Raw genomic sequence first — 45,760 nt, 5'->3', positions numbered from 1 at the left:
CGCCAGGCGCCGTCGATCCGTCGAACCATTCGAGCTTGAACGTGGCCTGGGGGGCGTCGTGGATCTTGCTCAGGTTATGGTCCATGCGGGTAACCTCGAGCCAGTCGCCCTGCGGGTCGACCATGCGCCACCACGCCAGGTTGTCAAGCGCCGTGCCCCACAGCACCGCCTTTTTGCCGCCTGCATTCATGGCAACGTTGCCGCCCACACAGGAAGCATCGGCTGAAGTGGGATCGACGGCAAAAACATAACCAGCCGCTTCGGCCGCATCGGCCACGCGTCGGGTAACCACTCCGGCGCCTGCCAACACCGTGGTAACGGGCTGTTCGACGCCGGGCAGCTGCACCGCCTCGACCGCAGCAAGCGTGTCGAGTTTTTCAGTGTTAATGACGACGGAACGCCAGGTGAGGGGAATGGCGCCGCCGGTATAGCCGGTACCGCCCCCACGCGGAATGATGGTGAGGTCGAGTGCAATACAGGCGCGCACCAGTTCGGCGATCTCGTCTTCGGTATCGGGGGTAAGTACGACAAAGGGGTACTCGACCCGCCAGTCGGTCGCATCAGTAACATGAGACACGCGCGACAGCCCGTCAAACTTGATGTTGTCTTTGGCGGTAACACGCGACAGGCGTCGCATGACCTTCTTGCGCAAGACCGAGGTAAGTTCAAATTCAGACTCAAACGCCTGCACCGCAGCCTGTGCCGCCTGCAGCAGTCGGCCCACACGGTCGTCGCGCTCAGAGTCATCGGCCTGACGACGCTTGTCGATTTCGCCCAGTCGATGGCGCAGCGCTTCGGTAAGGGCGGTAAGGCGCTTGGGACTATGAAGCAGGTCGTCTTGAAGATACGGATTGCGCCGCACGACCCAGATGTCGCCCAGCACCTCGAACAACATGCGCGCTGACCGGCCGGTACGGCGCTCGGCACGCAGGTCGGACAACCATTGCCAGGCCTGCTCGCCCAACAGGCGGCATACGATCTCGCGATCCGAGAACGAGGTGTAGTTATAAGGAATTTCGCGCAAGCGCGGAGTGTCGGCAGGCTCGGCCTTGGCGGCAAGCAATTGACTGGCGAGAGGGGCGTTCATGGCAATGACTGAATTAACCTGGCTAGGCAAGGCCTAAGTTTACTTCATTGCCCCTTGCAGACCGCAGCAGGGCTAGGGTTCAGCCCTGAACGGTTTCGGGGAAAAGCCACAACAGCACCAGGGTCATTACCACGTAACGCAAGAATTTACCCAGAGCCATGAAAAACACCGAGGGCCAGAACGGCAGCTTGAACCAGCCGGCCACCACACACAAGGGGTCGCCAATGATGGGCAGCCACGAGAAAAACAGCGCCGAGGGCCCGAAGCGGTCGACCCACTCGCCCATTTGTTTGTGCCAGCGGCCGGCCGACTTGCGCCTTTGCGCTTCGACATCAAGGTGGCCATGTTTTTCGCGCCAGCGCTCATACCCTTTTTCTGCACCCAGACCCATGGCGTAGCTGATGATGCCCCCCACGGTGTTGCCCAGGGTTGCCACCAAAACCGCCGGCCAGAACATGTGGGGCGAGAGCTTGATATAGCCGAAGACCGCCGGCTCAGACCCCAGCGGCAGTATGGTTGCCGACACCAGGCTGACAATAAAAATAGCGCTAAGCCCGACCTTGGGCAATGCCAGGGCGGACAGCAACCAATATATCGAGGACCGCAACCAGGCTTCCATGCGCGTAAGTTTAGCCGCCTTTCGTTACCAGATTTTCGCTGTGATATTCTTGCACCAGACAATTTCGCAGCTTCGCTCTTCCCATGTCCAACGACTATCTAAAGCGCATTCTCAATTCCAAGGTCTACGACGTTGCCGTCGAATCGGCCCTTGACCCCGCCCCCCTTATCTCGGCCCGCATCCAGAACAAAGTCTGGCTGAAACGTGAAGACACCCAAGCGGTGTTCAGTTTCAAGTTGCGTGGCGCCTACAACAAAATGGCCAACCTGAGCCCCGCTGAGCTTAAGCGCGGCGTCATTGCCGCGTCGGCGGGCAACCACGCCCAAGGCGTTGCCTTGTCGGCTCGGCGGCTGGGCTGTCGCGCGGTCATCGTCATGCCCACAACCACGCCACGCCTTAAGGTCGACGCCGTTCAGGCGCTGGGCGGCGAGGCCGTACTGGCGGGCGACAGCTATTCTGACGCATACGAGCACGCGATGCTGCTCGAAAAGAAAGAAAAGCTAACTTTTGTGCACCCGTTCGACGATCCCGATGTGATCGCCGGACAAGGCACGGTAGGCATGGAGATCTTGCGTCAGCACTCGGGGCCCATCGATGCAGTTTTTGTACCCATAGGCGGTGGGGGGCTGATCGCCGGCGTGGCCGCTTATATTAAACAGTTGCGCCCCGAAACCCGCATTATCGGCGTGCAAACCGAAGACTCCAACGCCATGATGCGCAGCGTCAAGGCGGGCCGACGCCTTGAGTTAAGTGACGTGGGCCTGTTCTCGGACGGCACGGCGGTCAAGCTGGTGGGCGCCGAAACCTTCAAGCTGGCTCGCCAGTATGTCGACGACTTCGTTGCCGTCGACACCGATGCCATTTGCGCCGCCATCAAAGACGTGTTCCAGGACACCCGCAGCGTGCTCGAACCGGCCGGCGCCTTGTCGCTGGCGGGGGCCAAGCTGTATGCCGCTCAGCACAAGTGGAAGAACAAGACACTGGTGGCCATTACCAGTGGCGCCAACATGAATTTTGACCGGCTGCGTTTCGTGGCCGACCGCGCCGACGTCGGCGAGGCCCGCGAAGCCCTGTTCGCCCTGACCATACCGGAAGAGCGCGGCAGTTTCCGCAAGCTATGCGAGGCGCTGGGCAAGCGTAGCGTCACCGAATTCAATTACCGCATCTCCGACGCCGAACGGGCCCACGTGTTTGTCGGCGTGCAAATCAGCTCGCCGGCCGAACCCGACAAGCTGGCAGCCATGTTCCGTAAAAAGGGGCTCGACACCCTTGACCTAACAGGCAATGAGCTGGCCAAGACCCATCTTCGCTACATGGTGGGGGGCCGTTCTGCATTGGCCAGGCACGAAATGCTCTTCCGTTTCGAGTTTCCCGAGCGGCCGGGGGCCCTGGCCCGCTTCCTGCAGGCCATGAACCCCAAATGGAACATCACCCTGTTTCATTATCGCAACCAGGGCGACGACTATGGCCGGGTGCTGGTGGGCATGCAGCTGTCACCTGACAGCGATAAAAAGTCGGTCAACGAGTTTCTGGAGTCGTTGGGCTACCCGTACTGGAACGAAACCAACAACCCGGCTTACCGGCTGTTTCTTTAGGTTCGTTCCCCTAAGCAAACCGCCCCCGAGGCCCAGATGGCTGCGGGGCGGTTGGTTAGAAACTGCACACGCTGTATATCGGCAGGCCCGTATCCTTCAGCGCTTTAGAACCGCCCAGATCGGGCAGATCGATAATAGACGCGGCCTCGACCACGTTTGCGCCCAGCCGTTGCAGCAACTTGGCCGCTGCCAGCATGGTGCCCCCGGTTGCGATCAGATCGTCGATAAGCAAAACACGCTGACCCGGCTTGACCGCGTCAGAGTGCATTTCGACCGTGGCGTTGCCATATTCGAGCGTGTACTCTTCGGCCAGCGTATGAAAAGGCAGCTTGCCCTTTTTGCGCACCGGCACAAAACCAAGATTAAGCTCGTAGGCCAGCACCGCCCCCAAAATAAAGCCTCGGGCGTCGATGCCGGCGACAAGATCCAGACGCTGGCGCATGTATCGGTAAACGAATAGATCGACCAGCACCCGGAAGGACTGTGGATCTTGCAGTACGGGGGTAATATCGCGAAAAGTGACGCCGGGCTTGGGCCAGTCGGGAACACTACGTATGGCGTTGCGTACGTAATTGACGGGATCTGTGTGCATGAAAATAGCCAATAAGACCTGAGACGGTGAGCAGCAGTAACTATAACTCCAATCATTACCTTTCAGTGTTCGTTTAAACTCGTGAAATGAAAAGCACGCCCATACCGCAAGCGTCGAACTCCATTGCTTCAGCACGCAGAACGCTGTCTATTGAAGCGGACGCACTCAAATCGTTGCACGACCGACTCGACAGCACCTTCAGCCGCGCCGTCGAAATGGTGCTGGCCTGCGAAGGACGCGTCGTGGTCAGCGGTATCGGCAAGTCGGGCCATGTCGCCCGCAAAATTGCCGCCACGCTGGCCTCGACGGGCACCCCTTCGTTCTTCATGCACGGCGTCGAGGCCTTGCACGGCGATCTGGGCATGCTGACCACACGCGACCTGGTTCTGGCCATTTCTTATTCGGGCACGGCAACCGAGCTGCTTACCGTGCTTACTGTGGCAAAGCGTATGGAGATTCCGCTTATTGCCGTTACCGGCAACCCGCAATCGCAACTGGCAGTCAATGCCGACCTGCACCTTGATGTGCACGTCGAACAAGAGGCCTGCCCGCTTAATCTGGCACCCACCGCCAGCACCACGGCAACCATGGCGCTTGGCGATGCCATTGCCGTTGCATGCCTGGAAGCGCGCGGCTTCAGCCCCGAGGACTTTGCCCGCTCGCATCCGGGCGGGGCTTTGGGCCGACGTCTGCTGACACTGGTGCGCGACGTCATGCGCTCGGGCGATGCCCTGCCCATTGTCCATGCCGACACCCCCATTGCCCAGGCACTTGAAGAAATGTCGCGCAAAAGCATGGGCATGACCATAGTGGTCGACCCACGGCAACGCCCGGTCGGCATTTTTACCGACGGCGATCTGCGCCGGTTAATAACGGCCCGGGGCGACATTCGCGCCCTCACGGTCGCGGCCGGCATGTCCGTCAACCCCAAAACCGTGTCACCCGGAACCCTCGCCGTCGAGGCAGCTACCCTGATGAATGACAATCGGCTTACCCAGGTTCTGGTGGTCGACCCAGACGGGCTACTATTAGGCGCCCTGCACATGCACGACCTGTTGGCAGCCAAGGTAATCTGACAATGACTCTTGACAACACCCCCCCTCACCCGGCCGAGGCGCTGATTCTTGCCAAGACAAGCCCCGCCGTCATCGAGCGTGCGCGCCAAGTGCGCCTCATGATCTTCGACGTCGACGGCGTCCTGACTGACGGCAGCCTCTGGTACGGCGAAAACGGCGAAACCATGAAACGCTTCAATGCGCTGGACGGCCACGGTCTGCGCCTGATGCGCGAGGGCGGCATTGCCGTGGCGCTGATTACCGGGCGCGAAGGCCCCATCGTGGCGCGCCGTGCCGCCGAACTAGGTATTTCGCTGGTCTTGCAAGGGGTGCGCGACAAGGCCCAGGCCCTGGCGGCCCTGGTGCAAGAGCAAGGCCACACCCTCGATCAGGTCGGCTTCATGGGCGATGACCTTCTTGATCTGGCCGCCATGCAGCGTGTGGGGTTTGCCGCCAGCGTACCCAGCGCGCCACCCTACATTGCCCAAGCGGCCCATTGGGTTTCCTCGCGCGAGGGCGGTTACGGGGCGGGACGCGAATGCTGTGACCTGATCCTGGCCGCGCAAGGCCGTCTCAAACATTTTTTCTCGCCAAATGCCGTGATTTTGGGTGGGGTTACGCAGTAAATCATGAAAGAACGCCTACCGGCACTTATCGCCATCGCCTTGCTGTTTGTCCTGGTTGCAGGCACCTGGTGGGCGGCCGACTATACCCAGCGAGCCGTGCATATCGAGCCGCCGCGACGCATTACGCACGAACCCGACGCCTGGTCAAGCAACTTCGTGATGGTGCGCACCGATGCCGAAGGCATGGCGGTCAACCGCATGGAAGGCGAGTACCTGCAACACTTCCCCGACGACGACTCATACGAAGTAACCCAGGCCAAAGCCACCGGCCAGCGCGCCGACTCGCCCGTTACCATTGGTACGTCAGACATCGCCGTCATGGATCAGGACGGCAGCCGAATCGTCATGAGCGGCAACGCCCACTTGCACCGCCGACCTTACGACGACCGCCCCGCCCTGGATGTCAATAGCGACAAGCTTATTATGCTGCCTGATGAAGACGTGGCCTACACCGACTTGCCGGCAGTGGTTGTGAACGGCAAATCCACGATGGTGGGCACCGGCATGCGGTACGATAACGCTAGCCGTACACTTCAGGTTTTTTCGGCCAGCGACGTCCGTATATCAGCCGAAGATTCTCAGGCCGCCTCCCGTCCACAAAACCAAGGCTCCCAAGACAATAACCATGAAAACACGAAACCTTGACCGACTATGCCACTGGTTGTCCGCCGCGCTACTGGCGGCAGCCTCAATGAGCGTGGCAGCTCAGCCCGCCCCGTCGGGCAAGCAGGCCCAAGACGAGCCCGACACGCTGATTTTGTCGGACACGCTCAACTACAACGACGCTACCAAAGAAAGCACGTTCACCGGCAACGTCGTCATGACGCGCGGCCTGCTCACACTGCATTCAGACACGCTGGTCATGCGTGAGGACCCCGAAGGCTTCCAGCACGGCGTGGCTACGGTCGACGGCACCTCCAAACGCGTAAAGGTCCGCCAAGAAAACCCCGAAAAATACGAACTTATCGAGGCCGAGGGGTTGCGCGGCATCTATAACGGCAAAACCGACGAAATCGAAATGATCGGCCAGGCGATCATCATCAAATATGTTTGTGGCAAACCCCTGGACACCATTCGCGGGGAACGCGTCAAGTACAACCAGACCACTAACGTATACCAGGCCTTTGGCGGACCGCAGTCGGCCGCACAGGGCGGCCGGGTACGCTCACTGGCCACACCCAGCGCCAAGGCCGACGCAGCAGCAGCCGCCTGCCGCGAAAAATCCAAAAACTGACCAGGACGCCACGGCGTCCCCTATCTTTTTAGCCAGTCATCTATGCTTCGTTCCGCCTCGCCGCGCTCCAGTGCGATCCGTCCCCCCAGCGACCAGCCGGGCAGCCTGAAAGCCACCGGCCTGCGTAAGACCTACGGCAAGCGCACTGTGGTGCAAGACGTATCGCTTTCAGTAGACAGCGGAGAAGTCGTCGGCCTTCTGGGCCCCAACGGTGCCGGCAAGACCACCAGTTTCTACATGATCGTGGGCATTGTGCCTACCGATGCCGGCCGCATCGAAATAGACGGCACCGAAATTACCGCCATGCCTATGCATAAGCGGGCGCGGTTGGGGTTGTCGTACCTGCCCCAAGACGCCTCGGTGTTTCGGCGCCTGACCGTCGAAGAAAACATTCGTGCCGTACTCGAGCTGCAGCTCGATGCCGCAGGGAATTCGCTTTCGTCGGCGCAGATCGGAGAAAGCCTGGAAACGTTGCTGGACGAACTGCAGATCGGCCATATTCGACGTAACACCGCCATATCGTTGTCGGGTGGCGAGCGACGGCGGGTTGAAATTGCCCGGGCCCTGGCTACCAACCCCCGCTTCATTTTGCTGGACGAGCCGTTTGCCGGCGTGGACCCCATTGCGGTCATCGAGATTCAACGCATCGTGCACTTTTTAAAGGGCCGGAACATCGGCGTGTTGATTACCGACCACAACGTACGCGAGACACTGGGCATTTGCGACCGGGCATACATTATTAGCGAAGGCAAGGTGCTGACCAACGGCCACCCCAGCGAAATCATTGATAACGAAGCCGTACGCAAGGTGTACCTGGGCAAGAACTTCAGGATGTAGCCCCAGACAGCAACGCCAACTTGCGTTGCCCAGCCAAGCTGCGCCTGCCCTGCAAGGCCCTATGTATTATGCCGCCTTGTGCCCCCTGCTTGCAGGGGGCACTTTCATATTATGCAGCGCTGTTGACCTTTCGCAAAGACGGGTTTGATCCCACTTGATTTAGTTTTTCGACGCTATAAACTAAAACTGTAGCCACTTAAAAAAAGGAGACCTCAGTTATTCCGACAACGCGCATCCTGCGCATCGTTTAATACAGGAGAGCAGTACATGAACCTGAACATCACTGGTCGTCATCTAGAAATTACTCCCGCCATCCGAGACTATGTCAAAAACAAAATGTCACGGGTAGCACGACACTTCGACAACGTCATCGACACCCAGGTCATGCTCTCGATAGAGCGTCTGAAACATACCGCCGAGGTCACCATGCACCTGCGCGGCAAAGACATCCACTGCGAGGCCAGCGACGAAAACCTCTACGCAGCCATCGACCTACTGTCCGACAAAATCGATCGCCAGGTCATCAAGTACAAGAATAAACTCCAGGATCATGCGCATGAACCTGCAAAAAAACTACAATTAAGCACCGAATAAGCGCCTGCCCGTCTCGGGTCGCCTGCACGGTACTCCCCTGCGGCAAGCGCCCAAAAATGGCCCCACTCGTCCGAGTGGGGCCTTCGACTTTCCGGCGCAGCGGCCTGCCCGTGGCTTTCTATACATGCTCATATACTCCTATAATGCCTGTATGAATCTCATGTCGCGTATCCTGCCGCTGGAGAACATCGCACTCGATGTCGAGGCTACCAGCAAAAAACGGGCGTTCGAACAAGCCGGCCTGCTCTTCGAGAACAACCACGGCATAGCCCGAACCGCTGTTTTTCAAAGTCTCATTGCCCGCGAGCGCCTGGGTTCCACCGCCCTGGGGCATCATATTGCCGTACCGCACGGGCGCATCAAGGGCCTTAAAGAACCCTACGCCGCCTTCATCCGGCTGGCCGATCCGGTTCGGTTCGATGCCAGCGACGGCCGGCTGGCCAATCTGCTGTTTTTCGTGCTGGTTCCCGAAACCGCCACGCAATTGCACCTCGACCTTCTGGCCGAGATCGCACGGCTGGTTTCCAACCCTTCTTTGCGGCAGATCCTTTCTACCGAATCCGATCCCGCCGTCATTCACCGCCTGCTTATCACTGACGTCGCGACGACGGAATAAGGCACGAAGCCCCATGCTGACCATTCAGGAACTCATCGACGAAAACACGGACAAGATTTCGTTTACCTGGATCACCGGCACCGAATCGGCACAAAAGGTCATCGCCCACGAAGGGCTGTCGGGCGCCGATCTGGTCGGACACCTGAACCTTATTCACCCGGCCCGCATACAGGTCTTTGGCAAAGAAGAGCTCGCCTATTACCATCGGCTTGACCCACGTCGCCGCCAACACCATCTTGAAGACCTGATCGCCGGCGGCGTACCGGCCATATTGCTTGCCGGCGACCTTGCCGTACCCACGGACTTGCAGCAGTTTTGCAGCCACCACTCGGTTCCTCTTCTTTCCACACCCACCGAAGCCGCCGAAGTGATCGAACTGCTTCGGTTCTATCTGGGCAAGCGCATGGCACCCAGCACCACCATGCATGGCGTTTTCATGGACGTGCTCGGGCTGGGCGTACTGATTACAGGCGATTCGGGCCTGGGCAAAAGCGAACTCGCCCTGGAGCTGATCTCGCGCGGACATGGCCTGGTGGCCGATGACGCCGTCGAGCTGTCGCGTATCGCGCCCAACCTTATCGAAGGGCACTGCCCGCCTTTATTGCAGAACCTGCTCGAGGTGCGCGGCCTGGGGCTGCTCGACATCCGCACAATCTTCGGCGAAACCTCTGTGCGCCGCAAGATGCGGCTCAAGCTTATCGTGCAGCTGGTGCGCCTGAACGCCGACGCCTTCGAGCGCCTTCCGGTGCAAGACCTTACCCAAGACATACTCAGCATACCCATCCGCCGCGTCATGCTTCAAGTGGCTCCGGGGCGCAACTTGGCCGTACTGGTCGAGGCCGCGGTACGCAACACCATCCTTACGCTACGGGGTATTGATACCATGGGAGAATTCATCGAACGCCAGGCTCTGGCCATTATGGAAAGCAGTCGACCCGAATAGGGTCGCTTCCAACCACACCAACATGCTGAAAATAGTACTGATCACAGGCATTTCGGGCTCGGGGAAATCCGTCGCCCTGCGGCTGCTCGAAGATTCGGGCTATCTATGCGTCGACAACCTGCCGGTTCGTTTCCTGCACGACTTCATTGCCAGCACGCGCGAAGACGGGCTTGAGCGGGTCGCCGTAGCGATTGACGTTCGCTCTCCCGGCGAGCTCGACGACCTGCCCGACGTCATTACCGCGCTGCGAGCAAGCGGCACCGAGTTTCGCGTTATTTTTCTGGACGCCAACGACCACACGCTGTTGCAGCGCTACTCTGAGTCACGCCGGCGCCACCCCCTTACCGACCGCCTGACCAGCGGCGGAAAATCGCCCTCACTGCAAGAGTGCATCGATACCGAGCGCGAGCTGCTCGCCCCCCTGCGCGAACAAGAGCACGTCATCGACACGTCCGACCTGACCCCGGGCCAGCTACGCGCCTGGATGCGCGATCTGGTGCAGGCCGATCGATCACCCGTGGTGCTTACGTTCGAGTCATTTGCCTACAAGCGCGGCGTCCCCGGCGACGCCGATCTGGTGTTCGACGTGCGCTGCCTGCCCAACCCCCACTACGATCGTCAGTTAAGGCCGCTTACGGGGCGCGACGAACCAGTCGCCAAATGGCTGGCGCAGTTTGGCAGTGTCGAAACCATGATCGAAGACATCGCCGGCTTCATACGCCGCTGGCTACCGCTCTACATGCAAGACACGCGCAATTACCTGACTGTGGCGGTAGGGTGCACCGGCGGGCAACACCGATCGGTATACGTGACCGAACAGCTGGCGCGGCGCTTTGCCGACCACGCCCCGCTTCTGGTGCGCCACCGCAACCAGGCCCCCGCGGAGGTTCCATGACAACTTCGCAAACGCTGATCGCATCCGCATCCCTTGCCTGCCTCCTGATACTGGCTGGTTGCGGTTCAACCGGAAAAAAGGGCGGGTACTACAAAGACGATGGCCCGGGCTCGGATATTCCCGCCGACATCCTGAACACACCCGACGCCGTTCCTCGCATCGAAACGCACGCTCCAGCCAATATGCGTCCGTATCGGGTGCTGGGCAGAACCTACGTACCCATTACCTCTGACCGACCGTTCAGCGAAACCGGGGTGGCCTCGTGGTATGGCCGAAAGTTTCATGGCCGCAAAACGGCCAATGGCGAAACCTACGACATGTATGCCATGACGGCGGCCCATCCCACCCTGCCATTGCCCAGTTACGCTCGGGTCACACGCCCCGAAACCGGCGCCACCGTCGTGGTGCGCATCAACGACCGGGGGCCGTTTCATAGTGGCCGCGTCATCGACCTGTCGTATGCCGCCGCAGCCCGGCTTGGCTTGGTCGGACGGGGTAGCGCCAAAGTACGGGTCGACGCCATTACCCATGCCGACATTGCTCGTGGGCAAACCACCCGCACCGTAATGGCCGAGCCTGCGCCCCGGCCTGCACTTGCCACACAGAATGAAGCGGCTGCGGTTCAATTTAACGAAGCCGCCGACCTGCCTGATGCGCTGGCCGCGCTCGGCGTCGACTCGACCTCAGTAGCCACGGCAACGCCGGTTCAAAGCCACGCGGTGCTACTGCCTTATGCCACGCTGGAAGACACCGCAACCGCCGGCGTGTTTCTGCAGTTCGGCGCCTTTAGCGGGCGGGCCAACGCCGAGTCTTTGGCCAAGCAGTTGAACAGTCAGATTTCCATGACCGAGACCCGACCCGCCCAGGTCCGGGCTTCAGAAAATCTGTACCGTGTGCAAATAGGGCCTTACGCCACGCGCACCGAAGCCATAAACGCCGCCTTGCGAATTCAACAGCAAACGGGCAGCCAGGCCACGGTTGCCACACGCGATTAAACGTTAATGTTCAGCCGGCGCGTTTCAGTGCTTCAGCGTACAGCACGTCGCGAGCCACCCCTGTGGCCTTTGCCGCCACGCGCGCGGCATCGCGAACGCTGGCAACCTCGAGCAAAGCATCAAGCAAGCCCAGTGTTGCCGCGTCCAGCTCGTTGCCGTCCGAGGCCTGAACGAGGGCTTCGTGCACGATCAGAACAAACTCGCCCTGGCCGCGATGCGTATCTTCGGCCAACCATTGGGCGGCCTGGCCAAGCGTCATGGTGGCCACTTCTTCGAATCGCTTGGTCAGTTCGCGTGCCACAGTCAGCTTTCGATCAGGGCCACACACCTCGAGCATATCTTTAAAGGCTGCCGCCAGGCGATGGGGCGACTCGAACACCACGACCGGCGCAGACAGTGCCGTCCAGTACTTGAGCCATTTTTGCCGCGCACCGGATTTGGCCGGCGCAAACCCGGCAAAAATGAAAGCCGGGTTCTCGTCTGAGGTGACGCCGCTGGCCATCAGGGCGGTAATGACCGCGCTGGCCCCCGGAATGGCCACAACCGGGTAGCCTGCCTGGCGCGCGCTGCGCACAATGCGCGCCCCCGGGTCGCTGACCGCCGGCGCACCCGCATCTGAAATAAGCCCCACCCGCTCACCCTGCTCCAGGCGCTTGAGCAGCGTTTGCGCCGCCCCCGCCTCGTTGTGCCGATGCGCAGCGAGCAGGGGCGTTGAGATGCCCCAGGCATCAAGCAAAGCGCGGCTCGAGCGCGTGTCTTCGGCGGCAATGACATCGCAGCGCGCCAGGGCCTGCCAGGCGCGCAGGCTCAGGTCGCCGAGGTTGCCGATGGGAGTTGCCACCACGTACAAGGTACCCGCCGGCCAATGCTGCTCGGCCACTTTTTGTGCGAGACGATTCCATGTCGCGGCGAAGTCGGAAGAAGGGTTCTGGTTCATACTGGGGGAAATCGGTCAGATTGGAAATGCTCTATGCGGGATGATACGTCAGACCCTAGCTCTCTGGCGGGCATTGCCCAACGCAAGGCAATACGCCGGCGTCGTCGCGCGGCTCGGCGCAAACCCGAAGCCGGCCCGGACGGCCCAAGCCACGACCCACCCTATTTGTCGCCCACGCAGCGCCAGGGCAGGCTGGCCGAACAACAAGCACGTGAGCACGTCGAGGCCGCCGGAGCTCGGGTGCTGCGTCAAAACCTGCTCTGCCGCAGCGGCGAAATCGACCTAGTATGCCTCGACGGTCCGATTCTGGTCTTTATCGAAGTGCGCCACCGTCACAGCCGGCATTTTGGCGGCGCTGCAGCCAGCGTCGTTCCCGCCAAACAGCAACGGCTTGCCCGGGCGGCCGCCTATTTTTTACCCCGTCTGGTGCGTCAGTATCTCGGCGGGCGCGTTCCCCCTTGCCGTTTTGATGTCATTGCCTTCGAGGGCGAACAGCTGCAGTGGCTCAAAGGTGTATTTGACGTGAGATAATAACGGTCATGGACATGACCTCTCGCATGACATCGCACTTTGATGACGCGATCGATACTTTCAAGGCCGGCTCGCAAGCCCTGGCTCAACCGCTCTCGAATGCGGTCGACCTTCTGTTCAGCGCGCTGGCCAACAATAATAAAATACTGGCTTGCGGCAACGGTGGCTCGGCCGCCGATGCCCAACATTTTATTGCCGAACTCGTCGGCCGCTTCGAACGCGACCGTCTGCCGCTGGCCGGCATCGCGCTTAACACCGACACCTCAATCATGACCGCAGTGGGCAACGATTACGGTTTCGATGCCGTGTTCGAACGCCAGGTCGCGGCACTGGGCCAGCCCGGCGATGTGCTGGTGGCCATATCCACCAGCGGGAACTCCCCCAACGTACTGCGGTCCATAGAAGCTGCGCACGAACGCGAAATGTCCGTCATTGCGCTTAGCGGCAAAGGCGGCGGCAAGCTCAACGAACTGCTTTACGAAACCGATATCCACCTTTGTGTGCCACACGACCGCACCATGCGCATACAAGAAGTCCACATCTTGCTGCTTCATGCGCTGTGCGACGGCATCGACGCCCTGCTTCTCGGAGACACGCTCTAATGGCCACCCCACGTCATCTTTCCAAACTGCTGCTTGTTGTCTGCCTGCCTGTCGCATCACTTAGCGCACTGTCGGGTTGTGCGCCTCTGGTTGTCGGCGGGGCTGCAGCCACCACGGCGGTCGTCGCCACCGACCGGCGCACCGCCGGCGAGCAGGTCGAAGACCAAGCCATCGAAATGAAAGTCGGCTCCGAAATGCGCAAGCTGGTTGGCGAAAGGGGCCGGGTCAACACGGTTTCATACGCAGGCCGGGTGCTGTTGATGGGCGACGTTCCCACCCAGCAAGACAAGCAGCAAGCCGAGCAACTGGCTTCCAAGGTCGAAAAGGTAACCCAGGTGTATAACCAGCTTCGAGTGGGCGACATTACCCCGCTTGGCGTGCGAACCAACGACAGTTGGCTTAGCACCAAGGTCACCACCACGCTCATTAACACCAAGGACGTACCCACGCGAACCATCGTAGTCGCCACCGAGCGCGGCGTGGTCTACCTGATGGGCCGCGTCACCGAGGCCGAAAGCGAGCGTGCCGGCAAGGCCGCCGCCTCGGTGGGCGGCATCAACAAGGTAGTAAAATTGTTCGAGATCGTCTCGCCTGATAGCGTCGCTACCGGCAGCAAGTCGGCGGCGCCTGTGCAAGAGTCTTCCTCCTCTGCACCGGCCGTGCCGTCTGACACCGGCTCGGCCGATGTCCAAACCATGCCTGTCCAATGAAGAAACTACTTATCAGCTTCGCCGTCCTGGTCGTTGTCGCCGGAATCGGCCTATGGCAATTCTCGGGGTCGGCCAAGGCTGCACCGCAGGTCACCTATACCTCGCTCGACGGCCGCCAGTTCACTACCCAAGACCTGCTTGGCAAGGTGTACTTGGTCAAGTTCTGGGCGACCAGCTGCGTTACCTGCGTGAGGCAAATGCCCGACGCCATCGAAGCGTACAACCAGTACTCACCGCAAGGCTACGAAGTTATTGCCGTGGCCATGGATTACGACCCACCCGCTTACGTACGCAACTTTGCCCAGTCGCGCCAACTACCGTTTACCGTCGCCATGGATACCACGGGCGAAATCGCCAAGGCCTTCGACGACGTAAAGCTTACGCCCACCACGTTTCTGGTCGACAAGCAGGGGCGCATCATTAAACGCTACCTGGGCAATTACGACAAAACCGATTTTCGCCATACCGTAGAACGGGCGCTGGCCGGGTAACCAGCCCGCCGGCCCGATCATGCCAAGCCCGAAAGCGCGCCGCTTTCGGGTTTTTCACAGCCCCAACTTTCTGATCGCCTGTCATGACTACATCCACTCCAAGCGACGCGTCCTCTCAATCCCCAACCGTGAAGGCGGCCGTGCTTTCCGAAGCCCTGCCCTACATCCGCCGGTTTCACGGCAAGACCGTCGTCGTGAAGTACGGCGGCAATGCCATGACCGAAGAAGCCTTGCAACGCAGTTTTGCACACGACGTCGTGCTGCTGAAGCTGGTCGGCCTCAACCCCATTGTGGTGCACGGGGGCGGTCCGCAAATCAACGACGCCCTGAAGCGCATCGGCAAAGAAGGCACTTTCGTGCAAGGCATGCGGGTTACCGATGCCGAGACGATGGAGGTTGTCGAGTGGGTGCTGGGCGGTCAGGTGCAGCAAGACATCGTCATGATGATCAACGAGGCCGGCGGCAAGGCAGTGGGCCTTACCGGCAAAGACGGCTGCCTTATACAAGCCCGCAAAAAATTGCTGGCTGACAGCGAACACCCAGGCGAATGGCTTGATATTGGCTATGTCGGCGAAATTACCCGCATTGAGCCCGCTGTGGTCAAGGCACTGCAAGACGACCAGTTCATTCCGGTTATTTCGTCCATTGGTTACGGCGAAGACGGACGCGCCTACAACATCAATGCCGACCTGGTCGCCGGCAAGATCGCCGAGGTGCTGGGCGCCGAAAAGCTCATCATGATGACCAACACGCCCGGCGTGCTGGACAAAAGCGGCCAGTTGCTGCGTAGCTTGTCGGCCCAGACTATCGACGAACTCTTCAAGGACGGCACCATTTCGGGCGGTATGCTGCCTAAAATCTCGTCCGCACTCGAGGCGGCACGCAACGGCGTCACTTCGGTACACGTCGTCGACGGCCGGGTACCCCATTGTCTGTTACTCGAGATTCTTACCGATCGCGGCGTCGGCACCATGATCAGCTCGAATTAGTGATCGGCCCCAGCGCAACACAGCGGCGGCTGCTGACACCGGCAGCGCCGCATCGGGCACGGCATCATCCCACCCCATTGGGGCGCCGCTCATCGGCATCACAACGCGTCTGGCTGTTCGACCTGGACAACACCCTGCACGACTGCTCCAAAGCCATATTCGATGCGATTGATCACAACATGACCCAGGCCGTGATTGAAGCGCTGGACGTCGACATGGGCGAGGCACATCGCCTGCGTGTTCGATACTGGCGGCTTTACGGTGCAACCGTCATCGGCATGGTCCGGCACCACGGCGTTGATGCTGCGGCGTTTCTAGAGCGCAGCCATCGCTTCGACCCTGCTCCGCTGGTGCATTCCGAAACCGGCCTGGCCGAAAAGTTACGGGCACTAAAAGGACGAAAAATCTTGCTGACCAACGCGCCCATGCAATATGCGCGCCAAGTGCTCAAGACATTGGGTATCTTGCAGCAATTCGAAAGCCTGTGGTCGATTGACCACATGATCCTGCAAGGGCGGATCAAGCCCAAACCCTCGTCCGCATTAATGAAGCAGGTGCTGGCACGCGTAGGGCAACCTGCCTCGAACGTCGTGCTGGTGGAGGACACGCTGAAGAATCTGAAGGCCGCCCGCAAGCTGGGCATGAAGACCGTACATGTATTTCATCCGGGCACGCCGTTTTCGGGGCTGCACGCGGGCCGCAGCGCTTATGTCGATGTACGGGTCAATTCGATTGGCCGGCTGCTTACCGGGCGCCACGCTTTACGAGACTGACTTAGCGATGCCCACAGACCGGACAGCCGGGGTCACGCTTGAGCCCGATGCTGCTCCATTGCATGGTCAACGCATCAAGACACAACAAGCGCCCCATCAGGCTTTGACCCATGCCGGTTATCAACTTGATCGCTTCTGCAGCCTGAGTGCTGCCGATAATGCCCACCAAAGGCCCCAAAACCCCGGTCGTGGCGCAACTGACTTCGTCGGCATCGTCGGCCTCGGGGAACAGGCAGTGATAGCAGGGCGAAGCGTCGTCGCGCATGTCGTAGACGCTTACCTGACCCGCAAAACGTATGGCTGCGCCCGACACCAGCGGCTTGCCATGCAGCACGCAGGCCCTATTCACCGCATGGCGGGTGGCGAAGTTATCGCAGCAGTCGAGCACGACATCGACCTGCGCCACCACCTCTTCAAGGTCGCGGCCCATTAAACGCCGCACAATGGTCTCGACCTGCACCGAGGGATTGAGCTCGTTAAGCGCCTGCTTGGCCGATGTGGCTTTGGCTTGGTCGAGCCGGGATGTTGTGTGAATGATCTGGCGTTGCAGATTACTAAGCTCGACCACGTCGTCGTCGGCCAGAACAATACGACCCACACCCGCACCCGCCAGATATAACGCAGCCGGGGCCCCAAGGCCACCGGCACCCAATATTAATACGCGTGCCTGCAGCAGCTTTTCCTGACCTTCAATGCCCAGTTCATTGAGCAGGATGTGGCGCGCGTAGCGCAGCAGATCCTGATCATTCATTGACGGGAACCAGGCCTTCGGGGGTTAGTCGGTACCGCTCGATTCGCTCGACAGGGGCGTTTTGCGTGGGCTGCTCAGTTTTTTTTTCTGCCTCAGCCGCCGGGGTGGCTGTATCTGTTGATGCGGTGCCGTCGGATTTTGCCGCCACGGTGGGGCCGCTACGTACTACCGGACGCCCCTCGAGCAGGTTGATGGCCTGTTGAAGCTGGAAGTCGTCGGCGCCGCCGAACTCGAACATCTTGGGATCGGGCCGCTCGCCGTTGTCGTCTTCAACAGGGGTGATGACTTCAGGCGCCGCAACCGTGTTCTGAAGATGGTGGGCCAGATCGGCTTCGCGTGGCAAACGGAAAAGATTGCCTTGCGCGGTGTCGTCGACAGTTATGTCGGGTTCGACGCCGGTAACCTGAATGGAGCGCCCCTTGGGCGTGTAATAACGGGCGGTGGTCAGCTTGATACCCGTGTCTTCGCTAAGCGGTAACACGCTTTGCACCGACCCTTTGCCGAAGGTTCGGTTGCCCAGCACTTTGGCGCGATCGTGGTCTTGTAAAGCGCCGGCCACAATTTCTGAGGCCGAAGCCGAACCCACGTTAACCAAAACAACCATGGGTATGGTTCGGGTCCAGCCGGGGGTACCGCTAAGCGGGTCGCCGCCTTCGGAGAAGTAGCGCATGTAATCGCCGGGCTTGGCGAAATACTCGCGATTGGCCGAGGCGATGCGACCCTTGGTGGACACAACCAGCACGTTGGGCTGCAGGAAGACCGTCGACACCCCGATGGCGGCGTCAAGCAAGCCACCCGGATCGTTGCGCAGATCAAGGATCAACCCCTTGGGAGGCTGGTTGGCCCCAAGGCGACGCAACTGGGTGACCAGATCGGCGGCAGTGCGTTCCTGGAACTGGGCGACACGCACATAGGCGATGTCGTCGTCGAGCATTTTGCTGCGAACGCTGCGCACCTTGATAAGGTCGCGAACAATCTTGACCACCAGGGGTTTGTCTTGCTCGGCCCGCTTGATGGTAAGCACTATGGGAGTTTTGGGCTCGCCGCGCATGAGCTTGATGGCGTCATTCAAGGACATGCCCTTGGTCGGCTTGCCATCGATATGGGTGATAAGGTCGCCGGCCAGAATGCCCGCACGTGCGGCGGGCGTGTCTTCGATCGGCGAAATGACCTTGGGCATGCCGTCTTCGCTGCCGATCTCGATGCCCAGGCCGCCAAACCCGCCTTGCGTAATGGCTTCCATTTCTTTGAAAGCTTCGGCGTCAAGGTAGGCCGAGTGCGGATCCAGGTCGTCGAACATGCCCTTGATGGCATCGTTGATGAGCTTTTTATCGGTAAGAGGCTCGACATAGCTGGCCTTGATGGCCGAAAACACGTTGGCGAACTGCTGCAGTTCTTTCAGGGGCAAGGGCTCGGCACGCTGGGCCAGGGCCGATATGCCCAGACTGACCAGGACGCCGCCCACGGCGCCTAGAAACACCAACCCGAAACTGCGTATCCTGCGAGTGCCCATGCACACATTCCTGAAATGATTTTTGGCCTTGGCGCCTGCTCAGACAAAGCGCCACACAAATAGTACCGAAAATTAACGCGCCAACCAAAGCAGCGGATTCACCGGCTTGCCCTGATGGCGAATTTCAAAGTATAGACCGGACTCGACCTGACCGCCGGTGGCGCCCACGGTTGCGACGGCCTCGCCTGCCGCCACCATTTGACCAACCTGCTTGAGCAGGCTTTGGTTATACGCGTAAACACTGAGGTACTGCCGGCCATGATCGAGTATGACGATATTGCCGAACCCGTTAAGCCAGCTCGCATAAACCACGCGCCCCGCCGCAATGGCACTGACGCGCGCGCCCTCTTGCGCCCGCAGCACCACGCCGCGCCACAAGCCCCCGTCGGGCCGCTCGGCGCCGAAACGCCCCTGAACCTGCCCGCGCACAGGGAAAGGCAAGCCTTTGCTCAAACCCTGTAGATCTGAAGCGGTGGCCGTGGGCCGCTCGACGTCTTGTGCTGCCTGCCGCTGCTCGTCGACCGCCTGCTGTTCTTGGGCCGCCTCGCGGGCACGTGCCTGCTCAACTTGCTCGCGGGCCAGTCTTGCCGCCTCTTGCTCACCCTGTCTCTGGCGCGCTTCTTCTTCGCGTCGTTGTTGCTCTTGAGCTCGCTGCGCCGCCTGCCGCCGTTGTTCTTCTTCACGGCGCCGGGCCTCTTCCTTGCGCCGCTGCTCGGCCAGACGAGCCTCTTCAGCCTGCTTGGCAATGGCTACTTCGAGGCCGCTGATCAAGCGTCCCAGCCGCTGCTCATCGCGTTGCATGGTGTCGGCCTGAGCACGTTGCTCGTGGAGCTGCTCGCTAATTTTGGCCAATACCCGCCGGCGCGCTTGCTTTTGCTCTTCGAGCTCGGCCCTGCGCGTCTGGGTTTCGTCTTCAAGCTGCGCCAGCTCGCGCTGACGCGCTTGCGTCTCGGTTTGCAGTGCAGCCAGCTTCTTGAGTGCGCTGTCTACGGCCTGCACCGCCTTTGCTTGGGCCTGTGACACATAGCTGAGGTAGCCCAGTTCACGGCCGATCTCTTGCGGGTCATCGCCCGAAAGCAGCGCCGCCCAAGGCGACAAGCCACTTGCGTACTGTGCCCGCAATTGCTGGGCTAATTCGTGACGCCGTAGATCAAGTTCTTGCCGTTGCAGAACAAGCCGGCCCTCGAGGCGCTTGAGCTCGGTTTCGGCGCTTTGCTTTTGTGTCGCCAGCTCGGCAAGCCGCCTATCGATATTGGAGATGGCTGTCTCAGACTCTTTGAGCGCATCGGCGGCATCTTTGCGAGACGCCTCGTGGCGGTCGATATCTTTTTGTATACCTTGTATACGCTCGCGCAAGCGCTGCTGCTGCGACTGGGCCTCGGCCTGGCGGCTTTGGAGATTGGCGGCCGAATCGGCGCCCGCCGCCGTTCCCAACCATGCCGTCAGCAATACTGCCAGGCCAAGACGCCGCATCGCGAAATTAGCCCTTGGCCTTGCCCTGAGCCGCCACCGCTTCCATGGCAGCCTTGATTTCGTCGGCATTGCCAAGATAATAATGGCGCAATGGCTTAAGGTCGTCGTCGAGTTCGTACACCAGCGGCTGGCCGGTGGGAATATTTACGCCCACAATGTCGGTATCGGACACGGAATCAAGGTGTTTGATCAATGCACGCAGACTGTTGCCATGCGCGGCCACCAGCACACGCCGGCCCGAGCGCAAGGCCGGAGCGATGGAATCGTTCCAGAACGGAACCACGCGCTCTACGGTGTCTTTAAGGCATTCGGTGGCCGGCAAGCTTTCGGGCGGCACTTTGGCATAACGCTTGTCGAAACGCGGATGGCGCGGATCGTCGAGATCGAGCGGGTCAGGCGCAATGGCATAGGCGCGACGCCACACCAGCACCTGGTCGTCGCCATACTTTGCTGCAGTTTCGGCTTTGTTCAGGCCTTGCAGCGCGCCGTAGTGGCGCTCGTTAAGGCGCCAGCTGAGGCCGATAGGCGTATGCATGGCATCCATGGCGTCCAGTGTGATCCACAAGGTGCGTATGGCGCGCTTCAGAACCGACGAGAACGCCAGGTCAAACTCGAAACCTTCTTGTTTCAGCAGCTCGCCTGCCTGGCGTGCTTGTTCGCGGCCGGTATCGGTAAGGTCGACGTCTGTCCAGCCGGTAAAGCGGTTTTCGCGGTTCCACTGGCTTTCGCCGTGTCGCATCAGTACAAGTTTATGCATTGTGAGCCCAGGTTTTGTAGCGTGTTAGTTGAATATCGGCGTCCATTTTATAATCGACCGGATCAGCCCCAATTTAAAGAGTTAAATCGAGATACCTATCGTGGACTTCATCCTTAGCCAAAATAATATTTACATTGTACTAATTGCCATCGTTTCGGGGGCCCTGCTGCTGTGGCCCACCCTTGGCAAGCGCCGCGGCGCCAACCCCGTCAGCGCCACCGAGGCCGTGCAATTGGCCAATCGCCGGCAAGGCGTTTTTATCGACGTTCGCAGCGCCGAGCAATACAAGGCCGGCACCATCGCTCAGGCACGCAATGTGCCGTTTGCCGAGCTCGAGGCCAAAGTCGAGTCGCTTCCCAAGAACAAGCCGCTTATTATGTTTTGCGACCAGGGCCGCGAATCTGTCCGTGCGGCTGCAGTCTTGCGCAAGCACGGCCTCGAGGCGGTCAGCCTCGAAGGCGGCCTGCGCGGCTGGACCCAGGCAGGCTTGCCCGTCTCAAAAAAAGCCTAGCCCACTACGCTTAACAAGGAACACATGGCTACCGTAACGATGTATTGCACAGCCGTATGCCCTTATTGCATACGCGCTGAAATGCTTCTTAAGCAACGCGGCGTCACTGATATTGACAAGATCCGCATCGACATTCAGCCCGAGCAGCGCGCCGTCATGATGGAGCGCACCCGGCGCCGTACCGTGCCGCAGATTTATATCGGCGATACTCATGTAGGCGGCTACGACGACCTTGCCGCCCTCGACCGAGCCGGCGGCCTGACACCCCTGCTTAACAGCTGACCCAGCTGACCCAACCCGACGCGCAAGCGCTAACCAAACCATTACCAGGAAGACAAATGGCCGATCAGGACCAGAACCAAGCCAACCAGAACTCGCAGGGCAGCCAAGAGCCCTCTTTCGGGCTGCAGCGCACCTATATCAAAGACGTTTCGCTTGAAATGCCCAACGCGCCCCAGATTTTCCTTGAGCAAGAAGGCCCGACCGTCGAAGTTTCCATCAACGTCGGCGGGCAACGCCTGGCCGAAACCATTTTCGAAAGCTCGGTCACCGCTACGGTCACTACCCGTATCGAAGACAAGGTGCTGTACCTCGTTGAAGCCACACAAGCCGGCATTTTTGAAGCCGCCAACATTCCGGCCGACCAGCTCGACCCGCTGCTGGGGATCGTCTGCCCCACCATGCTGTACCCATACCTGCGCGCCAACGTCGCCGACCTGATCACCCGCACGTCGCTGCCCCCGCTGCACCTTACCGAGGTCAACTTCCAGAGCCTGTACGAACAGCGCCTGCAGCAGCTGGCCGAGCAGCAAGGCCAAGCCAAGCAAGATTCCGGCATCGTGCTGCCCCCCGGCGTCAGCCGTCAGTAAGCCGTCGTCATGGTCGCACCGCGCCTGCGTGCAACAGTACTGGGGGCCGGTAGCTGGGGCACTGCCCTGGCTGCCCTGGCCAGCCGCCAGGCCGACACTCTGCTGTGGGCGCGCGACGCCGCCCAGGCGCAGGCCATCGATTCGCAGCATATCAATCCGCGTTACCTGCCGGACACCACCCTGCCCGAGTCACTGCACGGCACCCATGATTTTCACCGTGCGGTCGCACACGCCTGCCCGCCCGATGGCGCGCCGGGCCTGATCATTCTCGGTGTTCCCGTTGCCGGCATGCACGAAACCTGCGAACGCCTGGCACAAGCCCTGGCCGACATGGCTGCGCCTGCGGTACCGGTCATCTGGACCTGCAAGGGCTTTGACCAATCCACCGGCCGGCTCCCCCACGAGATCGCCCAAACAGCGCTAAACGACCGCGCCCTGCCCGGCGTTTTGTCGGGCCCTTCGTTCGCCAAAGAGGTCGCAAGGGGCCTGCCGGTTGCGCTGACTATTGCCAGCCCGCACGCGGCCGTGCGCGAAGCGGCCACCGCCGTTTTCCATGGGGTCACGGCACGCATTTACGGCAGCACCGACGTCGTAGGGGTAGAGGTGGGCGGCGCACTTAAAAACGTGGTGGCCATTGCTTGCGGCATTTCGGACGGCCTGGCTCTGGGCGCCAACGCTCGGGCCGCCCTGATCACCCGTGGGCTGGCCGAAATACAACGGCTGGGCGTAGCCCTGGGCGGGCAAGCCGAAACCTTCGCCGGGCTGACCGGCCTGGGCGACCTGGTTCTGACCGCCACCGGCGATCTTTCGCGCAACCGTCAGGTAGGCCTGGCCATTGGTGCCGGCAAGACGCTTGATGTAATTTTGGCCAATGGAATGACAGCCGAAGGTGTACGCTGCGCACGCGCCGCCTTGGCAATGGGGCAAAAGCATGGCGTCGATCTACCCATTACCGAAGCGGTATGCCGTGTATTGTTCGACGGCATGGCCCCCGACCAAGCGGTGTTCGAGCTGTTATCGCGCGAGGCCAAGCGCGAATAGGCCTCTAAACGCCGCCCGCATACCCTTGCTGGCGCCATGCCTCAAAAACAGTGACAGCCACGGCGTTCGACAAATTGAGGCTGCGCTGCCCGGGCCTCATGGGCAGACGCAGCCGCTGCGCCGGCGCAAATCGCTCCAGGTCAGCCGCCGACAAACCCGCGGTTTCACGTCCGAACACAAATACATCGCCAGGCCTGAACTGCTGCGTGCCCAGCAGCCCGCTAGAGCGTGTGCTCATGGCAAAACAACGCTCCGGCTCTGCATTCGTGGCCTTAATGGCGGCAGCAAGGTTGTCGTGTACCTGCACCGCGGCCCATTCGTGATAGTCGAGCCCGGCGCGCCGGAGCTTGCTATCCTCAAGCTCAAAGCCCAATGGCCTGACAAGATGTAATTGCGCCCCGGTATTGGCCGCCAGCCTGATCACGTTGCCGGTGTTGGGAGGGATCTCAGGTGAGACCAGCACGATATGAAACATTTTTATTCCGTTATGGTTCTTGCCGATAGGGCGTACGGGCGACCACCAGGCCCACTACTTGTGCCGCACCTGCCTGCTTGAGGGCAAGGGCTATGGCGTGCATGGTGGCCCCCGTAGTCAGTACGTCGTCGATCACCGCCACCACTTCGCCGTCGAGCCTTTGCGTGCACGCGTAGCGAGCGGCATCCGGGCCGGTGCGGGCAGCGCGGCCCAGACGCTTTTGACTGACCCCTTCGCCAACCCGGCGCAAGGCGCCCGGCCGATAGGGCAAACCCAGCCGGGCAGCCACTTGCCGAGCAATTTCGCCCGCGGGGTTGAAGCCTCGCCGGCGCAACGCCTGGCGACTGGAAGGCACCGGCAGCAAGATTGTAATGCCCTGAACCGGGGGCACCGCCCTGTCCACCGCCTCGGCCAAGGCTGCGGCCATATATCGGGCATGCTGAAATCGCGCCGCGTTCTTAAGCTGCAGTATTAACTGATCGACCGGGGGCTGATAATCGAAGGCCGCTACGACCCGGTCAAAGGCCGGCCTCAGCGCTGCGCAATCCGGGCAGCGCAGGCCTCGCGCCAGAGCCAGCGCGCAAAGGCCGCACCGGGGCAGCAACAGGGGTGGCGACATGTCGTCAAGACAGCCGGGGCATGGCGCGCCGCCCCGTGATGCACCGCGACACAAAGGACAATTGGTGGGCACTTTATCGAGAACCCGGAGCAGGCTGCGAGCCAGCGGCAACCAGACCGGCGGCCGGCGCCGTGATTCGCATCGAATGGGTATATCAGCCATAATGAAATATTGGGTTTTGCCGCTGCACTCCCCTTTCATCACAGCACACCTTGGCCTTATCGGCCACACCCTTACCGTATAAATGTCACAGCCTTCAACCTTGCCACTTGACCCCGCCCACGTCATTCGCCAGTTCGCCCGGCGGGCGCCTTTAGACAAGGCCCAGTTCTTGTACGGCGAGATTGCCCAGCGCATGTTGCAACGCTTAAGCTACATCAAGCTTGCGCCACAGGCGGTGGTAGATGCGGGTTGCGGCGGCGGCCATGCTCTGGAGCCCTTACGCGCGCGCTATGCCGGCATTAGCTACACCGGCATTGATTCATGCCCAGCTTTGGTGAAAGCAGCAACTGAACGCCATGGCGCCCGCCCCAGCCTATGGCAGAAGCTGCGCAACAAACCCACGCCGGCGGCGCAGTTCCTGACAACAGATATGGCCGCAACCGGCCTTTTGCCTGAAAGTCAGGACCTGGTCTGGTCGAACATGGCGCTGCACTGGCACCACCGCCCGCACGAAGCCCTGGCGGAATGGCGCCGTATTCTAAGAACCGGCGGCCTGGTCATGTTCTCGTGCCTGGGACCAGGCTCGTTCAAGGAACTGCGCGAGGCGGTTGGCGCTGCAGGCATTGCCACAGCCATGCCTCAGTTCGTCGACATGCACGACTTCGGCGACCTGCTGATTGAACATGGCTTTGCCGACCCGGTGATGGATCAAGAGGTTCTGACGTTGACCTATCGCAGTGCAGACAAGCTGCTTGACGACCTTCGTATTTTGGGCGGCAACCCAAGCTTGGGGCGAACGCCGCATTTGGTGGGTCGAGGCTGGCGACAACGTCTGCTTGACGCGCTTGAAAGCCGGCGCAACCTTGATGGCACCATACACCTGAGTCTTGAAGTGGCCTACGGCCATGCCTGGCGAGCGGCTTCTGTGCGTACGCCTGCGGGCGAAACGCGCATTTCGGTCGATTCTATTGGGCGCAAGCCGCGTTAAACCTGACGCCAGGATGAATGTCGCTCTGAGCTGTGGTGCGTTGCGCTGTGGGTTCTTGAGACGTTCCCGCGCTGTGGGGCGTTGCGATGCTGGTTCTTGAGACGTTCCCGCGCTGTGGGGCAGGTCTTTTTCGGGCGGAGGCACTCGGCCTTCGGCACGCCTGCCCGTATCGTCCGCCCCTTCGGGCTCCCTTCTACGGGCGCCCGGCTCTCGCGCCAACGCCCGAAAAAGACCTGACCCACATCACAGGAACTGCGATTGGGATCAAAGCGATGTCTTCGTGCTCGGGACGTCCCGAGGTCGATGGCATGGTGACGTGGTGACCTCGTGACCTCGTGACCTCGTGACCTCGTGACGTGATGGCGTGGTGACGCGATTACATCATGGCATCATGGCGCGGTGCATCAGTGAAAACGGCACACCGGGAAAATCAGCGAACAGCGAAATCAGCCGCGCAGTGAGTTCCGTGACACTGACATTAGCCGCATCACAGACATCACAGACATCAGACATCAAACACCATGAGCCACAGCGCTGGCGCCCCTGGCCAAGAAACCCCGAAGCGCTTCAATCATCCTCACTAAGAGGCGTGGGGCGGGGTGGGGTATTTGGGCGACGTTTGCAAGCCGAGCCGGCTGTCGTTTTCGGGGATGCAAGCACGCAGCATGTTTGAGCGGCGCGTTTGGCGAACCACTGGTTCGCCGCCGCGAGTTCTGCGTGCGCCCCGAAAATGATAGACGGCGAGGGAAGCCGGCAAAGCCGGCCGCAGCTGCCGGCGCCCAAATACCCCACCCCGCGCCGCCTTAAGAACTCAAATAACCAGCCGCCAACAAAAAAGCACCCCACCCCGGAATGCTTTTTTACGTCCAAGACTCCAAAAAGCCGATCAGCTACTGCTTTTACGGCGCGAGGTTTCAATACCCAGCTGCTTGAGCTTGCGGTACAAGTGGGTGCGCTCGAGGCCGGTTTTCTCGGACACGCGGGTCATGCTGTGGTTTTCGCGGCCAAGATGGTACTGGAAGTAAATTCGCTCGAATTCGTCGCGGGCGTCGCGCAAGGGCTGGTCAAGCGCAATGCCGCCCAGCAACGAGCCACCGGTGTCGGCCATGGGGGCGGGTTGGGAAAGCTCGGGTACGGGTACCGTGGTTAGCGGCTGTGTGTATGGGTCGGTTGGCTCGGGCATGCGCGTGGTGGTAACCAGGCCCGGGGCAGCCATGGGGCGCGCCAGGCCTGACGCAATGGTTTTAAGCAGCTTTTGCAGCGTAATGGGCTTCTCGAGAAAATCGACGGCGCCAATACGCGTAGCCTCGACAGCCGTATCGACCGTAGCGTGCCCGCTCATCATGATGACCGGCATATCGAGCAGGCCCTGCGAGGCCCACTCTTTAAGCAGGCTGACGCCATCGGTATCGGGCATCCAGATGTCGAGCAGGACCAGGTCGGGCCGACGCCGCAACCGGGCCGCGCGAGCCTCGGCCGCGTTCTCTGCGAGTTCAACCGTGTGTCCCTCGTCGTAGAGAATTTCAGACAATAGTTCGCGAATACCTATTTCGTCATCAACAACCAGGATTCTGGCCATAAAGCTTCACCTATGTTTTTTCCGCATTATCGTTCGCTTGCTCTTCTGAGTCTACCTCAGACCCGGCATCGGCAAGTCGGGTAAAGAGGATGGAAATGCGTGCGCCACCCTCACGTCGATTCGCAACGTCGATACGACCGCCGTGCTCTTCGACGATTTTCTTGACAATGGCAAGGCCCAGGCCCGTGCCGGTTGTCTTGGTCGTGACGTAGGGCTCGAACACCCGCGCCAACACTTGCGTATCGAACCCGGGACCATTGTCTGACACGGTAAGACGCACACCCTGACGCTGGCCGCCGTCTTCACCGCCGGACTCCATCAGGCGGGTCTGCACCTGAATGCAGGCTTCTTCGATGGGCTGATTCTGACACGCTGCATCGCGCGCGTTGGCAACCAGGTTGTGAATAAGCTGGCGCAATTGAGTGGGGTCGCCCTCGATAGCCGGCAAGCGCGCCTCAAAAAGCGCCTCGATGCGAACACTGCGTGTGTCGCCGCGCAGCGCGCCGCCGGTCGGATCCCAACCATACAGCATCAACACGTCGGCAACCAATTCATTGAAGTCGACCTTTTGCATTTGAGCCGGCGGAGTGCGCGCATACTCACGAAAATCATCCACCATCTGCTTGAGAGATGCCACCTGGTTGACGATAGTATTGGTCGATCGCACCAGCATGGCGGCGTCGGTTTCGTTAAGCCGGTCAGCCAGCTTCATGGCCAGGCGCTCGGCCGAAAGCTGAATGGGTGTCAGGGGGTTCTTGATTTCATGTGCCAGACGTCGTGCCACTTCGCCCCAGGCCACCGTACGGTTGGCAGAGATCACCTCGCTGATGTCGTCGAACACCACCAGGTAACCATTGCCCCGACCGTCGACGGTTAAATGGGTGCCCCGCGCCAGCAGCGTGACTTCGTGGTGACGCCCGTTCTCACGCCCGCTGTTTTCACCATCAAGCTCAAGCTCGAACTGCTGTTGCCAGTAAGGCTTCTCGGAACCCACCGCGGCATGAGCGGCAAAGGCCTGCCGAATAAGCTGGGAAAGCTTGAACGCGCCGTCGACCGTCTCCAACGGCCTGCCCTTTACCGAACGCAGGTCGACATTGAGAATGCTTTGGGCACCCTGATTGAACAGATTGACCCGGAAGCTCTCGTCAAACACCAGCACCCCCGACGACAGGTTACTGAGTACTGACTCAAGATAAACGTTAGAGCGCTCGAGCTGGCGACGATTGTTCTCGACCATATGCCGCGCTTCGTCCAGCTGGCGGGTCATGGCGTTGAAGGAGCGGGTCAGCTGGCCGACTTCATCTTTTTCGGGCGGTTCAGGCAAGGGCCGGTAATCGCCCACCCCCACCGCCTGGGTTCCCGCGGCCAAAGTAAGCAAAGGCTGAACCAGTCGACGCGACAGTGCCAAGGCCACCACCACCGCCGCGAACACAGCCAGAATCAGCGCCAGCGTCAGCGTAATGCCGTACAACTTGCGCAGCCCCAGGCGCGATAAAGCAAGCTCCTGGTAATCGCGAAAGCCCTCTTGAACCTGGTTGGCGTTGCGGGCAATTTGTTCAGGCACGGGCTGAATCACTTGCAACCATCGTGTTTCGGGCGACACGCCCAGGGCAGAGGGGGCCCGATCCAAAGAACGTATCGGCAAAACGACACGCAGATGCAAGCCTGTCGAGGCATCGGCTGCCTCGGCGTCCAGTTCGGCTGCGGCCTCGTCGGCTTCGGCGGCCTCGTAGGTGCGCGACACACGCAAATGGCTCAACACATGTTGCGGGGGACCGTCGGGTATCAGTTGCCCGTAATCCGAGGACGAGAACGCCACCAGGCGGCCGTTGCCGGTAAAAATCATGGCTTCGGCAACGCCATTGGTTTCACGCAGCCGCGTAATGGCCACGGCCATGTCGGCATCGCTGGTGTCGTTCAACCCCGAGGCTATGACCTTTGCGCGATCTCGCACCTCGGTCAACTGGGCGTCGAGCGCGGCCCGCCCCAGGTTCAAGCCTGCCTCCAAAGCGCTGTCGACCCGCACGTTGAACCAGGACTCGATCGACTTGGACATGAACTGAACGGACAGCACGTAAATAAGCGCCCCCGGCAAAACGCCGATGAGCGCAAAGGACAGCGCAAACCGTGCCGTAAGCCGGGCCCCGAACTGACGGCGGCGAATCTGACGCAGTAACCGGGCCGCCAACACCCCGACCCAGAAAACAAGGGCCACCGCCAGCACGCCGTTCAGCATAAGCAGCAGATCGTACTGCTGCGCGTAGCGCGAGGCATTGCCGGTAGACCACGCGAGCAAGCCCAACAGCGCTATCGCGCTAATGGCGGCGACCAGCAGCGCCAGGCGCAACCCCCATCTCAGGAGGGCTGGTGATCGCCGTCGGAGATCGAAAATTGAAAATCTTTCCATGGAGTGGCTAGAGACCAGGCGCTGCTGTTGTAAGCGTCTATTTGGAAGGGACGCGGCAGGCGCGACGTGTCGAGCCTGACTCTGATGCGCCCGTGATATTGCTCGTCGATGTCGAGCTCGTCAATGTCGGCCACCGCCCAGCCGCGAATGTTGCGAACAAATGAAAGAGCGTCGTCGAACGATGAAACGGGAATCGAAAGCTCGCCTGAACCTACGCGCCACTGCCGCGTCAACGCGTTGTAAACAATGCGCCAGCCCATTTCCTGATCGACCACGTTTCGGTCAAACCACCACCAGCGCGGCGTCGTAATTTTAAGATCAGCCGCAAAATAAACCGGCACGCCTTTTTGGGCGGCCGTGCGCAACTCGGCACTGACGTCGAATTCGACATCGGCATCGATATAAAGATGGCCCTCTCGCACCACAGGGTCGACCCGCACAACCTGTTCCGACACGGGTTGGGCCACAGTGGTGCCCGCGCCCATTAACGCGACAAACAGACACAACACGAGTAACGACCAAAGCCGGTAAACCATGAGCTTATGTATAGAGGTGCCGCGTAGGCACCATGGTTGACGCCTTAAGCATGCTTAGCAAACAACGCATAAAAAAACCCATCGTACAGTGCCCGGCCGCCTTCGTCCGGCAAAGGCAGTATCTGCCCCGGCGCCGGCAAGCGCTGAGCGTCGGCATGGCTGCTTAGAAAACGCTGCGCCTGGCGCTCGCCTTCTTGAGGGAAAATCGAACATGTAGCATACAGCAAGCGGCCACCGGGCTTTACGGTGCGCCACAAGGCGGCAATAATTTGCTGTTGCAGGGCAGCGGTTCCGTCAATGTCGGCCTCGCGGCGCAGCCAGCGGATATCGGGGTGTCGCCGTACCACCCCCGAGGCCGTGCAGGGCACATCGGCCAGCACCAGGTCAAAAGGCCGGCCGTCCCACCATGCCTGAAGCTCGGCGGCGTCGGCGCAAACCAGTTGAACGTTACTTTGACGCAGCCCGAGCCGGTCAAGGTTGTGCCCCACCCGTTCGAGCCTGCCTGCGTCGCTGTCCAGTGCCAGCAGCTCGACCTGTGCCATTTCAAGCAAGTGGGCGGTTTTACCCCCGGGCGCCGAGCAGGCATCCAGCACCCGCGCACCATCAAAAGGTTCAAGCAAGGCAGCGGCCTGTTGAGCCGCTGCGTCTTGAACCGACCACCAGCCTTGGTCGAAGCCCACAATGTCGTGTACCGGCCGGGCCTGCGCCAGCACAAGGCCCGCCCCGCCCAGGCGTTCGGCTTGAATACCTTCTTGCGCAAAGCGCTGCAGAAGTGCGTCAACCGAGGTGCGTCTGAGGTTGACACGCAAAGTCATGGGTCCGGGTTGATCGCCCGCCGTCAGCAAAGATTCCCATTGTGCGGGATACGCCTGCTGAAGCTGCTTGACCCACCACAATGGGTAGTTCCAGCGCGCCACGGGCTTGCGCAAGACCTGAGTTAAAATATCGTCGCGTTCGCGCGTGTATCGGCGTAAGGCGGCATTCAGCAACCCCTTATAAGGTTGCATGCCCGGCGTGTTCGAGGCCGCCCGCACAGCCTGGTCTACCACAGTATGTACGGTATAAACCGGAACATGAGCGCCGCGCTCGGCCGCTGCGTCATTGGGGCGGGCAGCTTCAAGCGCCGTATCCAGCAATGCGATCGATACCTGCAGCAAAGCATCAAACAAGGCATTGGGCGGGGTACGCCGAACCAATACGTTTTTTATTTCTGTTGCCAGCCCGAGGCGCCGCATGACATGGAAGGTAATCGCCTGAACCGCTGCGCGCAAATGCGTCGGCGTGGCGGTCAGTGCGTCGGACAGCGACTTGCCCGCGTGCACCGCCTGTACGGCGCGCGCGCATGCAAGCATGGTGTCGGACAACGCAATGCGTTGCGGGGGGGAGTCGTTAGCGGGCACGGGCTGCGTTCATCCAGATGCAATATCTATCTGTGCGGACTTTATCATCAAATGGGCGTGCGCTTCATCCGCGCAAACTCAAAAGCCAACATCTTTACTACCGAGCCGAATGGCTCAAGAGGTAACCAATGAGCTCTCCTAAAGTGGGTTTCGTCAGCCTGGGCTGCCCCAAAGCGCTGGTCGACTCCGAACGGATCCTGACGCAGTTGCGCACCGAGGGCTATATGATCACGCCCGAGTACGACAATGCCGACGTGGTGGTGGTCAACACTTGCGGGTTTATCGACAGTGCCAAGGCCGAATCGCTGGAAGCCATCGGCGAGGCCCTTGCCGAAAACGGCCGGGTCATTGTTACCGGCTGTATGGGCGTCGAAGAATCGGTCATTCGCGATGTTCATCCCTCGGTCCTGGCGGTAACCGGCCCTCAGCAATACGAAGAGGTGGTGCGTGCGGTGCACGAAGCGGCTCCACCCAACCTTGATCACAACCCCTACGTCGATCTGGTACCCCCGCAGGGCATCAAGCTGACACCCCGCCACTATGCTTATCTTAAAATTTCCGAAGGCTGCAATCATCGGTGCAGCTTCTGCATTATTCCATCGATGCGCGGCACGCACGTCAGTCGACCAATAGGCGATGTGCTTGGCGAAGCCGAGCGGCTGGTCAACGCCGGCGTCAAAGAGCTTCTGGTCATTTCGCAAGACACCAGTGCCTACGGCGTCGACGTCAAGTTTCGCACCGGGTTCTGGAACGGACGCCCGGTTAAAACACACATGACTCAGCTATGCGAAGCCCTTTCCAGCTTTGGAGTATGGACGCGACTGCACTACGTGTACCCCTATCCGCATGTGGACGAGGTCATTCCCCTGATGACCGACGGCAAACTGCTGCCTTATCTTGACATCCCCTTCCAGCACGCCAGCCCCCGTATTCTTAAGCTGATGAAACGGCCGGCCTTTGAAGACCGCACGCTGGCCCGCATCAAGCAGTGGCGCCAAGCGTGCCCAGACCTTACGTTGCGCTCGACCTTCATTGTCGGTTTCCCGGGCGAAACCGAAGCCGACTTTCAGTACCTGCTCGATTGGATGAGCGAAGCACAGCTTGATCGCGTAGGGTGTTTTCAATACTCGCCCGTGGAAGGCGCCAAGGCCAACGAGCTGCCAGACCCCGTGCCCGACGAGGTCAAGCAAGAGCGTTGGGAGCGATTCATGGCGCATCAGCAGGCCATTTCCACTGAGCGTCTGCAAGGTAAGGTCGGCAAAGAGATCAGCGTGCTTATCGATGCAGTGGATGAAGACGGCGCCATCGGCCGATCAAGTGCCGACGCACCCGAGATCGACGGGAATGTTTTTGTAAGCGGCGCCGACCATGCGCGGCCCGGCGACATGCTGCGCGTGCGCGTCACCGACTCGGACGAATACGATCTATACGGCGATTTCGTCAAATAGATCAGTGCCACCGTTTGAGGCCTGCTGGGCAAAAACCCTATGGCAAATGCCTCAAGAATTACTTGCAAAAGCAGCCTGGCTGGTTAAAACTTCTGCTAGCTTAGGTTGCGGCTCCTTGTACCGGAAGACGGTCGGCCGGCGCCTGCTTACTCAAGGAGTTTCAGCACATGTCATCCACTTCCTGCGACGATCTGGGCAAACTGATCCTACGGCTCAGCCTGGGCATTCTTGTTCTTATGCACGGCATTGCCAAGCTTTCGGGGGGAATCGGCGGCATCGAAGGCATGCTTGTGGCACAAGGCCTGCCCGCTTTCTTTGCATGGGGCGCATACGTGGGCGAGGTGATCGGACCCATACTTATTATTGTGGGCCTTTACTGCCGCGCGGGTGCGCTGCTTATCGCCGCCAACATGGTCGTGGCCATTATCCTGGCGCACAGCCACCAATTGTTCATGATCAACAATACCGGCGGCTGGCAGCTTGAGCTGCAAGGCATGTTTCTGTTCACCGCCATTGCGCTGGCCTTCCTGGGTGCAGGCGCATACAGCATAGGCGGACGTAACGGCCGCTGGAATTAAATGTGAATCACGCAGGCGTTAAGGCTGCCAGCCCTGTATAAACGTGGCAACGGGCTGGCGTTTTCCGCCTGCTTTCTGAAGTTCAAGCAGGCGCAATACCCCTTGCGCCGTGGCCACGTCTATGCCTTCGGCCGAAGCTGACTCAACCTGCCCCGGCTGGGCCTTGGCGGACGTCGCCAAAGCCGTGGCCTTCCAAATCTTTGTCGGGTCATCTAGCCCCGGCAGCAACATAGTGGTGCCCGGAAAAGGGTTAAACGCCCTGACACGCCGCGCAAGCTCGACCGCAGGGCGCGAAAAATCAAGCGGCGCCTCAGATTTTTCGAGCTTGGCCGCATAGACCGCTGCGGCATCGTCTTGCGTGGTTCCTGCCAGCGGGCCGTTTTGTAGGTGGCTGACCGCGTCAATAATGGCTTGCGCGCCCAGAGCCGCCAGATCGTCATGCAGGCTGGCTGAGGTGTGTTCCGGGGTAATGGGTATGGCCCTGGTCAACAGCATGTCGCCGGTGTCCAGTCCCTCGTCCATCTGCATGATCGTGATGCCGGTTTGTGCATCGCCGGCCTCGATGGCACGCTGTATGGGTGCGGCCCCGCGCCAGCGCGGCAGCAGGCTGGCGTGGATGTTAAGGCACCCGTGGCGGGGCAGGTTCAGCACCCAACTGGGCAAGATAAGGCCGTAGGCTGCCACGACCATAAGATCGGGCGCGGCGTCGAGCAAGGCTTTTTCAGCAGCGGAAGCGTCATCGGGAAACTTGCCGTCCAGCCGTAGGCTGCGTGGCTGCCACACTGGAATACCGGCCGCCATGGCGGCTTGCTTCACAGCGCTTGGCATCAGCTTCATACCCCTTCCGGCGGGCCGGTCGGGCTGGGTAAGAACCAGGGGGATACTATGCCCTGCCTGAATCAGGGCGTTAAGTGCCTGACTGGCGAACTCGGGCGTGCCGGCAAAAACAATGCGCATACCCGCTAAGCCTTAAGCGCTTCGCGTTCTTGCTTGCGGATTCTGGTTTTGATGCGGTTTTGCTTGAGTGACGACAGGTACTCGACAAACACCTTGCCCAGCAGGTGGTCGAGCTCGTGCTGCACGCACACGGCCAGCAGGCCTTCGGCGTCGAATTCAAAAGGTTCGCCTTGCTCGTTCAGGGCGCGAACGTGAATGCGCGCTGCACGCTTGACCTCGTCGTAAACACCGGGCACCGAAAGACAGCCTTCTTCGTAGACCTGTTGTTCATCGCTTTTCCAGGTGATTTCGGGGTTGATGAGCACCAGGAGGTCGTCGCCTTGTTCGGAGACGTCGATGACCACCACGCGTTCGTGCACATCGACCTGAGTGGCGGCTAGGCCCACGCCCGGCGCGTCGTACATGGTTTCGGCCATGTCGCGAACCAATTGCCGAATGCGGTCGTCAACAACCTTGACCGGTACGGCCACCTTGTGCAAGCGAGGGTCTGGATAGCGAAGAATGGGAAGCAAAGCCATGAAAAACAGTCCGAAAATCGTCTAACTGATTATAACAAAAAGGGTTTTGCCGGCTCGAGCCCGAGGCACGCCAATGCAGGGCAGCACTTTCTCTGTGTGACTTAACCCGCCACGGGTGTGCGCCTGAAACGCAGCAATATGCCAAACTTGCGCCATGCACACATTTGCCTCCAAAGACGAACTTGCCGCCTGGATACGCCTCACCCTGGAGCCGGGCATCGGCGCAACCGGTGCTCGCACCTTGCTGGCCGCCATCGGCCTGCCGCAAGAGATATACGGCGCCTCGGCCGGCACCCTGGCCAAACACGTGCCGGCCGAATTTGCGTCCCAACTTCGCAAGCCCGCCACGCCCGAGGCGCAGGCATTGATAGAGCGCACGCTGGAGTGGCTGGCTGAACCGGGCCACCACATGCTGACCCTGGCTGATCCGGCTTACCCGGTCGCCCTGCTTGATACTCACGACCCGCCAACGGTGCTTTATGTAAACGGCCGACCCGGCCTGCTGAATCAACCCGTCATTTCGATTGTGGGGGCACGCAACGCAACACCCGGCGGGCTGGACAACGCCAAGGCGTTTGCCCACTACCTGGCGGGCCAGGGCTGGTGCATTGCCAGCGGCCTGGCGCACGGCATCGATACCGCCGCGCATCTGGGTGCTTTGCAGGCGGGGCCCCAAGGCGGCTCGACCATTGCCGTCATGGGTACGGGCATCGACATCATCTACCCTTCGGCCAACCTCGAACTGGCGCATCGTATCGCCCACGAGGGCGCCCTGGTCTCTGAACTGCCGCTGGGCACACCGTCGGTGCCGCACCAGTTTCCCCGACGCAACCGCATTGTTGCCGGGCTGGCCAAAGGCGTGCTGGTTGTCGAGGCGGCAAGGCAAAGCGGCTCACTGATCACGGCCCGCCTGGCTTCAGAGCTGGGCCGTGAAGTGTTCTCGATACCCGGCTCCATACACTCGCCCCTGTCGCGCGGCTGTCATGCGCTAATACGTCAAGGCGCCAAGCTGGTCGAATCGGGCGAAGATATTGTCGAAGAGCTGGGCCAGCCGGCGGCCGCCATACAAAACCACCAGGCGGAATCTCCACCGTCGGGCAATCTTGTCTTGCCCCCGGGCCAGTCATTGAGCCGGCGGCGGCCCCCCCGCAGCAGCAGCAGCAGCAGCAGCAGCAGCAGCGCACAAGAGACCCAAGGCTCATTGTTTGCCGCCGGCTCGCCCGAGGCTCGAGTACTGCAATCGCTGGGGCATGACCCGGTCGATGCCGATACACTGCAGTCACGCACCGGCCTGACGATGGCAGCACTCAACGCGCTTCTGCTTCGGCTCGAATTGGACGACGCCGTGACCCGCCTGGACGACGGCCGCTACCAGCGGCGTTAAAATGGCGGCCCAACCCTGCCGCCCTGCTTCTCAAGACCGGAACCTACCCGATGCAATTACTTCATTCGACACGCCCAAGTGCTGAAGAGCACGCCGCCCTGCTGGCCGACCTGGGGCCCTTGCCCATTGAAGGCAAAGCCTGGCCGACATGGGTCAAGATACTGATCTGGGTGGTGATCACCGCAATAGGCGTGCAGTTCATACGGGTAGCGATGGGTTTTGAAGCCGAACAGGTCAACCCCTTCATGGCCGGCACCATTGTCATTACCTTTTGCGGCTTGCTGCTGATTGCACGCGTCATGGCGATTTCAACCACACGCATTACCGAAGAAGGCATCGAGCAAACCTGGATCACCAAACGCGCCATCGGCTGGAATGACATTCAGTTTGCCAAATTTGTACCCATGATCGCGTCAAAAAGGCTGATCTGCTTTACCGGCCGCAGCAGGCCGGTAATTTTCCAAAGTGGCACTCCGGAACTGCACAAGGCATTCGCCAAAATATCGCTGGTATATCGGCGCCGCTAGGCGGTGGCCGGCCCGCCAAGCGGGCCTGATCACAGAGCGTCTGCTGCAAGCCTGGTCAGCGAACCGGCAAGGGGTACATCAAACCGCCGTCGGTCCACAAGGCATTCAAGCCCCGCGGTATCTTCAGCGCGCTTTGCATGCCCACATTTCGTTCAAAGCTCTCGCCGTAGTTGCCGACCTGTTTAATAATGTTGTAGGCCCAGTTCTCTTCAAGCCCCAGGTTTTTGCCCGAGCCCGGCAGGGTGCCCAACAGCCGCCCCACAGCCGGCGCCTTGCTCTGCAGGTGCTCGTCAACGTTGCCGCTGGTCAGACCCAGCTCTTCGGCGCCGGTCATGGCGTGCAGGGTCCATTTCACGATATTCAGCCAGGCATCGTCACCCTGACGAACAAAGGGCCCCAGCGGCTCTTTGGAAATCAACTCGGGCAACACCACGTAAGCCTCGGGATCCTGCATGCGGGAAGCCCTGATCGAGGCCAGGCCGGAGGCATCGGTGGTGAACGCGTCGCACCGTCCTGCGGCAAACGCATTGACCACCTCGTTGAACTGCTCGATAACGACCGGCCGATATCTAATGCCATGGGCACGAGCCCAGTCGGCCATCGTGTTTTCATTTGAGGTGCCCGTTTGCATGCAGATCGACGCCTGGTCGAGCTCTTTGGCGCTGGTCACGCCAAGCGACTTGTGCACCAGGAAACCTTGCCCGTCGTAAAAATTGATTCCCGCATGAATGACACCCAGCGCCGTGTCACGCTGTTGTGTGACGCTGGTATTGCGCGCCAGCAGATCGATTTCGCCAGACTGCAGTGCTGTAAAGCGCTGCTGCGAATTAAGCGGCACCGCCTTGTATTTGTCTGCGTCGCCCAATACCGCTGCGGCCACCGCGCGGCAGACATCGATATCCAGGCCCCGCCAGACCCCTTTGTCGTCAGGGCTGGAGAACCCCGCAAAGCCGGTGGTGACGCCACACTGCACGTGTCCCCGCTGTTGGACGACCTCGAGCGTGCCGGCCTGAGTGTGCGCGCCGAACAGCAAGGCCGACACCATAAGTAAACCTTTGAAATAACGCATGCCTGCTCCTTCTGTATGCGAGTGAATCGGCCGCATCTTAACGCGACCCAAATAGGGCGGAACCGACCCTGACCTCGGTCGAGCCCTCGGCAATTGCCCATTCAAAATCGCCGCTCATGCCCATTGAAAGACGCTCCAGCCCAATATGCCCTTGATCCTGCATTCGATCGCGCAGTTCACGCAGCAAACGAAAGCAAGCGCGCACCGCGGTCTCGTCGGGCGAGTTGACCGCCATGGTCATCAAGCCCCTGACCCGCATGGTGGGCAAATTGCGCAGACGCAGCAGGAAAGAAGCCAGCTCGGCGGGGTCGAGCCCAAACTTGGAGGGCTCAGGGGACGTTTTTACCTGCACCAGCACGTCAATGCTTCGGCCTTCGAGTTGAAGCCGCGCATCAAGGGCTTCGGCCAACGACCAGCGATCAAGTGACTGAACCTCGTGGACCAGGCGCGCCGCCTCTTTGGCCTTATTGGTCTGCAAGTGGCCGATCAGCACCCATTGCGGCTGCAGGTCGGAAAGCTCGATGTCCTTCTGGCGTATTTCTTGCATGCGGCTTTCTCCGAAGCGGCGTATGCCCAATGCCGCAGCTTCTCTTAATGCCTTTGGGGGAAAGGTTTTGCTGACCGCCAGCAACTGGACTTCGTCGGGCGAACGGCCGGCGCGCAGGCAAGCTTGTTCGATACGCCGGCGAACTTCGGCCAGACGGTGTTCCAAAGAATCGCACATGGTTTTATCTGGATGGCATAATCAGACGGCGCGGGGCCCATTGCCCCACGACAAATCGGGATGGCGCCCACTGCTTCGGGCATGCAGGCGCAGCCCACAGTTTAGTGCAGTTGCCGCCACCGCAGCGCCCTTGCCTTCATCCACTTTTAATGCACGCCCCATGAACGATTCGGCCCACCAGATTTCAATGACCATTTTGATGACGCCCGACATGGCCAACTTTTCGGGCAATGTGCACGGCGGCGCCATACTGAGGCACCTGGATCAGGTCGCATACGCCTGCGCCAGCCGATACGCGGGCACGTACGTGGTAACACTTTCGGTCGACCAGGTCATGTTTCGCCAACCCATCCATGTGGGCGAGCTGGTCACCTTCTATGCGTCAGTCAACTATACCGGCCGCACATCCATGGAAATCGGCATCAAGGTGGTGACCGAAGACATTCGACGCAAGCTGGTTCGACACACCAACAGCTGCTACTTCACCATGATCGCGGTAGACGAAGACGGCGTCCCGGTGCCTGTACCGCCGTTGCAACCTGCAGACGACGAGGCACGCACCCGATATCAGGCAGCGCAGCTGCGGCGGGAATTGCGCCAGGAAATGGAAAGCCGCTACCTGACGATCAAGGCGAACAAGTAATTACTTACAGCCAGGCCCGGCATCCACAAGATCATGCCTGCCGCCGTCTGGTGCGTGGCGCGATCGACCAAAGAACACATAAGGGTCGGCAAAACCGGCCTCCGGTATAGGGCTTGCAAAGAGGACAGTTCGAGGCGTGGTGCCGACAGATGGAAATACTTAATCGTTTGGTGTTTTATGGCGCCAGAGCATTTGGGCTTGATGCGCCCTGCAGCTGACGACTCGACTCGAACCTGCGAAGCTCGCCTGTGAACGGATCAGCAAATTCCACCGCCCTGGCCAGCAATTGCAATGGCCTTGCGTAGTCATCTGCCTGCTCGGCCGGGCGCCAGACCGGATAAAACCCATCGTTGCGAATGGGAATACCCAGAGCATGCATATGGGCGCGCAACTGATGCTTGCGTCCGGTGACAGGCAACAGCCGGTAGCGGGCCCAGGCCCCATCACGCTCGATCAGTTCGATACGGGTCTCGCTATTGGGCTCGCCTGCTACTTCATGCATGATGAAATGCGAGCCGCTGGGCTCGAGGCGGCTTCGGTATACGCAAGGCAGGGCCAGGCCATGACGCCAGGCCGCGATGGCTTCGTACTCTTTGGTGACCTGGCGCGACTGGAAGAGGCGCTGATACGCGCCACGGGCGGCGGGGTCTCGACAAAACAGCATCACACCGGCAGTGTCGCGGTCCAGCCGATGAACGGGCGTAAGCTGCGGCAACTCCAGGCTATCGCGCAGCCGCGTCAGGGCGGTTTCGCGCAAGTGGCGTCCACCGGGAATACTGGCTAAAAAATGCGGTTTGTCGATGACGACCAGGTGAGCGTCCTGGTGCAAGACGGCAAGTTCGAAAGGCACTATCGGTTCGTCGGGCACCATGCGGTAGTACCAAAGCCAACGATCAGGCTGGTAAGCTGCGCCGGCTTGCTGTGCAACCCCGCGTTGGTCAACGATTTCGCCGCTTTCCAGTCTTTGGCGCAATACCTCAGGGGGTATAAAGCGAAATCGCTCTACCAAAAACTCGAGCAAGGTTGACCAAGAGCCGGGTGGCAAGTAAACACGGCTGGGCGCAACGCCGTCACGCACAGGCAGCGGCGCGCCCGCCATCAGGCGTGCGTTACGCTGGGACCTCATGGCAGTCCGGCGGCATCTTCTTTAAAGTCGGCCTCGTCCATTACGTCGCCCCGCCGATCGTCAGCCTTGCCCTGCTCGTCGAGGTCGGGCTCAGGCCTGTCGGCCTGTGCCTGCAATTCGTCCAGCTCGAGCAAGCCTGCTTCGTGCTCGAGTTGTGCCGCCCCCAATATGTCGCCCTCTTGCGTATCAGGGCCAGGTTCCGCCGACGGCACGGCCACCACCAGCTCGAGCTTTTCAGTATGAAAATCGGTATGCAAGGCGTCGAGCTCGGGCATGACCTTGTTGGCCTTGGCCGAAAGCTCGTTGAAACGCGAAGCCTTGCCGTACAGGCCCTGACGACCCGCCAACGAGGTAACCGTGCGGTTGTAGTGATTGCTGACAGTGCCCAGAGTGTCGCCCAGTTTTTTCAGGTTCTCTGCCACGACGACAACCTGGTTATAGATTTCGCCGGCGCGTGCACTAAGCTCGTGGGCCTCTTGATTGCTTCGTGCGACGCGCCACAAGTTGGCCACTGTGCGCAATATGGGCATAAGCGTCGTGTGCGACACCATGACCACGTTACGCTGGTAGCCGTAGTCGAAAAGATCGCGATTGTGCTTGAGCGCCTCGATGTAAGCAGGCTCAATAGGCATGAACATCAGGACAAAACTGGGGCTGCGCATGCCGATCAGGTTGCTGTAGTCTTTGCGCGAAAGATCGTCGATGTGGTTGCGCACGGCCTTGACGTGGGCATCAAGCGAAGCCATCGCCTCGGCCTCGGATTCGGCCCCCACGGCACGGTCGTAATCCACCAGCGAAACCTTGCTGTCGATGACCATATGTTTGTCGTCGGGCAGCTTCACGACAAAGTCGGGGTGACGGTAATTGCCCGCCTCGTCCTTGAAGCGCGCCTGGGCTTCGTAGTGGTCACCCGGTACCAGACCGGCCAGTTGCAAGGTACGCTCGAGCTGGATCTCGCCCCAGTTGCCGGTGGTTTTCTTTTCGCCCCGCAGGGCGTTGGCCAGCGTGTTGGCCTCAGAGCTCATCTTCAGGCCGATGTTCAGCACCTGTTTTATTTCGGTGCCCAACGCCGCGTGACCCTTTACCGATTCGTCGTGCACCTGATTGATGCGCTGCTGGAACCCTTGAATCTGCTCGCGAAACGGCTTTAAAAGAGCATCGAGCGAAGTCTGACTGGCCTGGGCAAACGTTTTGCCTTTTTCTTCCAGGATCTGGTTGGCCAGGTTCTGGAACTCTGTTTTGAGCTGCTGACGAGACTGCTCGAGCGATTGCTTGAGCTCTTCGTAGCCGGCCAGCTTCTCGGCGTGGGTGGCCTGCAGGCCCGACAGCTCTTTTTCGGTCTCTGCCAGCCGCTGCCTTGCTGCATTCAGGCCGGTCTCTTTAGCGCCAAGGGCTTCGCGCGCCTCGACCAGGCGCTCGCGCAGGCCCGCCGCATCGCCCTGCAGGTGGGCGAGCTCGCGATCAAGACGGCTGGTTTCTTCGGTGGATGCCTGCAAACGCTGCTCGGCTTGGTCAAGATCCTCTTGAAGGCGCTGCAGTTGCAGCAGATGCTGTTCGTTGAGCGACTCTGTAACGGCCAGCCGAGACTCTGTTGCCGCCGATGCACGCCGTGCATAGATGAAGTGAGTCGCAATACCAACCAGCAACCCCACAAAAAACAGCAGGCCGCCGGCCAGCCAAGAAGAAACCTGTATCACGATGCCCTAGTCCTACGTAGTGTGTTTTTTAACGCCGAAGCAGTTTTCAAGCGCCGGAAACGTGCCGGTGCGCACTTCTTCGGCGTACTGCCCCACTGCCTGACTGATCAGCGCGCCCACGTCGGCAAATTGCCTGGCAAACTTGGGGATGCGCCCGCCTGTCAGGCCGAGTATGTCTTCGGTGACCAGAATTTGCCCGTCGCAATCGGGCGACGCGCCGATACCGATGGTTGGTATGGACACCGCCTGGGTGATGCGGCGGGCCAGGCCTTCGGCCACCCCCTCCAGCACCAGGCCGAACGCACCCGCTTTTTCGTGAGCCAGGGCGTCTTGAAATATTCGCTCGGCCGATTCGTCGGTCAGGCCCTGGGCCTTGAAGCCCCCCATGGTGTTTACGTATTGCGGCATCAGCCCCACGTGAGCCAGCACCGGAATGCCGCGCTCAACCAAAAACTGGGTGGTGGGCGCCAAGGCAGAGCCGCCCTCCATCTTGATGCCGTCAACCCCCGACAGCGCCAGCATGCGTGCCGCATTCTGGAACGCCTGCTGAGGCGATTCTTGATAGGTGCCGAAAGGCATGTCGGCGATGATGCAGGCCCGCTGGGTGGAGCGCACCACCGCAGCCGAGTGGGCCGCCATTTGCTCGAGCGTAATGGCCAGTGTACTGGGCATGTCGTAGCCGACCATGGCGGTAGAGTCGCCGATGAGGATCATATCAAGATGCTGATCAAGCAAGCGCGCAAATGGTGCGCTGTAGGCCGTCAGCGACGCGATTTTCTTTTCGCCCTTGTAGGCCATTAATTGGGGCACGCTGATGCGCTTGACTTCAGTATGGATGCTCACGTCCTGCTCCTTCAAAATAAACGGCACGCCACGGCCTGCACCTGAACCGGCCTTTGCCGGCAGGCGTGTTTTTTAACATACGTATAATCAGTCTCGACAAGCCTGTGTCCGAATCTGGCGCAAGGTCCAGCATAACCCGTTCAAGCATTACGGAGAGAGCTCTATGTCCAATATTCTAAACACCGTTACGCTGCACGATGGCAACGTGATGCCTCGATTGGGCTTTGGCGTGTGGCAGGTCGAAAACGACGTGGCCGCCGACACAGTAAAAAAAGCCATTGAAACCGGTTATCGCCTGATCGACACCGCAGCCATTTACGGTAACGAAGAAGGCGTTGGCGCGGGAATACGCGACAGCATCGACCGTAAAGAACTGTTTATCACCACCAAGGTCTGGAACGACCGCCACGGTTACGACGAAACCCTGGCCGCGTTCGACCAAAGCATGGAAAAACTGGGTCTGGACTACCTGGACCTGTACCTGATTCATTGGCCCGCACCCAAAATCGGGTTATACGTTAAATCGTGGGAAGCCCTGATCCGTCTACGCGACGAGGGCCGCGTCAAATCGATCGGCGTCTCCAACTTCAATCTCGACCACCTGCAACGCCTGCTTGACCAAACCGGCGTGCTTCCGGTGGTAAACCAGATCGAGCTCAACCCGCGCTTTCAGCAGCCCGAATTGCGTGAGTACCATGCCGAACACAATATTGTTACAGAATCGTGGAGCCCGCTGGGGCACGGCCTGATCTGGGACAACGCCACGCTGAAAGCCGTTGCCGCCAAGCACCGACGCTCGCTGGCCCAGATAGTACTGCGCTGGCATCTGCAGCTAAATTGCGCAGTGGTAACCAAAACAGTAACGCCCGAACGCATGCGCGAGAATTTCAATATTTTCGATTTTTCACTCGACGCCGACGACATGGCGGCCATAGCAGCGCTGCACGACGAGTCGGCCCGACACGGCCCCGACCCAGAGCGGTTCCGGCTTCCGAAGGTCGATTAAGCGCCGCTGCAGTAACCGGCGCCCGGCCGCATCACTAAGCTCGCAGCTTGCGGCGCCCTTGCACCACCCGGGTCACTATCCAGGCAGCCAGCCCTGGCGCCAAAGCAAACGCCAGCAACAAGGCCAAAGCGGCACGGGCTGTTCCGGGCACGCCGCCAGGGTCGGTAAACCCTGCAGCATTGATGATGACACCGCCCACGGCGGCGCCCAGCGCCATCGCGTACAACTGAATCGTGATAATGGCGGACGACGCCATGTTTTCTTGCCCTTTGGGCGCCAGCTTGAAGACATGGGTCAGCAGATGAGGCCAGCACATACCTATGCCCAAGCCCACACCCAGCAAGGGCACGCTGAGCACCCAGCGTAACGTTTCCTCGTTCAGTGTCGGCCACGGCAGGAGGAGCCCCAGGGCGGCCAGCGACACAGCGGAAATTACCGGTCCGGCCCTGACGAAAATATCTGCCGTGGCAGGCGTACGGCTGGTGCTGGTAATGGCGCCTATGGTCCAGCCGGCGGACATCAGGGCGCTTAAATACCCTGCTGCCAGGGGCGTATGCCCATGGAGCACTTGCAGAAAATACGGCACAAACATTTCGACGGTAATACCGATGCTGAGCAAGGCCACGCAGGCATACATACTGCCCAGGCGATTCAGGTGATAGGCCCCATTAGGCATAAGCCGAGTCGGATTGCGGGCGTCCAGATAAGCGACGCCCGAGCCGATGATCAGTGCCGCGGCAAGGCCCAGGGTGTTCCAGCCCAGACTCGGCGACAGGCTGGCCACGGACACCACCATGACCGACACCACCAACAGCCCGATTTGAGCCATGGGAATGCGCACCGGATTCGAAGAACGTGGTACCGACGATTTGGCTGCAATTTGGGTCTGGACCAGAACAGCCAGGAACACGGCGACCGGCAACACCGCACCAAACGCCCATCGCCAATGACCGGCATCAGCAAAAATGCCGCCTATGGCCGGGCCGGCCAAAGTGGCCACACCCCACATGCTGGACACCAGCGCCATGGCTTTCGGCCAAAGGCGCTCTTCGAAGACAATGCGTATGGACGAATAGCTTAGCCCCAGCAGCAGCCCGCCCCCGAAACCCTGCAAAGTGCGACCGATAAGCATCGAGCCCATGGTGGGGGCCAGCGCACACATGGCGGTACCGGCAGCGAAAACCACAATGGCCGTCTGAAAAGCACCGCGCGGGCCGAGCTTGTCGAGTGACTTGGGAGACAAGGCCGAACTGAGTATGGACGCCACCACGAACAAGGTCATGTTCCAGGCGTAATACGACAGACCGCCAATGTCGCGCACCACTGATGGCAATATGGTTGCCACAATATATACATTGACGGCGTGCAAGGCGACACCACCGGCCAAGGCGATGGAGCGCAAGCCGTTTCGGCCACTAAGTAGCTCGGACCATGAAGC

Annotated in this window: 50 protein-coding genes; 28 read left to right on the top strand and 22 right to left on the bottom strand. The window is 60.3% G+C overall.

The window, feature by feature from the left end; all coding sequences use genetic code 11:
• A partial coding sequence (locus tag VL003_RS04685; RefSeq protein WP_325440052.1) for a DUF3683 domain-containing protein occupies nucleotides 1–1,087 on the bottom strand: 1,087 nt, incomplete at its 3' end.
• 79 nt (nucleotides 1,088–1,166) lie between these two features.
• The gene (locus VL003_RS04680) at nucleotides 1,167–1,706 is read right to left on the bottom strand and encodes a YqaA family protein (protein ID WP_325440050.1); all 540 of its coding nucleotides are present in this window, start codon (nucleotides 1,704–1,706) and stop codon (nucleotides 1,167–1,169) included.
• An 83-nt stretch (nucleotides 1,707–1,789) separates the two neighbouring features.
• Here VL003_RS04680 and ilvA point away from each other — a divergent pair, with 83 nt between their 5' ends.
• Nucleotides 1,790–3,301, top strand: coding sequence for a threonine ammonia-lyase, biosynthetic (gene ilvA, locus VL003_RS04675; protein ID WP_325440048.1), 1,512 nt, complete (start codon nucleotides 1,790–1,792; stop codon nucleotides 3,299–3,301).
• Nucleotides 3,302–3,356: 55 nt separating this feature from the next.
• Here the strand turns inward: ilvA and VL003_RS04670 are convergent, their stop codons facing one another.
• Nucleotides 3,357–3,893 carry an adenine phosphoribosyltransferase gene (locus tag VL003_RS04670; protein WP_325440046.1) on the bottom strand — a complete coding sequence of 179 codons (537 nt, stop codon included), beginning with the start codon at nucleotides 3,891–3,893 and terminating at the stop codon, nucleotides 3,357–3,359.
• 86 nt (nucleotides 3,894–3,979) lie between these two features.
• Here VL003_RS04670 and VL003_RS04665 point away from each other — a divergent pair, with 86 nt between their 5' ends.
• The 10 genes from VL003_RS04665 (at nucleotide 3,980) to VL003_RS04620 (ending at nucleotide 11,688) form a co-directional block, all read left to right on the top strand.
• Entirely contained in the window at nucleotides 3,980–4,969 is a 990-nt protein-coding gene (locus VL003_RS04665; RefSeq protein ID WP_325440044.1) for a KpsF/GutQ family sugar-phosphate isomerase, read from the top strand.
• Nucleotides 4,966–5,574: a KdsC family phosphatase gene (locus VL003_RS04660; RefSeq protein ID WP_414708244.1), complete on the top strand. Its 609-nt coding sequence runs from the start codon at nucleotides 4,966–4,968 to the stop codon at nucleotides 5,572–5,574. The genes VL003_RS04665 and VL003_RS04660 overlap by 4 nt, the downstream gene beginning before the upstream one ends.
• A gap of 3 nt (nucleotides 5,575–5,577) precedes the next feature.
• Nucleotides 5,578–6,219: an LPS export ABC transporter periplasmic protein LptC gene (lptC, locus tag VL003_RS04655; protein ID WP_325440040.1), complete on the top strand. Its 642-nt coding sequence runs from the start codon at nucleotides 5,578–5,580 to the stop codon at nucleotides 6,217–6,219.
• Nucleotides 6,200–6,808: a lipopolysaccharide transport periplasmic protein LptA gene (gene lptA, locus VL003_RS04650; RefSeq protein WP_325440038.1), complete on the top strand. Its 609-nt coding sequence runs from the start codon at nucleotides 6,200–6,202 to the stop codon at nucleotides 6,806–6,808. Before lptC ends, lptA begins: the two co-directional genes overlap by 20 nt.
• Before the next feature lie 42 nt (nucleotides 6,809–6,850).
• Nucleotides 6,851–7,645 (top strand): LPS export ABC transporter ATP-binding protein, encoded by a 795-nt coding sequence (lptB, locus tag VL003_RS04645; protein ID WP_325440037.1) that lies wholly within the window; start codon nucleotides 6,851–6,853, stop codon nucleotides 7,643–7,645.
• Between the two features lie 267 nt (nucleotides 7,646–7,912).
• Entirely contained in the window at nucleotides 7,913–8,239 is a 327-nt protein-coding gene (gene hpf, locus VL003_RS04640) for a ribosome hibernation-promoting factor, HPF/YfiA family (RefSeq protein WP_325440036.1), read from the top strand.
• 151 nt (nucleotides 8,240–8,390) lie between these two features.
• The gene (locus tag VL003_RS04635) at nucleotides 8,391–8,855 is read left to right on the top strand and encodes a PTS sugar transporter subunit IIA (RefSeq protein ID WP_325440035.1); all 465 of its coding nucleotides are present in this window, start codon (nucleotides 8,391–8,393) and stop codon (nucleotides 8,853–8,855) included.
• 13 nt (nucleotides 8,856–8,868) lie between these two features.
• Entirely contained in the window at nucleotides 8,869–9,798 is a 930-nt protein-coding gene (hprK, locus tag VL003_RS04630; protein WP_325440034.1) for an HPr(Ser) kinase/phosphatase, read from the top strand.
• Between the two features lie 22 nt (nucleotides 9,799–9,820).
• Nucleotides 9,821–10,693: an RNase adapter RapZ gene (gene rapZ, locus VL003_RS04625; protein ID WP_325440033.1), complete on the top strand. Its 873-nt coding sequence runs from the start codon at nucleotides 9,821–9,823 to the stop codon at nucleotides 10,691–10,693.
• Nucleotides 10,690–11,688 (top strand): septal ring lytic transglycosylase RlpA family protein, encoded by a 999-nt coding sequence (locus tag VL003_RS04620; protein WP_325440032.1) that lies wholly within the window; start codon nucleotides 10,690–10,692, stop codon nucleotides 11,686–11,688. Before rapZ ends, VL003_RS04620 begins: the two co-directional genes overlap by 4 nt.
• A 10-nt stretch (nucleotides 11,689–11,698) precedes the next feature.
• On the opposite strand, the gene rsmI is transcribed toward VL003_RS04620, so the two are convergent.
• Nucleotides 11,699–12,625 carry a 16S rRNA (cytidine(1402)-2'-O)-methyltransferase gene (rsmI, locus tag VL003_RS04615; RefSeq protein ID WP_325440031.1) on the bottom strand — a complete coding sequence of 309 codons (927 nt, stop codon included), beginning with the start codon at nucleotides 12,623–12,625 and terminating at the stop codon, nucleotides 11,699–11,701.
• Nucleotides 12,626–12,658: 33 nt separating this feature from the next.
• Between rsmI and VL003_RS04610 the strand changes: the two genes are divergently transcribed.
• From VL003_RS04610 to VL003_RS04585, 6 genes are all read left to right on the top strand, one after another.
• On the top strand, nucleotides 12,659–13,156 hold the full coding sequence (locus VL003_RS04610) for a YraN family protein (protein WP_325440030.1): 498 nt from the start codon (nucleotides 12,659–12,661) through the stop codon (nucleotides 13,154–13,156).
• 8 nt (nucleotides 13,157–13,164) lie between these two features.
• Entirely contained in the window at nucleotides 13,165–13,758 is a 594-nt protein-coding gene (locus VL003_RS04605) for a phosphoheptose isomerase (RefSeq protein WP_325440029.1), read from the top strand.
• Entirely contained in the window at nucleotides 13,758–14,468 is a 711-nt protein-coding gene (locus VL003_RS04600; RefSeq protein WP_325440028.1) for a BON domain-containing protein, read from the top strand. Before VL003_RS04605 ends, VL003_RS04600 begins: the two co-directional genes overlap by 1 nt.
• A complete protein-coding gene (locus VL003_RS04595; protein ID WP_325440027.1) occupies nucleotides 14,465–14,959 on the top strand; it encodes a TlpA disulfide reductase family protein in 495 nt (164 codons plus the stop codon). Before VL003_RS04600 ends, VL003_RS04595 begins: the two co-directional genes overlap by 4 nt.
• 83 nt (nucleotides 14,960–15,042) lie before the next feature.
• A complete protein-coding gene (argB, locus tag VL003_RS04590; RefSeq protein WP_325440025.1) occupies nucleotides 15,043–15,948 on the top strand; it encodes an acetylglutamate kinase in 906 nt (301 codons plus the stop codon).
• Nucleotides 15,948–16,721, top strand: a complete 774-nt coding sequence (locus tag VL003_RS04585) for a pyrimidine 5'-nucleotidase (protein WP_414708242.1) — start codon at nucleotides 15,948–15,950, stop codon at nucleotides 16,719–16,721. Before argB ends, VL003_RS04585 begins: the two co-directional genes overlap by 1 nt.
• A 1-nt stretch (nucleotide 16,722) precedes the next feature.
• Here VL003_RS04585 and VL003_RS04580 read toward each other — a convergent pair whose 3' ends face one another.
• The 4 genes from VL003_RS04580 to gpmA form a co-directional block, all read right to left on the bottom strand.
• Nucleotides 16,723–17,472: a HesA/MoeB/ThiF family protein gene (locus tag VL003_RS04580; RefSeq protein WP_325440023.1), complete on the bottom strand. Its 750-nt coding sequence runs from the start codon at nucleotides 17,470–17,472 to the stop codon at nucleotides 16,723–16,725.
• On the bottom strand, nucleotides 17,465–18,985 hold the full coding sequence (locus tag VL003_RS04575; RefSeq protein WP_325440021.1) for a S41 family peptidase: 1,521 nt from the start codon (nucleotides 18,983–18,985) through the stop codon (nucleotides 17,465–17,467). The genes VL003_RS04580 and VL003_RS04575 overlap by 8 nt, the downstream gene beginning before the upstream one ends.
• Before the next feature lie 72 nt (nucleotides 18,986–19,057).
• Entirely contained in the window at nucleotides 19,058–20,458 is a 1,401-nt protein-coding gene (locus tag VL003_RS04570; RefSeq protein ID WP_325440020.1) for a murein hydrolase activator EnvC family protein, read from the bottom strand.
• A gap of 7 nt (nucleotides 20,459–20,465) precedes the next feature.
• Complete coding sequence (gene gpmA / locus VL003_RS04565) at nucleotides 20,466–21,215, bottom strand: 2,3-diphosphoglycerate-dependent phosphoglycerate mutase (protein ID WP_325440018.1); 750 nt, start codon at nucleotides 21,213–21,215, stop codon at nucleotides 20,466–20,468.
• A 100-nt stretch (nucleotides 21,216–21,315) separates the two neighbouring features.
• Here gpmA and VL003_RS04560 point away from each other — a divergent pair, with 100 nt between their 5' ends.
• From VL003_RS04560 to VL003_RS04545, 4 genes are read left to right on the top strand one after another with little or no spacing between them, the layout of a single operon-like run.
• A complete protein-coding gene (locus VL003_RS04560) occupies nucleotides 21,316–21,726 on the top strand; it encodes a rhodanese-like domain-containing protein (RefSeq protein ID WP_414708241.1) in 411 nt (136 codons plus the stop codon).
• 24 nt (nucleotides 21,727–21,750) lie between these two features.
• Nucleotides 21,751–22,008, top strand: coding sequence for a glutaredoxin 3 (gene grxC / locus VL003_RS04555; RefSeq protein ID WP_325440016.1), 258 nt, complete (start codon nucleotides 21,751–21,753; stop codon nucleotides 22,006–22,008).
• Between the two features lie 56 nt (nucleotides 22,009–22,064).
• On the top strand, nucleotides 22,065–22,595 hold the full coding sequence (gene secB, locus VL003_RS04550; protein WP_325440014.1) for a protein-export chaperone SecB: 531 nt from the start codon (nucleotides 22,065–22,067) through the stop codon (nucleotides 22,593–22,595).
• A 9-nt stretch (nucleotides 22,596–22,604) separates the two neighbouring features.
• Nucleotides 22,605–23,636, top strand: coding sequence for an NAD(P)H-dependent glycerol-3-phosphate dehydrogenase (locus tag VL003_RS04545; RefSeq protein ID WP_325440012.1), 1,032 nt, complete (start codon nucleotides 22,605–22,607; stop codon nucleotides 23,634–23,636).
• A 4-nt stretch (nucleotides 23,637–23,640) separates the two neighbouring features.
• On the opposite strand, the gene VL003_RS04540 is transcribed toward VL003_RS04545, so the two are convergent.
• Nucleotides 23,641–24,111, bottom strand: a complete 471-nt coding sequence (locus tag VL003_RS04540) for a tRNA (cytidine(34)-2'-O)-methyltransferase (protein ID WP_325440010.1) — start codon at nucleotides 24,109–24,111, stop codon at nucleotides 23,641–23,643.
• Between the two features lie 10 nt (nucleotides 24,112–24,121).
• A complete protein-coding gene (locus VL003_RS04535) occupies nucleotides 24,122–24,730 on the bottom strand; it encodes a ComF family protein (RefSeq protein WP_325440008.1) in 609 nt (202 codons plus the stop codon).
• 244 nt (nucleotides 24,731–24,974) lie between these two features.
• On the opposite strand from VL003_RS04535, the gene VL003_RS04530 reads away from it, so the two are divergent.
• On the top strand, nucleotides 24,975–25,880 hold the full coding sequence (locus tag VL003_RS04530) for a methyltransferase domain-containing protein (RefSeq protein WP_325440006.1): 906 nt from the start codon (nucleotides 24,975–24,977) through the stop codon (nucleotides 25,878–25,880).
• Nucleotides 25,881–26,766: 886 nt separating this feature from the next.
• On the opposite strand, the gene VL003_RS04525 is transcribed toward VL003_RS04530, so the two are convergent.
• The 4 genes from VL003_RS04525 to rsmB are packed head-to-tail and all read right to left on the bottom strand — an operon-like array spanning nucleotide 26,767 to nucleotide 31,754.
• Nucleotides 26,767–27,459 (bottom strand): response regulator, encoded by a 693-nt coding sequence (locus tag VL003_RS04525; protein WP_325440004.1) that lies wholly within the window; start codon nucleotides 27,457–27,459, stop codon nucleotides 26,767–26,769.
• A 10-nt stretch (nucleotides 27,460–27,469) separates the two neighbouring features.
• Nucleotides 27,470–29,818, bottom strand: coding sequence for a sensor histidine kinase (locus VL003_RS04520; RefSeq protein ID WP_325440056.1), 2,349 nt, complete (start codon nucleotides 29,816–29,818; stop codon nucleotides 27,470–27,472).
• On the bottom strand, nucleotides 29,815–30,402 hold the full coding sequence (locus tag VL003_RS04515; protein WP_325440002.1) for a DUF4390 domain-containing protein: 588 nt from the start codon (nucleotides 30,400–30,402) through the stop codon (nucleotides 29,815–29,817). The genes VL003_RS04520 and VL003_RS04515 overlap by 4 nt, the downstream gene beginning before the upstream one ends.
• Nucleotides 30,403–30,446: 44 nt before the next feature.
• Entirely contained in the window at nucleotides 30,447–31,754 is a 1,308-nt protein-coding gene (rsmB, locus tag VL003_RS04510; RefSeq protein ID WP_325440054.1) for a 16S rRNA (cytosine(967)-C(5))-methyltransferase RsmB, read from the bottom strand.
• Between the two features lie 176 nt (nucleotides 31,755–31,930).
• Here rsmB and rimO point away from each other — a divergent pair, with 176 nt between their 5' ends.
• Nucleotides 31,931–33,250: a 30S ribosomal protein S12 methylthiotransferase RimO gene (rimO, locus tag VL003_RS04505; RefSeq protein WP_325440000.1), complete on the top strand. Its 1,320-nt coding sequence runs from the start codon at nucleotides 31,931–31,933 to the stop codon at nucleotides 33,248–33,250.
• A 167-nt stretch (nucleotides 33,251–33,417) separates the two neighbouring features.
• Nucleotides 33,418–33,828: a DoxX family protein gene (locus VL003_RS04500; RefSeq protein WP_325439998.1), complete on the top strand. Its 411-nt coding sequence runs from the start codon at nucleotides 33,418–33,420 to the stop codon at nucleotides 33,826–33,828.
• 18 nt (nucleotides 33,829–33,846) lie between these two features.
• On the opposite strand, the gene fmt is transcribed toward VL003_RS04500, so the two are convergent.
• Nucleotides 33,847–34,785 carry a methionyl-tRNA formyltransferase gene (fmt, locus tag VL003_RS04495; RefSeq protein ID WP_325439996.1) on the bottom strand — a complete coding sequence of 313 codons (939 nt, stop codon included), beginning with the start codon at nucleotides 34,783–34,785 and terminating at the stop codon, nucleotides 33,847–33,849.
• Between the two features lie 5 nt (nucleotides 34,786–34,790).
• Complete coding sequence (gene def / locus VL003_RS04490; protein ID WP_325439994.1) at nucleotides 34,791–35,303, bottom strand: peptide deformylase; 513 nt, start codon at nucleotides 35,301–35,303, stop codon at nucleotides 34,791–34,793.
• A gap of 154 nt (nucleotides 35,304–35,457) precedes the next feature.
• Here def and dprA point away from each other — a divergent pair, with 154 nt between their 5' ends.
• Both dprA and VL003_RS04480 read left to right on the top strand, forming a co-directional pair.
• A complete protein-coding gene (gene dprA / locus VL003_RS04485; protein ID WP_325439992.1) occupies nucleotides 35,458–36,687 on the top strand; it encodes a DNA-processing protein DprA in 1,230 nt (409 codons plus the stop codon).
• Between the two features lie 50 nt (nucleotides 36,688–36,737).
• Nucleotides 36,738–37,214, top strand: a complete 477-nt coding sequence (locus VL003_RS04480) for a hypothetical protein (protein ID WP_325439990.1) — start codon at nucleotides 36,738–36,740, stop codon at nucleotides 37,212–37,214.
• Between the two features lie 55 nt (nucleotides 37,215–37,269).
• On the opposite strand, the gene VL003_RS04475 is transcribed toward VL003_RS04480, so the two are convergent.
• Both VL003_RS04475 and VL003_RS04470 read right to left on the bottom strand, forming a co-directional pair.
• Complete coding sequence (locus VL003_RS04475) at nucleotides 37,270–38,283, bottom strand: amino acid ABC transporter substrate-binding protein (RefSeq protein ID WP_325439988.1); 1,014 nt, start codon at nucleotides 38,281–38,283, stop codon at nucleotides 37,270–37,272.
• A 37-nt stretch (nucleotides 38,284–38,320) separates the two neighbouring features.
• Nucleotides 38,321–39,007: a YggS family pyridoxal phosphate-dependent enzyme gene (locus tag VL003_RS04470; RefSeq protein ID WP_325439986.1), complete on the bottom strand. Its 687-nt coding sequence runs from the start codon at nucleotides 39,005–39,007 to the stop codon at nucleotides 38,321–38,323.
• A gap of 160 nt (nucleotides 39,008–39,167) precedes the next feature.
• Between VL003_RS04470 and VL003_RS04465 the strand changes: the two genes are divergently transcribed.
• Nucleotides 39,168–39,650 carry an acyl-CoA thioesterase gene (locus VL003_RS04465; protein WP_325439984.1) on the top strand — a complete coding sequence of 161 codons (483 nt, stop codon included), beginning with the start codon at nucleotides 39,168–39,170 and terminating at the stop codon, nucleotides 39,648–39,650.
• Nucleotides 39,651–39,825: 175 nt separating this feature from the next.
• Here VL003_RS04465 and VL003_RS04460 read toward each other — a convergent pair whose 3' ends face one another.
• From VL003_RS04460 to panB, 3 genes are read right to left on the bottom strand one after another with little or no spacing between them, the layout of a single operon-like run.
• Nucleotides 39,826–40,776, bottom strand: coding sequence for a pseudouridine synthase (locus tag VL003_RS04460; RefSeq protein WP_325439982.1), 951 nt, complete (start codon nucleotides 40,774–40,776; stop codon nucleotides 39,826–39,828).
• Nucleotides 40,773–42,473: a DNA recombination protein RmuC gene (locus VL003_RS04455; RefSeq protein ID WP_325439980.1), complete on the bottom strand. Its 1,701-nt coding sequence runs from the start codon at nucleotides 42,471–42,473 to the stop codon at nucleotides 40,773–40,775. Before VL003_RS04455 ends, VL003_RS04460 begins: the two co-directional genes overlap by 4 nt.
• A gap of 12 nt (nucleotides 42,474–42,485) precedes the next feature.
• A complete protein-coding gene (gene panB / locus VL003_RS04450; RefSeq protein WP_325439978.1) occupies nucleotides 42,486–43,316 on the bottom strand; it encodes a 3-methyl-2-oxobutanoate hydroxymethyltransferase in 831 nt (276 codons plus the stop codon).
• Between the two features lie 163 nt (nucleotides 43,317–43,479).
• Here panB and VL003_RS04445 point away from each other — a divergent pair, with 163 nt between their 5' ends.
• Entirely contained in the window at nucleotides 43,480–44,322 is an 843-nt protein-coding gene (locus VL003_RS04445; protein WP_325439976.1) for an aldo/keto reductase, read from the top strand.
• A gap of 34 nt (nucleotides 44,323–44,356) precedes the next feature.
• Here the strand turns inward: VL003_RS04445 and VL003_RS04440 are convergent.
• Nucleotides 44,357–45,760, bottom strand: a 1,404-nt coding sequence (locus VL003_RS04440) for an MFS transporter (RefSeq protein ID WP_325439974.1), incomplete at its 5' end; no start/stop codon positions are given.

It is taken from the genome of Pusillimonas sp. (genome assembly GCF_035515275.1).
Taxonomy (GTDB): domain Bacteria; phylum Pseudomonadota; class Gammaproteobacteria; order Burkholderiales; family Burkholderiaceae_B; genus Pusillimonas.
This window is presented reverse-complemented; position numbering and strand designations above follow the sequence as displayed.

Bases quoted from the DNA above. Each gene is read 5' to 3' on its own strand.
- VL003_RS04680 (WP_325440050.1), bottom strand. From the start codon at position 1,706: ATGGAAGCCTGGTTGCGGTCCTCGATATATTGGTTGCTGTCCGCCCTG.
- ilvA (WP_325440048.1), top strand. From the start codon at position 1,790: ATGTCCAACGACTATCTAAAGCGCATTCTCAATTCCAAGGTCTACGAC.
- VL003_RS04670 (WP_325440046.1), bottom strand. From the start codon at position 3,893: ATGCACACAGATCCCGTCAATTACGTACGCAACGCCATACGTAGTGTT.
- VL003_RS04665 (WP_325440044.1), top strand. From the start codon at position 3,980: ATGAAAAGCACGCCCATACCGCAAGCGTCGAACTCCATTGCTTCAGCA.
- lptC (WP_325440040.1), top strand. From the start codon at position 5,578: ATGAAAGAACGCCTACCGGCACTTATCGCCATCGCCTTGCTGTTTGTC.
- lptA (WP_325440038.1), top strand. From the start codon at position 6,200: ATGAAAACACGAAACCTTGACCGACTATGCCACTGGTTGTCCGCCGCG.
- lptB (WP_325440037.1), top strand. From the start codon at position 6,851: ATGCTTCGTTCCGCCTCGCCGCGCTCCAGTGCGATCCGTCCCCCCAGC.
- hpf (WP_325440036.1), top strand. From the start codon at position 7,913: ATGAACCTGAACATCACTGGTCGTCATCTAGAAATTACTCCCGCCATC.
- VL003_RS04635 (WP_325440035.1), top strand. From the start codon at position 8,391: ATGAATCTCATGTCGCGTATCCTGCCGCTGGAGAACATCGCACTCGAT.
- hprK (WP_325440034.1), top strand. From the start codon at position 8,869: ATGCTGACCATTCAGGAACTCATCGACGAAAACACGGACAAGATTTCG.
- rapZ (WP_325440033.1), top strand. From the start codon at position 9,821: ATGCTGAAAATAGTACTGATCACAGGCATTTCGGGCTCGGGGAAATCC.
- VL003_RS04620 (WP_325440032.1), top strand. From the start codon at position 10,690: ATGACAACTTCGCAAACGCTGATCGCATCCGCATCCCTTGCCTGCCTC.
- rsmI (WP_325440031.1), bottom strand. From the start codon at position 12,625: ATGAACCAGAACCCTTCTTCCGACTTCGCCGCGACATGGAATCGTCTC.
- VL003_RS04610 (WP_325440030.1), top strand. From the start codon at position 12,659: ATGCGGGATGATACGTCAGACCCTAGCTCTCTGGCGGGCATTGCCCAA.
- VL003_RS04605 (WP_325440029.1), top strand. From the start codon at position 13,165: ATGGACATGACCTCTCGCATGACATCGCACTTTGATGACGCGATCGAT.
- VL003_RS04600 (WP_325440028.1), top strand. From the start codon at position 13,758: ATGGCCACCCCACGTCATCTTTCCAAACTGCTGCTTGTTGTCTGCCTG.
- VL003_RS04595 (WP_325440027.1), top strand. From the start codon at position 14,465: ATGAAGAAACTACTTATCAGCTTCGCCGTCCTGGTCGTTGTCGCCGGA.
- argB (WP_325440025.1), top strand. From the start codon at position 15,043: ATGACTACATCCACTCCAAGCGACGCGTCCTCTCAATCCCCAACCGTG.
- VL003_RS04580 (WP_325440023.1), bottom strand. From the start codon at position 17,472: ATGAATGATCAGGATCTGCTGCGCTACGCGCGCCACATCCTGCTCAAT.
- VL003_RS04575 (WP_325440021.1), bottom strand. From the start codon at position 18,985: ATGGGCACTCGCAGGATACGCAGTTTCGGGTTGGTGTTTCTAGGCGCC.
- VL003_RS04570 (WP_325440020.1), bottom strand. From the start codon at position 20,458: ATGCGGCGTCTTGGCCTGGCAGTATTGCTGACGGCATGGTTGGGAACG.
- gpmA (WP_325440018.1), bottom strand. From the start codon at position 21,215: ATGCATAAACTTGTACTGATGCGACACGGCGAAAGCCAGTGGAACCGC.
- grxC (WP_325440016.1), top strand. From the start codon at position 21,751: ATGGCTACCGTAACGATGTATTGCACAGCCGTATGCCCTTATTGCATA.
- secB (WP_325440014.1), top strand. From the start codon at position 22,065: ATGGCCGATCAGGACCAGAACCAAGCCAACCAGAACTCGCAGGGCAGC.
- VL003_RS04545 (WP_325440012.1), top strand. From the start codon at position 22,605: ATGGTCGCACCGCGCCTGCGTGCAACAGTACTGGGGGCCGGTAGCTGG.
- VL003_RS04540 (WP_325440010.1), bottom strand. From the start codon at position 24,111: ATGTTTCATATCGTGCTGGTCTCACCTGAGATCCCTCCCAACACCGGC.
- VL003_RS04535 (WP_325440008.1), bottom strand. From the start codon at position 24,730: ATGTCGCCACCCCTGTTGCTGCCCCGGTGCGGCCTTTGCGCGCTGGCT.
- VL003_RS04530 (WP_325440006.1), top strand. From the start codon at position 24,975: ATGTCACAGCCTTCAACCTTGCCACTTGACCCCGCCCACGTCATTCGC.
- VL003_RS04525 (WP_325440004.1), bottom strand. From the start codon at position 27,459: ATGGCCAGAATCCTGGTTGTTGATGACGAAATAGGTATTCGCGAACTA.
- VL003_RS04515 (WP_325440002.1), bottom strand. From the start codon at position 30,402: ATGGTTTACCGGCTTTGGTCGTTACTCGTGTTGTGTCTGTTTGTCGCG.
- rsmB (WP_325440054.1), bottom strand. From the start codon at position 31,754: ATGCTTGCATGCGCGCGCGCCGTACAGGCGGTGCACGCGGGCAAGTCG.
- rimO (WP_325440000.1), top strand. From the start codon at position 31,931: ATGAGCTCTCCTAAAGTGGGTTTCGTCAGCCTGGGCTGCCCCAAAGCG.
- VL003_RS04500 (WP_325439998.1), top strand. From the start codon at position 33,418: ATGTCATCCACTTCCTGCGACGATCTGGGCAAACTGATCCTACGGCTC.
- fmt (WP_325439996.1), bottom strand. From the start codon at position 34,785: ATGCGCATTGTTTTTGCCGGCACGCCCGAGTTCGCCAGTCAGGCACTT.
- def (WP_325439994.1), bottom strand. From the start codon at position 35,303: ATGGCTTTGCTTCCCATTCTTCGCTATCCAGACCCTCGCTTGCACAAG.
- dprA (WP_325439992.1), top strand. From the start codon at position 35,458: ATGCACACATTTGCCTCCAAAGACGAACTTGCCGCCTGGATACGCCTC.
- VL003_RS04480 (WP_325439990.1), top strand. From the start codon at position 36,738: ATGCAATTACTTCATTCGACACGCCCAAGTGCTGAAGAGCACGCCGCC.
- VL003_RS04475 (WP_325439988.1), bottom strand. From the start codon at position 38,283: ATGCGTTATTTCAAAGGTTTACTTATGGTGTCGGCCTTGCTGTTCGGC.
- VL003_RS04470 (WP_325439986.1), bottom strand. From the start codon at position 39,007: ATGTGCGATTCTTTGGAACACCGTCTGGCCGAAGTTCGCCGGCGTATC.
- VL003_RS04465 (WP_325439984.1), top strand. From the start codon at position 39,168: ATGAACGATTCGGCCCACCAGATTTCAATGACCATTTTGATGACGCCC.
- VL003_RS04460 (WP_325439982.1), bottom strand. From the start codon at position 40,776: ATGAGGTCCCAGCGTAACGCACGCCTGATGGCGGGCGCGCCGCTGCCT.
- VL003_RS04445 (WP_325439976.1), top strand. From the start codon at position 43,480: ATGTCCAATATTCTAAACACCGTTACGCTGCACGATGGCAACGTGATG.